We start from the raw sequence: 48559 nt of genomic DNA on the forward strand, positions 1-48559 counted from the left end.
CATTCAACCAAGTGGGTTTAATTAAACGGCGCACCGCAAAGATGACGGCGGCTTGCCAAAGATTATCAGGATTGACATAAAAACCATGCCCGCCGCTGTACACAGAAGAAAATAAAACCGTTTGCTGGGTAGCATGTTGCAGATCATTAACGCCGCAATACATGTAGGCAATTGCCTTGTCAGACCAAGTTGAAATCCACGCCTTGCCAGTAGTTGGAATCACCGCATTTTTTAACGGTACCACTGCAACCGTATTTGCTGGTGGACGTTTTAACCACACATTCAAATAACTGCTGCTGGGTAAACTATAAAAACGCTTCTCAGCACTTGGTTGTAAATGTTTATCAAACACCGCAACGGAGATGGCAGTGATTGGCGTTTTTTGCCGCGCAGTTTGATCCGTGTTCCAGATTAAAAAACCAATCGGAAAATTGCCTTTCAACCCTGCAAAAACCTTGCTGGGCAGCACAAAACCACCCAGATATTCAGCATTCCAAACCTGTCTAAACTTCTCAAAATTCGGCGCGTTAATATATTTGAGAGTGCTAAATACCGCGACGATTGCCGTTGGGAGTTCCAGCGCAATTCTGGCTAAACACTGCGTAAACAATTCATTGCGGGCTTTGCCGTAATGCGCCATTGCTGTAGCAGCAAATTGAGTTTTTGCCACGCCGGTTTTATTTTTAGCACCAGAACCAGTTGCAGGATTATCGGCGTTTGTCGCCTCCGCATACGGCGGATTGATTAACACCACAATCTTTTTGCCGTGAATTGCATCGCGCAACGCTTGCGGCACTTTATTGGTGAGGCTGTAATCAATTCTGCCATCAGAAGTAATATCATCATTCAAATAATCATATTGAAAGCGCGTGGCGGCAACGCAGGTTTTCGTTGCTCGCATCACCTCAATATCCGCAACATCTAACGTGCTCATAAATACATTGCGGTGATTGGAATGCTTGACTTCTAAATTGCCAACGCCGCAGCACATGTCCCAGACGAGATAATTTTGCTGCCAGTTCTTTCCCAACACCTCGGCGAGTTTGTCATAAGCCCGCTCCACCACAATGAGTGGCGTATAATACGCGCCCTTAAAACTGCGCTCATGCGCTGGAATGAAATTATCGCTGTGTTCTAATAAACACTGCGGCGGCAGTTGTGTCTTGCAAACGGTTTCGGAATCAATGGCTGTGATCATAATGCTCACCGTCTTAAAAAACCCAATTCATACACCAGCGGCTGCAATTTATCGCTCAAGGTTTTATATGCCAATTCAAACGCAGCAAAACTCACCGGCAATTCATCGCCGCTGTCATTGCGCTTTTTCAAAGCGTTGCGGAGTTGATACCAACCGACATCAGGGCGATTGAGTTTTAATGCACTGCGCACAGTGTGATTATCAACCTGAGCGAAATATGCCAGCCACAGTTGTTTGCCTGCTGCGAGCACCGCTTTTGCTTCAGGTGACTGCTTTTTGCCTTTCAAATAGCGCACCATAAAATCAGATTCAAACCGCGCTGGTGCGTTGACCTCGGTTTCCGTAAACGGAACAAAATGATTGACGATTGACCACGTTGTGCCATTCCATTCTAAACCATCGGCACTGGCGGTGAGATTGCTGCCGTTAAGCAGCATCCAGATCAAACAATCGTGTTTAAATTCATCCGTTAATTCACCAGTTGGCTGTAAAAATTGATCGCGGTCATTCAACCAAGTGGGTTTAATTAAACGGCGCACCGCAAAGATGACGGCGGCTTGCCAAAGATTATCGGGATTGACATAAAAACCGCCATCATGCCCAACTCTATACACAGAAGAAAACAATGCGGTTTGGCTGGCGTGTTGCATATCATTGCTATCACACAGCATGTAAGCAATTGCATTATCTGACCAAGTTGTTCTGCTGATTTGTGATGTTGCGCACGAAACCGCATTTTTCAAAGCCACAGCATCCGCTTTATTAGGCTTTGGTCGAATGATCCAACTGTTAAGAAAAGTGATGTTCGGTAAATTGTAAAAGACTTTCTCTCCAATCGGTCGTGTATTTCTATCAAAAACTTCAACGGAAATCGCGTCAAACGACCGTTTCTTTTTGGCGTTTTGATTGGTTTTCCACACCAAAAAGCCAATCGGAAAATCACCTTTCAAGCCATCAAATTCCTTGCTATGCACGACAAAGCCGCCAAGATATTCTGCGTTCCAAACCTGTCTAAACTTCTCAAAATTCGGCGCGTTGATATACTTCAACTTGCTGAATATCGCCACTGTTGCTGTTGGTATTTCTAGCGCAATTCTAGCTAAACACTGCGTAAACAGCTCGTTGCTGGCTTTACCATAACGATTCATTGCTGTTGCGGCAAACTTTGTTTTTGCCACGCCAGCCTTATCTGTACAGCTAACATTTGTTCCCGCTTCCGCATACGGCGGATTGATTAACACCACAATCTTTTTGCCGGCGTGAATTGCATCGCGCAACGCTTGCGGCAGTTTATTGGTGAGGCTGTAATCAATTTTGCCGTCAGCAGTAATATCATCATTCAAATAATCGTATTGAAAGCGCGTGGCGGCGACGCAGGTTTTCGTTGCGCGCATCACATCAATATCCGCAACATCTAACGTGCTCATAAATAAATTGCGGTGATTGGAATGCTTCACTTCTAAATTGCCAACGCCGCAGCACATATCCCAGACGAGATAATTTTTCTGCCAGTTCTTTCCCAGCACCTCGGCGAGTTTGTCATAAGCCCGCTCCACCACAGTGAGCGGCGTATAATACGCGCCCTTAAAACTGCGCTCATGCGCTGGAATGAAATTATCGCTGTGTTCTAATAAACAATGCGGCGGCAGTTGTGTCTTGCAAGCGGCTTCGGAATCAATGGCTGTGATCATAATGCTTACCGTCTCAAAAAACCCAATTCATACACCAGCGGCTGCAATTTATCGGTCAAGGTTTTATATGCCAATTCAAACGCAGCAAAACTCACCGGCAATTCATCGCCGCTGTCATTGCGCTTTTTCAAAGCGTTGCGGAGTTGATACCAACCGACATCAGGGCGATTGAGTTTTAATGCACTGCGCACAGTGTGATTATCAATCTGAGCGAAATATGCCAGCCACAGTTGTTTGCCTGCTGCGAGCACCGCTTTTGCTTCAGGTGACTGCTTTTTGCCTTTCAAATAGCGCACCATAAAATCAGATTCAAACCGCGCTGGTGCGTTGACCTCGGTTTCCGTGAACGGAATAAAATGATTGACGATTGACCACGTTGCGCCATTCCATTCTAAATCGTCGGCGCTGGCGGTGAGATTGCTGCCGTTAAACAGCATCCAGATCAAGCAATCGTGTTTGAATTCATCCGTTAATTCACCTGTCGGCTGTAAAAATTGATCGCGGTCATTCAACCAAGTGGGTTTAATTAAACGGCGCACCGCAAAGATAACAGCGGCTTGCCAAAGATTGTCGGGATTGACAAAAAGACCTCTTCCGCTACCAAATCCAGATGAAAGAAGAAAAACTAAACTAGATTGCTGTAAATCATTTCCAGCTATATTTATCCACGCGATGGCATCATTTGACCATTTAGTGCCCCTTAAATCTTTGGTTGTTGTAGCAGGTGTTACTGCATTTTTTAATGGGATAACTTCAGTTGCATTTTTTTTGGGGCGTTCAATCCAGTTGGTCAACAGCTTCTCATTCGGTAAATTATAAAAGTTTTTTTCACCGATAGCTTGTGTAGTCTTATCAAAAACCTCTACGCAAATATCAGTAATTGGCTGTTTATTTTTAGTCAACTGATCGGTTTTCCACACCAAAAAGCCAATCGGAAAATCACCATTCAAGCCATCAAATGCTTTGCTGTGTACAACAAATCCGCCTAAATATTTTGCATTCCAAACGCTACGGAAAACGTCCATCGTTTGCGAACTGACATATTTTAACGTACTGAACATTGCCAGCGTTGCAGTAGGCATTTCTGTTGCAACTCGCGCCACAAACTGAGTAAAAAGTTCGTTACTGGCTTTGCCATACACTGCCATTGCAGTTGTGGCAAATTTAGTTTTTGCCACGCCTGTTTTACTCGCTTGTGCCTTGCCTCCAGAACTCACATTATCTGAGCTTGTTGCCTCCGCATACGGCGGATTCATCAACACCACAATCTTTTTGCCGGCGTGAATTGCATCGCGTAATTCTTGCGGCAGTTTATTGGTGAGGCTGTAATCAATCTTGCCGTCAGCGGTAATATCATCATTCAAATAATCATATTGAAAGCGCGTGGCGGCAACGCAGGTTTTCGTTGCGCGCATCACATCAATATCCGCAACATCTAACGTGCTCATAAACAGATTGCGGTGATTGGAATGCTTCACTTCTAAATTGCCAACGCCGCAGCACATATCCCAGACGAGATAATTTTTCTGCCAGTTCTTTCCCAGCACCTCGGCGAGTTTGTCATAAGCCCGATCCACCACATTGAGCGGCGTATAATATGCGCCCTTAAAGCTGCGCTCATTCAAAGGAATTAAACTATCGCGCCGTTCCAATAAATAGTTGCGATGTTCTTCTTGCGGCGGACGATGATAAATTGCCCAAAACCGGCGATAACCTTCTTTATTCCCCAATTCGCAAACCTTGCCCTCCAACATAAATGCTGGCTTGCCGTCTACAAAAATTAACTTGGCGGGAATCTCTTGATAAGATGATACGGTGCCATCATTCATAATGTCGGCAAAAAAGAGCAGCGCATAATCATCTGCGCTCACGCCATGAATCTCGCGCCCAATCATCGTGACCCATTTATCAAATACCTGCTTCAAATTATCCGGCGTGATTTGAATCCGAATGATTTCGCCAGTTTGAATGGCAGTTTTGATGGTGGCAATAAATTCGTCTTCGTGCGTTTCTAAACGAAACGAGACAAAATAGGTGCCGATATATGCCGAAACCGCTTCCAAGGCTTCCGGCGTGTATTTGCTGGCGGATTTGCCCCACGGAATCGTTTTCTTGGCTAAAAACGGCAGCACGTCTGCGCTTTTCATTACCGCAGCTTTTTCAGTATCAATCACTGCCAATAACGGTGGAATCGGCTCACCTTTATTCAACGCATCCTGCACATAATGCAGCAATTGCGTGAACATCGCATAACTGGAATGCTTGCTGGTGTCCTTCGCTTCAAACCAGATTTCATTGGTTTGCAAATCAATTAAACCCTTGGTGTAGCTTTTTAAGCCCAAGGCTTTAATATACGCATCTTTCACATCTTCTTCACTGCGCACGTTTTTCAGTTCAGCGTACAGCGTCATTGGTGAATACTCACAAAAAAAGGTGAGATAATAATAGCGTTTTTTGCGAAACTTTGCTCGCTTCAAAACGCTATTGTTCACGACATAAAAGTCCAAACGTTATAACGGCGGCAATTCAGATAATTGCCAACGCGCTCGCGGTGTGAATTGCAATGGTTCGGATTGACCAGCCATTAAACGATGCCAACCTGCGAATGCGATCATCGCGCCGTTATCGGTGCAAAAACTCAAACGCGGATAAAAAGTTGTGGCGCGATCCGCGTGCAGCGCCGCCGTCAAGCGTTCGCGCAGCCGCTGATTGGCGCTGACGCCGCCGGCAACAATCAGCCGCCGCTGTCCGGTTTCGCGCAGCGCCCGCCGACATTTGATGATCAGCGTATCGACCACCGCGTCCTCAAACGCTCGTGCAATATCGGCGCGAGTTTGCGCGGGATCGGCAGCTTGGGGCAGCTCGTGCTGTAACGTATTGAGTGCAAAAGTTTTTAAGCCGCTAAAACTGAAATCTAAGCCGGGGCGGTCGGTCATCGGACGCGGAAAGCGAAACCGCGTCGGGTCGCCCAATTCGGCGAGCTTTGCCAATTCGGGCCCGCCCGGATACGGCAAGCCGAGGATTTTGGCGGTTTTATCGAACGCTTCGCCGGCCGCATCATCGACCGATTCGCCGAGCAGCCGATAGCGCCCAATTGCTTGCACATCAATCAGTTGCGTGTGTCCGCCAGACACGAGCAGGGCGACAAACGGAAATTCTGGCGCGGGTGTTTCGAGCAGCGGCGCGAGCAAATGCCCTTCCATGTGGTGAACGCCGATGGCGGGCACGTTCCAGCCCCACGCGAGACTGCGCCCCAGCGCCGCGCCCACCAATAACGCGCCGATCAAGCCGGGCCCGGCAGTAAATGCCACGCCGTCAATCGCGCTGGCGAGAAGTCCAGCTTCATCAAGCACTTGTCGAATCAGCGGCAGCGTTTTGCGAATGTGATCGCGGGACGCCAGCTCGGGCACGACGCCGCCGTAGGGCGCATGGAGCGCGACTTGGCTGTAGAGTGAATGCGCCAGCAGTCCGCGCTCGCCGTCATAAATGGCAATTCCCGTTTCATCACAGGATGTTTCAATTCCTAATACGCGCATGGTTTTCGTCCAGAATAAATGTGATGTAGTTAAAAGTTATTTAATGAACAACGCCTTATTATTAGGCGTTGTAATGGCGGCTCACTCACGAGAATTGGATGACAACTCACAAAGAAATTGCATTGATACCGAATGAAGCCGCGCCCATTGCGCCAGCAGAAAACGCGCTGCCGCCATTGGACAATTTCCCCATCGTGGGCATTGGCGCTTCCGCTGGTGGATTGGCGGCATTCGAGGCGTTCTTTTCGGGAATGCCGGCCGATACTAATCCCAATATGGCGTTTGTATTGGTGCAGCATTTAGCGCCCGATCACAAAAGTATTCTCACCGATTTGATTCGGCGCTATACGCGGATGCAGGTCTTTGAAGTGAAAGATGGCATGGTGGTGCAGCCCAATTGCGCTTACATCATTCCACCCAACCGCGATATGTTATTCGTCAACGGCGCACTGCAATTAATTGAACCCATCGCTCCGCGTGGGCAGCGGCTGCCGATTGATTACTTTTTCCGCTCGCTGGCGCTTGATCAGCACAGCAAAGCCATCGGCATCGTGCTGTCTGGCACCGGCAGCGATGGCACGTTGGGCGTGCGGGCGATCAAAGGCGAGGGCGGTTTGGTGATGGCGCAAACGCCAGATTCCACCGAATACGACGGAATGCCGCGCAGCGCCATTGCCACTGGCTTGGTGGATTACGAGCTGCCGCCAGCGGAAATGCCCGCCCAACTCATCGCGTATGTGGTTCACGCTTTCAGTCGCCCGCGCAACTCCGGCACGCTTTTGGCTCCGCACACTGACCGCGCTCTGCAAAAGATTTTTGCGCTGCTCCGCGCCCAAACTGGCCACGACTTTTCGCAGTACAAACCCAGCACCATTCATCGCCGTATTGAGCGACGGATGGCGGTGCATCAGGTCGATAATCTCTACAGCTACGTCACGCAATTGCAGCAGATTCCCGCCGAAGTGGAGGCGCTATTTCGTGACCTGTTAATTGGCGTGACCAACTTTTTCCGCGATCCCGCCGCGTTTAATTACATTCAAGAAACGGTGATTCCGGCGCTCTTTGTCAATCGCTCGCCCGATACGCCGATCCGCATTTGGGTCACGGGTTGCTCCACTGGTGAGGAAGCCTATTCGCTCGCCATGTTGCTGGCCGAACAGCAGGAGACGCAGCGGCAGCGGGTGCGGATACAGATTTTTGCAACCGACATCGACAGCCAAGCCATCGCGTTTGCTCGCGCTGGTGTTTATCCCGCCAGCATCGCCGTTGACTTGTCGCCGGAACGCTTGGAGCGATTTTTCACGCTGGAGCCGGGCGGCGATGCGTATCGGATTCACAAAACCGTCCGCGATCTGCTGATCTTTTCGCCGCACAGCCTGATTAAAGACCCGCCGTTTTCCAAACTTGATCTGATTAGCTGCCGCAACTTGTTGATTTATCTCGGCGCGGAGTTGCAAAAAAAGCTGATTCCGCTGTTTCACTACGCGCTCAAACCCGGCGGAACGCTGGTGCTGGGCACCTCGGAAACGGTGGGCGAATTTCACGATCTGTTTGGTGTACTCAATCGCAAACAGAAAATTTATCGACGCCAAAACGATCATTTCGGGGCACTGCGCCCGTCGCTGGAGCGGTTTTTACCGCCGATGCTGGCAGCCGATGCGGTCGCGCATCAGTCGCCGCCGCCCGCCAAACCCACCGCGTCCGCGCTGCCGTCACTGCGCGATATGACCGAGCAGGCGTTGCTGCAAGCGGTCACGCTGGCTGCCGCGCTCGTCAATGCGCAGGGCGACATTCTCTATTTGCACGGGCGCAGCGGTCAGTATTTGGAGCCGACGCCGGGCGAAATTGGCGTCAACAATCTGCTCAAAATGGCGCGAGAAGGGTTGCGGCACGAGCTGACGCTGGCGCTGCATCAGGCAGTGGAAACGCGGGAGACGGTGCGGCGCAGCGGGCTGCGGGTGAAAACCAATGGCGATTTTATCCGTGTTGATTTAAGCATTCGCCAAGTGATGACCACTGCGACTTTTAGCAATGACGTATTGCTGTATTTAGTGATATTGGAACCAACGCCAACCGTTGCGGCAGCGACATTGGCAATGGCGTCATCTGAAAATGCCGCTGCAAATACTGAATTAAATACGAACGTCGATGCGCGGATTGTGGCGCTAAAACAGGAATTGCACGCTAAAGAGGAATTTCTCCAGACTTCCAATGAAGAATTGGAAACCATCAATGAAGAATTGAAATCCTCTAATGAGGAAATGCAATCGGTTAATGAAGAATTGCAATCCACCAACGAGGAGCTGGAAACGTCCAAAGAGGAATTGCAATCTGTCAATGAAGAATTGGCGACGGTCAATGCCGAATTGCAAAACCGCGTGGCGGATTTATCACGCGCCAATAACGATATGAATAATTTATTGGCGGGTACGGGCATCGGCACAATTTATGTCGATCATCAATTGCGCATCTTGCGTTTTACGCCAGCGGCGACGCAGATCATCAATTTGATTTTGAGCGACATCGGACGCCCGGTTGGGCACATTTTGTCCAATCTGGTCGGCTATGACCGGCTGGTGACGGACACGCAGGCGGTGCTGGACTCGCTGATTCCCCGCGAGCTGGAAGTGCAGACCACGACTGGCGTGTGGTACGCGCTGCGGATTCATCCGTATCGCACGTTGGAAAATGTGATTGAGGGCGCGGTGATTACCTTTGTCGATCTCACTGAAATCGTGCAGGCGCGAGAATCGTTGCGCCAATCCAACGACATGCTGCGGCTGGCGGTGATTGTGCGCGATGCCCACGATGCCATCACGATGCAGGATTTAGAGGGGCAGATTTTGGCGTGGAATCCCGGCGCGGTGCGGCTGTATGGCTGGAGCGAAGCTGAGGCGCTGCGGATGAATGCCCGCGAGCGCATTCCAGTTGCACGGCGAGCGGATGATTTGGCGCGGATGCCGCCGCTGCACCCGATTGGCAAGCTGGAGCCGTTTTGCAGCCAGCGCCTGACCAAAGAAGGGTCTATTTTAGAAGTCTGGATCAGTGCGACTGCGCTGATTAACGAGGCGGGGCTGGTGTACGCACTGGCGACGACGGAATGGGCGCGTTAAGCGCAGTGTATGAAACAGCGGATGTTTAAGATGTTGAAAAACAGCAGTATTGATCAAAACAGTTGCACTGGTCTGGGCGCACCGGCGCAGTGTTAATCCCACCATTCAGCACTGAACAGGTGTTGCGCCAGCAAGCCGAACAGCGCATTCGGGATGGCGCGGAACCTCCGCCGCTGGTGGCAGATTTAGCGACGCTCGCGCCCGCCGACATTCAACACATCATCCATCAACTACGGGTGCATCAGATTGAATTAACGATGCAAAACGAGGAGTTGCGGCACGCACAGGAGGAAAATGAGGCGATTCGGGCGCGTTATTTCGATCTCTACGACCGCGCTCCGGTCGGCTATTGCACGCTGTCTGCAACCGGATTGATTTTAGAAATCAACCTGACGGCGGCGGTGATGCTCGGCGTACCGAAAGGCGCACTGCTCGGACAGTTATTCACGCGCTTTATTCTCAACGACGATCAAGATTGCTTTTATTTGTACCGCAAACAGTTGGCGAAAACTGCCGCCACGCCACGAGCCGATTTATTCAGTCGCGGGTTAGCGGGTGCGCCGCAAAGCTGCGAGCTGCGCATGGTGAAGGTGGACGGCGCGTTGTTTTGGGCGCGGCTGGAGGCGACTACCGATCTGCATCCGTCAATCACTCAGTGGTCGATTCCTGCCGAAGCGCCCGTCAACCGCGTCGTGCTGAGTGACATCACCGCGCTCAAGGAGTATCAAAACCAGCTTGAACACATCGCCTATTACGATCCGCTGACCACCTTGCCAAATCGGGTGCTGCTGGCAGATTGTCTGCGGCGCGATATGGCGCAGACCGCACAGCGCGAGCAGCGGTTGGCGTTGGTCTATCTCGATCTCGATGGATTCAAAGCGATTAACGACACGCACGGACATGACGTTGGCGATCAGTTTTTGATCGTGATCGCAACGCGGATGAAACAAACGCTGCGGCAGGGCGACACGCTGGCGCGGCTGGGTGGCGATGAGTTTGTCGCCGTACTCATTGATTTAACAACCGAAGATGATTGTGTGCCGCTGCTGACGCGCTTGCTGACGGCGGCTTCCCAGCCGGTGCTGATTGGCGAGATGACGCTGCAAGTTTCAGCCAGCATCGGCGTCACGTTTTACCCGCAGGCGGAAATGGTGGACGGCGATCAACTGCTGCGCCAAGCGGATCAAGCCATGTATCGGGTCAAATTGACCGGCAAAAATCATTACCAGTTTTTTTTGACCGACCAGAATGGCGTGTCTTGAGCGCCAAGATTTTGCAATAGCCGTCTGCTTTCCGTTAAACTCATCAATCTTTTTTACTCAAACTCTCTCGATTTGGAGATTTTTAAGGACTATCTATGCCCAGCGTCCGCGTCAAAGAAAACGAACCATTTGAAGTCGCTATGCGGCGTTTTAAGCGTTCCTGCGAGAAAGCAGGCGTGCTGGCCGAAGTGCGCCGCCGTGAGTTTTATGAAAAGCCCACCTCAGAGCGCAAGCGCAAAAAAGCTGCTGCTGTCAAGCGTCACCAGAAGAAATTGCAACGTGAATCCCGGCGCTGGGAACGTCCTTATTGAGACATCAGCGCAGCGCGAGCGCGTATTCATGCGCTCACGTTGCGGGTTTTAAGTCCCGTCTCCCGCCGTCAAAAATCCAATCGCCATTGCCGACGATTGGATTTTTTGTTTCTACTCATCTGTATTTTTAATAGAGAACTGTCCATGCTCAAACAACGTATTCAAGATGACATGAAAACCGCCATGAAAGCGGGTGATAAAGTGCGCTTGGGCGTGATTCGTTTAATTCTTGCCGCCATTAAACAACGTGAAATAGATGAGCGGATTGAATTAGATAACACGCAAATTTGGACGGTGCTGGATAAAATGCTCAAACAGCGCCGCGATTCGATCACGCAATTCGCTGCTGCGAAACGCGAAGACCTCGCCGAGATCGAACGTTTTGAGGCAACCGTGATTCAAAGCTATTTGCCTATGCCGCTGACCGAGGCTGAAATCGCCGAGTTATTGGACATCGCAATCACCGCCACCAGCGCCACTGCCATGAATGACATGGGAAAAGTGATGAACATCGTCCGTCCGCAGGTGCAGGGTCGCGCCGAGATGGGTGCGGTGAGTGCCTTGATTAAACAGCGTTTAAGCAGTTAAGCCGCCGCGCTGCCCGTTGCAATGGCCGGCAGAATCCCCCCCGAATTTATCGACAACCTGCTGGCGCGAACCGATATTGTTGAGCTGATCGGTTCCCGCCTCGCGCTCCGCAAAGCCGGACAGAATTATCAAGCCCTCTGTCCGTTTCACGACGAAAAAACCGCCTCGTTCAGCGTCAACGCCGACAAACAGTTTTATTACTGCTTTGGCTGCAGTGCGACCGGCAGCGCGATTGGTTTTTTAATGCAATACAACCACTTATCGTTTCGAGAAGCGGTTGAAGAACTCGCTGCTCGCCTCGGCGTTGACGTTCCGGTTGAGGGCAGCGCCAGCACTCCCGCGCCCGATTACACCCCGTTATTTCATCTGCTCGAACAGGCGACGGCGCTGTATTGCCACCAGTTGCGCCAGCACCCTGATGCTCCCGCCGCCGTGACCTATCTCAAACAGCGCGGCGTCAGCGGTGCTATCGCCGCTCGCTATCAACTCGGCTTTGCGCCGCTGCGCGGCAATCCAATTCTGACCCAATTGGGCGAGGACGCGCTGCGGCGCGAGCGGCTGCTGACCGTTGGCTTGGTGAGCGAGAAAGAGGGGCAACACTACGACCGCTTCCGCCATCGCATCATCTTTCCGATCCGCGACCGGCGTGGGCGGGTGCTGGGTTTTGGCGGGCGCGTGCTGGATGATACCAAACCAAAATATCTCAACTCGCCAGAAACGCCGCTGTTTCATAAAGGGCGCGAGCTGTACGGGCTGTGGGAAGCGCAGCAGGCGACGCGCCAATTGACGAGTTTGGTGGTGGTGGAGGGTTATTTAGATGTGATTGCGCTGGCGCAGTTTGGGATCACCAACGCCGTCGCCACGCTCGGCACCGCCACCACTGTCGAACAACTGCAACTGCTGCTGCGCACGGTGTCCGATGTGACCTTTTGTTTTGATGGTGATCGCGCTGGACGTGCGGCGGCGTGGAAAGCACTCGACACCGCGTTGCCGCTGCTGACCGGACAACACACGCTGCGCTTTTTAGTGCTGCCAGAAAGCGACGATCCCGACAGCCTGATTCGGCGCGAGGGCGCGGACGGATTCAGCGCCCGGCTGACACAAGCGCCGGTGTTATCTGACTTTTTATTTGCGCATCTCGCCGCGCAAGTCGGGGAATTGCGCAGCACGGAAAGTCGCGCTCGGTTTGCCAATGTCGCAGATCGGTTGCTGCAAAAAATTCCGGCGGGCGTGTACCGCGATTTATTGCAACAACGGCGGGTGGAGCTGACTGGCGCACTCCCGCCAGCGCCACGTCCGGTGGTGAAAGCGGCAGCAAAAAAGGGCAGTTGGGGCGATTTTCAACGCCCGTCGCGGATCGCGCAGCTCGTCGCGCTGTTATTCGATCATCCTGAATTGGCGGCGACGGCGAACACGATTGATCCAGCATGGCGACGTTTAACGGAGCCGGGTGTGGCGGTGTTAAAACAGATGTTAGATGTATTAGCAACGCATCCAGAAATGACTAAAGCGATGCTATTAGAACGCTGGCGCGAGCACCCACATTTTGCGTATTTGCAACAATTGAGTGTCGCGCCTTTTGTGCAGAATTTAGCGGATGGAGATGTGGCTGCTGAATTCCACGACGCGCTCAATCGTATGAGCGCAGAAGTGAAAAAAGCCGAGCATGTGCAAGAGATGAATCCGCGTTAAACGCGGATGTGCTTGCAATGCTAATTCAGTACTCACGTCACGCGGCTGGCGCTCCAGCCGGTGCCGCATCCGCCGGAGGCGACGCGGGAGCCGGAGCTGGCGCACTGATCGGCGGTGCCGGTGCAGGTGCGGGCGGCGGCGCTACCGGAGCTGGTGCTGGAGCGGGCGGCGGAGTCACAACCGGCGCTGGAGCTGGTGCCGCAACTGGCGCTGGCGCAGTGGGTTTTTCTGGCATCGGCAACGGAATCACCGGCGGCGGCGGGGCTGCACTCGCTGGCGCTGCCGGCGTCACGGGCGCAGCGGGTGGCGCAACTGCTTCGGCACGTGCCGCAACGGGTTGTTGACTGGGCACCACTGCGACTGACGGCGCGGCTGCCGCCGTCGTCGCAGCGGCAGCTTTAGCGCGTGCCGCTGCTGCTTTTTTCGCTGCATTCGCGGCGGCAATGCGCCGAGCGCGGGCTTCACGCGCCGCTGCTTCTTTCGCTGCCGCTTTTTTCTCAGCCGCCTGTCGTTGTGCCGTGACCTGCGCGGTTTGCGCCGCTTCAGTGCGCTGTTTTTGCGCATAATTGCCATAACTCGGCCCGTTGCCGTTGATGGCAACTTCGGTGCCAATTGACACATGGTTAAACAATACCGGTGCCAATTTGCTGGGCAGGCGGATACAGCCGTGCGATGCCGGTGAGCCGGGGTTGGGAATGGGGCCGGCGTGTAGCCCGACGCCATCGCCCGTCAGCCGCATGAAAAAGGGCATGTGCGCTCCCTCAAACCGTGAGCCGGCTGGAATGGAATCGCGCCCCATTTTGGCATTGGTGCGAATGACGGAACCGCGTCGGCTCAATACCTTGCCATACAAATTTGAGCGTTTGTTTTCGACTTTCTCAATGACGTTGAATTGACCGGTGGGAGTGGGATAATTCGCTACGCCGGTGGCGACCATACTCCAGCCCAATTCATCATTGCCGGCATAAAAACGCGCTTTTTGTTTATCGGTATCAATTGTGATCCGCGACACGCGCCGCCCGTTGCCATTCCATTCAAACAAGGCGCTGGGCGCGAGTTTCACTTCTTTGATGGGTTCCTCCGGCGCGGCGTCAGCGAGAACGGTGGTCGCAGGCGTGGCTGCTTCTGACGGCTGGGCGGCGACCTCGGACGGGACGGGCGCGGCGTCAGGTTGCAACAGTTTGGGGAGACCGGCGCAGGCGGTGAGGGTGGGCAGGAGTACGAGTGCCAGCGCCAGTGGCGGGATGCGTAAATAGGGGGGAGAAGTCAAATGATTCATAGTGATAACAGTAACCTTGGGAACGTGAACCAGCGGTTCATGATGAATTTTCAATGGGTGCTAGGATAACGCGGCACTGCGTTACTGACATCATCACGTCAACTTCAATCAACGTTTTCAAGCGCCAGCACCCGCATTTCAGGAGGAAAAAGTGAAATTCATCCACGCAGCCGATGTGCATCTTGATAGTCCTTTGCGCGGTTTGGAACGCTACGAAGGCGCACCACTTGCTGCGCTGCGCTGTGCTACGCGGCGGGCATTTGAAAACCTGATTACGCTGGCGCTGACCGAAGCGGTAGATGTCGTGGTGCTGGCGGGCGATCTCTACGATGGCGAGTGGAAGGATTATCGCACCGGCTTATTTTTCGCCCAGCAAATGGCGCGACTGCAAGCTGCCGATATTCCCGTGTGCCTCATCGCGGGCAATCACGACGCCGCCAGCCACATCACTCGCGTACTGCGGCTGCCCAAAAACGTCCACGTTTTCGCCACCACCGCGCCAGAAACCAAGGTATTTGAATCGCTCGGCGTTGCCGTTCACGGGCAAGGATTCGCCACGCGAGCGGTGACTGATGATTTGAGCCGCAATTATCCGCTGGCGCATTCAGACCTCTTCAACATCGGCGTGTTGCACACGGCGCTCGATGGTCGCCCCGGCCATGAACCTTACGCCCCGTGCAGCATCGCTGGGCTGCGCTCGCAGGGTTATCACTACTGGGCGCTGGGGCACGTTCACCAGCACAGCATCATCAGCCAAGCACCTTGGATCGTGTATCCCGGCAACGTGCAGGGGCGACATAGCCGCGAACTCGGTGCCAAGGGCGCAGTGCTGGTTGAAGTCAGCGATGGCGCAGTCAGCAGCGTCACCTTTCACTCGTTGGATGTGGTGCGCTGGGCGCAGTGCGTGATTGATCTGAGCGCGGTCGCCAGTCTTGATGATGGTTATGACGCCATCGAAGCGGCACTCCGCGCTGCGAGTGTGCAAGCGGAGGAGCGGCTGCTGGCAGTGCGGGTGCGTCTGAACGGAAACTGCGCCCTCCACGCCCAGCTTCATGCCCATCACGATCAAATCGTTAACAACGTGCGGGCGCTAACCAACGGTCTGGGTGCGAGCGAGGTGTGGCTGGAGCGCGTGATGATTGAGACCACTTCGGCCGCTGCGCCAGCGGTGGCGGATCGTCACGACGCGCTGGGCGATTTGCTGCGGCTGATCCGCGATCTGGAACTGGATCGCGGGCGTCAAACCGCGCTGGTGCAGGAAGTGGAAGACCTCAACACGCGCTTACCGGCGGAGCTGCGCGGCGGTGATGATGCGTTTGATCTCAGCCAACCTGCGGTGTTGCAAGGCTGTTTAGACGAGGTCAAGGCGCTGTTGATGGAGCGGCTGTTGGGTTGATCGCGGCCGCTTTTCTATTTTTAGGAGTGACGCAGTTGTCAGTTGAAAAACTAAATAAAGTGGCTGGTTATTTGTCAATCTTTTTTTAAGCAACAGCTTAAATAAAGCATCACTCAACTTTAACGCGCATTCACTGACAAATTTCAACTATTTTTTAGTTTCAATCCTGCAATGCTTGTTCTAAATCAGCAATGATGTCGTCGATATGTTCAATGCCAATTGACAGCCGAATTAAATCCTCACTCACGCCAGCTCGCGCTAATTCTGCCGGTGCCAATTGGCGATGCGTCGTAGTTGCCGGATGACAAGCCAAGGTTTTTGCGTCACCAATGTTGACCAACCGCACTGCCAATTTTAGCGCGTCAATGAATCGCGCCCCCGCTGCGCTCCCGCCGTGAATGCCAAACGATAAAATTGAACTGGCTTTACCGCCATCCATATATTTTTGCACCAGCGGATAATCCGCATGATCCGGTAAACCCGCATAACGCACCCAACTCACTTTGGGGTGATCCTGTAAATAGTGCGCAACCGCCAGCGCATTTTCACAATGCCGATCCATCCGCACATGAATACTTTCAATTCCTTGCAAAATTAAAAAGCTATTAAAGGGTGAAATCGCCGCACCCATATTGCGCAGCGGCACCACGCGGGCGCGACCGATAAAGGCTGCGGCACCAAAAGCTTCGGGATAGACCACGCCGTGATAAGAAATATCGGGTTGATTTAACAGCGGAAACCGCTCGGCATGTTCTGCCCAAGGAAAGCGCCCCGAATCAACCAACGCGCCAGCAATGGTGGTGCCATGCCCGCCCATGTATTTGGTCAGCGCGTGGACAACGATGTCTGCGCCGTGCGCAAACGGGCGACACAGATACGGCGTCGGCACCGTGTTATCGACGATCAACGGCACCCCGTGCGCGTGTGCCATGTCCGCAATCGCTTGAATATCCGCCACATTTCCCGCTGGATTGCCGATTGATTCACAAAATACCGCTTTCGTGTGCGCATCAATCTGCGCCGCCATCCCCGCGACATCGTTGGGCGCAGCAAAGCGCACTTGAATCCCCAAACGCGGCAGCGTGTGCGCAAACAGGTTGTAAGTGCCGCCGTACAGCGTGGACACCGCAATGATGTTGTCGCCAGCTTGGGCGAGCGTGAAGATCGCCGCCGTCACTGCCGCCATGCCCGATGCCAGCGCGAGTGCGCCGACGCCGCCTTCCATCGCCGCCACCCGTTGCTCCAATACATCGCTGGTGGGATTCATCATCCGCGTGTAAATGTTGCCCGCGACTTTCAAATCAAATAAATCCGCGCCGTGTTGCGTATCATCAAACGCATAACTGGTGGTTTGATAAATCGGCGTTGCGGTTGCTTTGGTGGTCGGATCAGGAGCAAAACCGGCGTGAATGGCGAGCGTTTCAATTTTCATGGCGCGATTCTCAATAAAATGGGAGCAAGCTAGGAGTGACGCGATTGCGATACAAAATTGATTGAGTTGTCAGTTATCAGTTAAAAACACTAAAAAAGCTGCTGAATTGTTGTCAACTTTTTTTAATCAACATTAAAAAATCACCACTCATTTTTTAATGCGCTTCACTGACAACTGATAACCGCCAACTGACAACTGTTTTCAACCGCTTATTGTGCAGCGGGATTTGACGACGGCGCTGGCGTTTCCGCCACTGCTTCACGATAACCGCATTCTTTTTGTGGACAGACTTTGACTGCGCCGCGCACCTTCGTCACCTTGAGCGTCAACACGCCCCACCCGCACTGCGGGCACGGTTCGGCGATTGGCTCATCCCACAACGCATAATCACAAGTCGGATAAGTCGAGCAGGAATAAAACAATTTGCCGCGCCGTGATTTTTTCTTTTGCAGCGTACCGGTATGACATTGCGGACAGGTGATGCCGGTATCTTCAGGTTTTTCCAACGGTTCAATATGTGTGCAAGTCGGATAAGTGCTACAGCCAATAAATTTGCCATAACGTCCGCGCTTGATTTCCAATTGCGATCCGCATTGCGGACACGCCCGTCCTTCCACGATTTCCGGCGCAGTGGCGGCATTGGTATCGGCATTGAGATCGCGGGTGTAATTGCAATCGGGATAATTGGTGCAGCCAATAAAACGCCCATTGCGTCCCAGTCGAATAGATAACGCGCCGCCACATTTCGGGCACAACTCATCAATTTTTTCTTGCGTCACATCGCTGCGTTTTACATGCGCTTGCGTGTAATCGACCAAACTCTTAAACGGTTTCCAAAAATGATCCAGCAACGGAATCCAATCTTCTTCGCCCCGCGATACCGCATCCAATTCATCTTCTAATCGTGCCGTGAAATCATAATCAACATACGCAGTAAAATACTCAGTTAAAAAACGATTGACCACGCGCCCGACATCAGTCGGCGCAAAACGTTTTTTATCCAGCGTGACGTATTCACGATCTTGCAATGTCGAAATAATCGAAGCGTAAGTAGACGGACGCCCAATGCCGAATTCTTCCAGCGCCTTGACCAGCGATGCTTCGGAATAACGCGGCGGCGGCTCGGTGAAATGCTGCTCGGCGCGCAGCGCCAGCAACGTCACCTGCTCGCCGACCTGCATCTCCGGCAGCATCCGCTCCTCATCATCATCGGCGCTGCTGGCGTCATCGCGCCCTTCCAAATACACGCGCATAAAGCCCGGCGCAGCAATTACCGCACCGGTCGCTCGCAACAGATGATCGGAATCACCGGCGCTGAAATCTACTGCGACTTGGTTAATTAACGCGTGTGCCATTTGACACGCCAGCGTTCGTTTCCAAATCAATTCGTATAACCGCAATTGATCGCTACTGAGCGCCGTTTGGAGTTGCGCCGGCTCGCGCTGAATTGACGTGGGACGAATTGCTTCATGCGCTTCCTGCGCATTTTTGGCTTTCGTTTTGAATAAGCGCGGCTGCTCCGGCACCTCCGCAGCATCGTATCGCTGGGCGATATACGCCCGAATTTCTTCCAGCGCCTCCTGCGCCAAATTCACCGAATCGGTGCGCATGTAGGTAATCAGCCCCACCGCCTCGCCGTCCACATCAACGCCTTCATACAACTGCTGCGCCACGCGCATCGTGCGCTGGGCGGTAAAACCGAGCTTGCGAGCGGCTTCCTGCTGCAAAGTGGAAGTAATAAACGGCGGCGCGGGATGACGTTTGCGCTGTTTGCGTTCGACCTGAATCACCAGCAACGTGCCGCCAGCCGCCTGTTCCAGCTCCTGCCGCACCTCCGCTGCTCGCGTCTCATCACTGATGCTGAACTGCTCCAACTTATTGCCCGCAAAATGCGTCAGCTTGGCGGTAAATGGCTTGGTCTCTTTCGCAGCATCAGCCTCCAGCGTCCAGTATTCCTGTTGGACAAAGGCTTCGATCTCATTTTCACGTTCACAAATCAGCCGCAGCGCCGGGCTTTGCACCCGTCCGGCCGATAGCCCGCGCCGAATTTTGCGCCACAGCAACGGCGATAAATTAAAACCGACCAGATAATCCAACGCTCGCCGCGCCTGCTGTGCATTCACCAAGTCATACGACAGCTCTCGCGGATTGGCGACCGCTTCCTGCACTGCGCGTTTGGTGATTTCGTGAAACACGATGCGATGCACCGGACGTTCACCGATCTGGCGGCGATCTTTTAATAATTCGTAAAGATGCCACGAAATCGCTTCGCCTTCCCGATCCGGGTCAGTCGCTAAATACAGCGCACTGGCTTCTTTCAGTTTTTTAGAAATGGCTTGAACGTGCTTTTCATTCCGTTCGATGAGTTGATATTTCATCGCAAAGCCATTGTCGGGATCGACTGCGCCCTCTTTTGGCACCAGATCGCGCACATGTCCGTAAGAGGCAATCACCTCAAACTCAGCGCCGAGATACTTTTTAATGGTTTTCGCCTTGGCGGGCGATTCGACGATCACGAGATTCATGGCATTTTTCATTCAGAAAAGGGGCGGAAAAGCACAGCAGAACGTTTAATGCAAATAAGCGGCTTCGTCGTTGTAAAGCATTCCCTCCATTTGAGAAAACGCATCTTCTCGACCGGGACGATTCATCAACACCAATAACACCACCCATTTCACTTCGTCCACTGTCACCAAGGGATGATCAATTGCCAGCAAGCGGTCAATCGCTAATTCACGGCTGGCGGGATCGAGAATCGCGTTTTGCTCCAAAAACAGCAAAAAACCCCGTGCATCGACATCGAGCTTGGCGCATTCGTCGCTGGTGTAAATCCGCAGCGAGCCAGCAGCGCGGTCGTGCGATTGCGGCGCCTCCACGCCGAGCGCCAGCTCATCAAGCCAATGCAGCGCCTTGTCGATCTCTCGTTTACCAAATCCCACCTGCGCCAGCTCCGCCTCCAATTCACCCTGATCGACGGGGGGTTGGCTGTCGCCGTCCATGTAATTCTCATACAGGTAGATCAAGACATCGACCATATTCATTTCCAGTTCCATTTCGCCCACCAACCACGCTACAGCGGCATTCTTGCGCCGCGCTTGCAACCAATATCGCGCTTCAATCACCGGAGCTAACGCCCGCGAATGCGACTGTAACGACCGCCTGCTTCAGATGATACATGACCGCTCAATTCTAAAACCAACAAGATCGCCGACACCTGTTGCGCGGAAAAACCGCTGCGTTCAATCACTTCGTCAGGAGCAACGGGATCAAATCCCATCGCTTTTAACACCGCCCGCGACTCCGCATCCATGCCTGCCAAGTTGTCTGCTGCCACCTCAGCCGGCGCGTCAACTGTCGCAGTGGTCGCCAACGCCAGCCGCAGTTGCGGCGCAAGTTCGGCGAGGATGTCAGCGGCGGATTCCACCAATTTTGCCCCGTCGCGCAGCAGCGCGTGGCAGCCTCGCGCCAGCGGATTGCGAATTGAGCCGGGCACAGCGAACACCTCGCGCCCCTGTTCTGACGCAGTGCGGGCGGTAATCAGCGAGCCGCTTTTGAGCGCCGCCTCCGTCACCAACACGCCCAAACTCAAGCCACTGATTAACCGATTGCGGCGCGGAAAGTTCTGCGCCAGCGGCTCTGAGCCGGGCGGAAATTCGCTGACCAGTGCGCCGTTGTCGGCGATGCGCCGGGCTAAGGGGCGATGCGCAGCGGGATACACGCGATCCAAGCCGGTGCCGAACACGGCGATGGTGCGGCCGCTTTCCAATGCGCCGAGATGCGCCGCGCCGTCGATGCCCTGCGCCAGCCCGCTGGTGATGGTCAAGCCGTAGCCGGTGAGATGACGGGCGAATTCTTGGGTGATTTCAATGCCGCTCGGCGTGGGATTGCGGCTGCCGACGATGGCGATTTGTGGCTCGGCTAACAGCCGCACGTCACCGCGCACATACAGCACCGGCGGCGCGTCGTGAATGTCAGCGAGCTGCGGCGGATAACGGGGATCGGTCAGCGTGAGCAGATGGGTGTTGGGCTGGCACAACCACTGCTGCACGCTCGGCAGCAGCGCGGGTTGCGGATTTTTGATGGCGGCGATGCTGGCGGCTTTGAGACCAACGGCGGCGAGTTGCGCGATGGATGCGCCCTGAATCACGGTGGGGCTGCCGAAATGCTCCAGCAATTTGGCGACAGTGCGGGCACCAACGCCGGGCGCTTCCACCAGCGCCAGCCACGCCGCCAGCGTGTCGTCATCACAAAGAAGTGACATGCGCGGCGCTTACTGCGCGGCGGGCGCGATGTGAGCGCCGACTTGGAAAGCGCGTTCGGCATCCAGCACCAGCGCAAAACTCACGCGCTTGAAGGTGCGAAAAACCATCAACGTGGCGGCGTGTTCCAGCGGGCGGGTGAATTCGGTGTGATCGCGTTCAAAGACGGCATGAAGTGGAAATTGGTCATCTTTCCAACCCTGTCGCGTCATGTCGCGCCCGTACCAAAACTCAGTGGTGGCGGGACTTTCGCTGCGCCAATCGGTATCGGTGCTGCCGTCGCGCACCTGATCGTGGGCGCTGTCGCCGCCGATGAACGCCTCAAAAATGTGTCCGGGGATGATGCGCTCGCGGCTGCCGCGATTGATGACCACGACATCAAATTGCCCAATTTGGGTGACGCCGTTGAGCACGGAGAGGATGCGCCCTTTGGTGTGCGCTGGCGCGGGGGTGCGATAAAAATCTACCAGCGGTTTGGCGTCCGGGGCGGGCAACACGCGATCACCAATCGCCACTTCGCGCTCGGCGTGGAGGATGTGCAGCTTGGCGGGATCGCCGTTGCGTTCCAGCACGGCGTTGGCGATCACCTGCGCTTCATAACCGAGAATCTCGCCGCTGTCGGGATCGCGCAGCGCCGCACCGGGGCGGAGGATGTGGAAATTGAGCGCCTTGCCAGCGGTGAGTTGGCGCACATAAACGGCATCGTGAATGCCAACGGCGAGGTGTTCATCGGGAAAACCGACGACGTAAGCGGCGTGTTGCAGCGTGTCGGTGTCAGTGATGAGCGGTTTGGTGAGAAACGGCGCAATGGCGTTGATGCCGACGGTGGAAATGGTTTCAGTCAGCGGGGTGATGCGGACTTGCGGGCTGAGTTTGACGGTGTCGATGGCGGCAGCGGGCGCAGTCACGGTCAGCACGAGCGTGATCACGAGGAAACGACGAAGCATGGCGCGAGACCCTCGGCGCGGGTCGAAACGGGATATTGCCGCCCCGACGGTGGTATTCTGGTGTGGAGAATTGATAGTAACGTCCAAACTTTATCCCTTCCACCTGTCTACTTTTGAACTCCCACCACGATGTCACAGCTCCCGATTTTGACCTTTCCCGATCCGCGATTGCGCCAAAAAGCGCGTCCCGTTCAACGCGTTGATGCTGCGATCATGCGCCTGGTTGACGATATGTTGGAGACGATGTACGCCGCGCCCGGTATTGGGCTGGCGGCCATCCAAGTCAACGTGCCGCTGCAAGTGGTGGTGATGGATGTCTCTGAACAGCACGACAGCCCGTTGTGTTTGATTAACCCGCAGGTGCTGGCGCTGGAAGGCACGGAACAGCGTGAGGAAGGCTGTTTATCGGTGCCGGGGTTTTATGAAAAAGTCACTCGTGCCGAGCGGATCACGGTGCAGGCGCTGGATCGCCTCGGCGCTGCGTTCACGCTGGAGACGGATGGGCTGTTAGCGGTGTGCATTCAGCACGAGCTAGATCATCTCAACGGGAAGCTGTTTGTCGATCACATTTCGATGCTCAAGCGCCAGCGCATCCGCGCCAAGTTGGAGCGCGATCAGCGCAACGGCGCAGCAACGAGCAGCAAACGCGGCGAGGCGCTGTGATGACAGCGGCGCTCGCTGGTCAGCGGATCATTTTTGCGGGGACGCCGGAGTTTGCGGTGCCGAGTCTGACGGCGTTGCTTGACGCTGGTGTGCAGGTGATCGCGGTTTACACGCAGCCAGATCGCCCCGCCGGACGCGGGCAAAAGTTGCAGTTAAGTCCGATCAAACAGTTGGCGCTGGCACACGCGCTGCCGGTATTCCAGCCGGAGAGTTTGAAAAAAGATGCGGCGGCGGTCGCGGCGCTGCGCGAGTTGAACGCGGATGTGATGATCGTGGTGGCGTATGGCTTGCTGCTGCCGCAAACGGTGTTGGATGCGCCGCGAGTGGGCTGCGTCAATGTTCACGCTTCATTGCTCCCCCGCTGGCGCGGCGCAGCGCCGATTCAACGGGCGGTGTTGGCGGGTGATGCGGAGAGCGGCGTGTGCATTATGAAAATGGAGGCGGGTTTGGATACGGGGCCGGTTTATCACCGTGTCACCACGCAGTTGGCAGCCGACGAAACCGGCGGCAGTCTGCATGATCGGCTGGCGGTGCTGGGCGCGGAGGCATTGTTGACGGCGCTGCCGAGCGTGATTGACGGAACGCTGGTGCCGGAGCCGCAGGTGGAGGCGCAAGTGACTTATGCGCACAAGCTGACCAAGGAGGAGGCGCGGATTGATTGGACGCAGGCGACCGCGCACATCGACCGCCAGATTCGGGCGTTTAATCCTTGGCCGGTGGCGCATACCAATTTGGAGGATGCGGTGCTGCGGGTGTGGGGGTCAGAAGTTGGTGGTGATGACAACCGACAACTGACAACTGTTGAACCGCCCGGCACCGTTCTCTCCGCTGATAAAACCGGCATTGCTGTCGTCACCGGCGACGGCGTGTTGCGCATCACTCGTCTGCAACCGCCCGGCAAAAAACCCATGACCGCTGCCGACTATCTCAACGCCCGTCAACTGGACGGAGTTCGGTTTGGTTGAGCCAGCCCACGCCTCGCATCAGCCCTTAGCGGGCGCAGTGGCTCGCCTCGCTGCCGCACAAGCAGTGTTTCGCGTCCGCACGCAAAAGCAATCATTGACGCGCATCCTTGCCCGTCCGCATCCGCAAGTCAGCGCCAGCGAGCAAGCGTTGGTGCAGGAAATGGTTTATGGCACCGTGCGGCTGTTGCCGCGACTGGAGGCGCTGCTCAAGCAACTGGTGCAACGCCCGCTCAAACCGTCCGATCACGATGTGGAGGCGCTGATTTTGGTCGGGCTGTATCAACTGCTCGCCATGAATATCCCGCCTCATGCCGCCGTCTCCGTCACGGTAGAAGCCAGCCGTTTATTGGGCAAACCGGCGCTGTCCGCACTGGTCAACGCGCTGCTGCGGCGCTTTTTGCGCGAACGCGAGGCGCTGTTGGCTGCGATTGCCGATGAGCCAGCGGCGCGATGGTTATTTCCGAGCTGGCTGCTGGCGCGGCTACAAACTGATTGGCCAACGGCTTGGGAACAGATCGTTGATGCCAGCAATGCGCGACCGCCGCTGGCGCTGCGCGTCAATCGCACCCGCATCAGCGCGGCGGCGTATCTCGATCAACTCGCTGCTGCTGAGATTGCCGCCACGCCAATTGTCGGCTGCGAGAGCGGAATCCTGCTGGCGCAGCCGCGCCCAACGCGTGAACTGCCGGGCTTTGCCGCTGGGCTGGTGTCGGTGCAAGACAGCGGGGCGCAGCTCGCGGCACAGTGGCTGGATGCCCAGCCCGGTCAGCGCGTGTTGGATGCCTGCGCTGCACCCGGTGGCAAGACGGCGGCGATTTTGGAACGCGCCAGCACCGCGCTGGAGATGATCGCCATTGACAATGATCCCGCTCGCCTCGCCACCGTCACGACCACGCTGGAGCGGCTCGGCTTGACTGCGCAAGTAATGATTGGCGATGCGGCAGCGCCCAGCGGGGCGTGGAGTCAAGGGCAATTTGCGCGGATTTTGTTGGATGTGCCTTGCTCGGGCACGGGTGTGATTCGCCGTCATCCCGACATCAAATGGCTGCGCCGTGAGCGGGATATTCCGGCGTTGGCGGCGACGCAGGCGCAGATGTTGGATGCGATTTGGCCGCTGCTCGCGCCGGGCGGACGCTTGCTGTATGCGACCTGTTCGCTGCTGGCGGCTGAAAATCATCAGCAAATCGCCGCTTTTCTCGCTCGCCAAACGACGGCGCGAGAGCTGGCGCTGCCCACGACTGCCGGGGTGCCATGCCCACACGGACGGCAATGGTTGCCAAGCAACGGCGGCAGCGATGGCTTTTATTACGCCTTGTTGGAGCGCGTGGTGCCATGACGCGCCAGCACTGGTTGGAACGGCGCGGGGCGCTGGCGCTGAGTGTGATTTTGACGCTGCTGGCGTCGAGTGTGGCGTGGGCACCCGCTCGCGCCAGCGATGATTTCACCATTCACCCGCCGCAGCTTCAGCTCGAAGACGAGGTTTACGTTCTCAATAGCGCGATTGATGTTCATCTCAGCCCGGCGGCGTTGGAGGCACTTGAGCACGGCGTGCCGCTGACGATTGTGGTGCAGATTCAGGTACGGCGGGCGAAGGCGTGGCTGTGGGAAAACGGCTTATTAGATCAGCAGTTACGTTCAGTGATTCGCTACAAACCGCTGTCGGATGGTTATGAGGTCTATCGCTTGCCCGGACATCGTGGGCGCAGTTTCGTCACGCAGGACGCGGCGCTGCGGGCGCTGGGGGAAATCAGCAACTTTCGGCTGCTGCACCGCGAGAAATTAAACCCCGATGACGAGTACGAGGTGCAGCTCAAAGTCTTTTTAGATATTGAAGAATTGCCGCTGCCGCTGCGTCCGCTGGCGTATCTCAAACCGGCATGGCAACTCTCCAGCGGCTGGCAGTCGTGGCCGTTACGCCCTTGAGCCGTTTACGCGAACTGGGAATTGTGCCGGTCGCGGCGCTCAACATCGCTTTATTCATCGTGTTGGTGCTGATGCGCGACGCGGTGGAAAACTCCGAAACCCTCAGCCGTGCCTTTGTTCCCCTGCTTTTTTTAGTGTTAGCCGGACTCGCGGTGCTGGCGCTGCTCGTCGCCATCAATATCGTGCGGCTGGTGCGCCGTCACCGCCAACAAGCTGCCGGTTCGCGCCTCACTGCTCGCATCGTGGTGTTATTTGCGTTGATCTCGCTGCTGCCGGTGGCGGTGGTCTATTACTTTTCGCTGGGATTTTTACTGCGCGGCATTGATAGCTGGTTTGATGTCAAGCTGGGGCGGGCGATGCAGGACGCGCTGTTGCTCAATCAGGCGTCGCTTGATCTCAATCAGCGCGTGCTCGGCAAATATACCGAGCAGCTCCTCGCCGGCATTCAAGATCGCTCGTCAACGGCGATTGCGTTGAGTTTGGATAATTTGCGGCGACAAGCGGGCGCAATTGAGCTGACGGTGTACGGCCCGGGCGGGCAGGTGCTCGGCACGGCGAATGAAGACCCGACGCAATTGGTGCCCAGCCATGCGTCGCACGATTTGCAGCAGACCATTCCGGGCGGCACCAATTATGTCGGTTTGGAAAGTGCGCCTGATGAGGAGTTGGTGGTGCGGGCGCTGGTTGACGATCCGGGCGGGCGCGAGATGCGGATGCAGGCGATTTTCCCGACTTCAGCGCGGATCACGGAGCTGTCAACGCAATTGGAGGAGGCTTACAACCGCTATACCGAGCTGGCGTATTTGCGCCAATCGTTGAAGCTCAGTTTTTCGCTCACGCTGTCGCTGGTGCTGCTGTTTGGATTGATGGCGGCGTTGATTGCGGCATTTCACACTGCCCGCCGCTTGGTTGCGCCGATTGCTGACATTGCGCGGGGCACGCAAGCCATTGCGGCGGGGGATTATGAACAGCAGATTCCGCTGTCGCGTCACGATGATGAATTGACCTTTTTGGTGGCGTCGTTTAACGCGATGTCGCGCCGCATTACCCGCGCTCGTGATGATGCCGCTCGCAGCAAGCAAGCGGTGGAAACGCAGCGCAATTATTTGGAGACGGTGCTGGGACGGCTGTCATCTGGCGTGGTGGCGTTTGATGAGGCGCACTGTTTGCGGACGGCAAATCCGGCGGCGCAGCACATTTTGGATTTGACGCTGGCAGATGAGGCGGGCGTGAGTTTGGCGCAGTTGGAACGCGAGCAGCCGGCGCTGACGCCGTGGACGGAAGCGGTGCGCCATCATCTCACCGCTGGGGTGGCATGGCGGGCGGAGGTGGTGGTGCAGCGCGGTGAGGGCAATCAAACCCTGTTGTGTCGCGGCAGTCCGCTGCTGGTGCCGGATTCGGAGCAGCGCGGGCATGTGGTGGTGTTTGATGATGTGACTTCGCTGATTACGGCGCAGCGGAATGCGGCGTGGGGCGAGGTGGCGCGGCGGCTGGCGCATGAAATCAAAAATCCGTTGACGCCGATCCAACTGTCGGCCGAGCGGCTGCGTCACAAGTTGCTGGCGAAGGCGGATGAGGCGGATGCGCGGATTATCGACCGCGCCACCAGCACGATCATTGCGCAGGTGGAGGCGATGAAGGCGATGGTGAATGATTTTTCGGATTACGCTCGCGCTCCGCGAGTGCAGCCGCAGCCGTTGGTGTTCGATCAGTTGGCGCAGGAAGTGATTGATTTATATCGCAGTGCGGGAACTTCGGCGCTGCGGTTTAGCCTCAATGCGCCAGACCAGCAAGTGCGCGGTGATCCGCTGCGGCTGCGGCAGTTGCTGCACAATTTGATTAAAAATGCGCAGGAGGCGTTATCGGTTGTCGGTTGTCAGTTGGCAGTTGGCAGTGGACAAAAACCGCCAATGCACACGTCGGAACTGACAACTGCTCACCCTCCCCAAATCACCGTCATCACCACCGTGTTGGCAGCGACCGAACCGACCGGCGCATGGCTGCAATTGACGGTTGAGGACAACGGTCCGGGCTTTGAGCCGCAGTTGTTGGAGCGGCTGTTTGAGCCGTATGTGACCACCAAAACCAAAGGTACCGGCTTGGGTTTGGCAATCGTTAAGAAGATTGTCGAGGAACACGGCGGTATCATTACGCTTGAAAATACCGGCGCGGGCGCTTTAGTGCGGGTGCAATTCCCGCTTTGGCACAGCAGCCTGCCAGCAGTCACAGCTTCTTAGAACCAGACAGATCACAATGAGCGCAACGCATATCTTAGTGGTGGATGACGAGCCTGATATTCGCGGCTTGGTGCAGGAAATTTTGGAAGATGAGGGATATGTCGTCGCCATCGCGGAAAATGGCGAAACGGCACGTCATGCGCTGCGCGAGCGGCGACCAGACTTGATTTTGCTCGATATTTGGATGCCCGACATCGACGGCATCACGCTGTTGAAAGAGTGGGCGGAAGAAGACGAGCTGCCGTGTCCGGTGATTATGATGTCCGGTCATGGCACGGTGGAGACGGCGGTGGAGGCGACCCGGCTCGGCGCGTATGACTTTTTAGAAAAGCCGCTGTCGATGGCGAAATTGCTGTTGACGGTGGAGCGGGCGCTGGAAGCCGACAAATTGCAGCAGGAAAACATCGGCTTAAAACGCCGCACGCCGCAGGTGCATGAACCCGTTGGGCGCAGCGCCGCGATGCAGCGGCTGCGCGAACAGGTCAAGCGCATCGCCCAGCACGATACTTGGGTGCTGATCATGGGCGAGGCCGGCAGCGGGCGCGAGACTTTTGCCCGTTATCTGCACTCGCAAAGTGCGCGGCGGGATCGTCCGTTTGTGGATTTGAGCGTGTCGGCGTTGAATGGCGACAACGCGGCGCGAGAATTGTTTGGCACTGAAGACGGCGAGCACACCCATTACGGCAGTTTGGAAAAAGCGGCGGGCGGGACGTTGCTGCTGGATGAAGTTGCGGATATGGAATTGGATGCGCAATTAAAACTGTTGGGCGCATTGGATAGCGGATCATTTTTGCGGGTTGGCGGCAATGAACCGGTGCGGATTGATGTGCGCATTGTGGCGGTGACGCAGCGCAATTTAGAAGATGAAGTCCGCGCCGGGCGTTTTCGTGAAGATTTGTTTTATCATCTCAACGTCGTGCCGTTATCAATTCCGTCATTACAAGAACACGCGGAAGATGTGCCAGATTTATTGAACTTTTATCTCGATTATTTTTCCACCCACGAAAAGCTGGCCTATCGCAAATTTAGCGTGGGCGCACAAAACTTTTTGCGCAATTACGGCTGGCCTGGCAACGTGCGGGAATTAAAAAATCTGGTGCAGCGGGTATTGATTTTGGGTACGGGCGATGAAATCGGTTTGAAGGAAGTGGAAGTGGCGCTCGGAGCGCAGCCGCCATTGCCAACGCAGGTGCTGGAAGGACTGGTGTCTTTTGATCAACCGCTGCGCGATGCGCGGGAGCAATTCGAGAAAGCCTATCTCGATTATCAACTGGAAAAACACGTCGGGAATGTCAGCAAGATGGCGAAAGAGGCGGGCATGGAACGCACGCATCTGTATCGCAAATTGCGCTCACTCGGCATTGAAATCAAAGAACGGCGTTGAAATAAATCAAACCCGGGTTTGAACTAAAAAAGCCAGCGCGATGCTGGCTTTTTTGTTTTATCCGCATAAATTAAACCGCCAGCATTTCCGTTAATTCTGCCGGATCAGTGACCAGTAAATAACGCCAAGTGCCATATTCTTTAAGGCGATTTACGGCCTTCACCCAGCGTTCAGCAGCGTTGCTTTTTCTGACCGCAGCGTCCGTCATTTGACCTTTGATTTCAATAATGAGTTGGAGACCAGTTGCGGTCACGGCAATAAAATCGGGCACATACTGCGCCAAGATGCCGTGTTTGCGATACGGAATAAAAAAACCTAGCCGTTCATTTTTCACCCAGCGCAGTACGTTGGGATGAATATCAAGTTGAAAGGCGGCGCTTTGTTCCCATTTTTGCGTATCCGCAACCAGCGCATTTAAGTGACAGTGATTGACCGGATATAGCGGTTTGGTGCTATAAAAATCGACGTATTCCGTGCTGCCATTCCCCGCAGTTCCTTGTGGAATAACCGCAACTTCGGCGCTGGTTGCCGACGCGCCTTTTTTAATTGCTTCCAATAACGCGCCAATCACCGCCTGCATTGATTCGCCAACTAATAACACGTCACACGCTTTAGTGCCGCTTTTGCATTCCAATTTCTCGGCGAGAAAGCGTTTGGTCGCAAATACCACTTGCGGAAATAACACCTGCATCGGTACGGCGACCGCGCCGTTGTCGTGTTGCCAGCGGCGGCAGATTTCCCGCGCCAGCTTGAAAGCGACTTGTTGCTCGCGGAAGCGGCTGCGCCATGCGTTCAGCGCCAGCACCGGTTTGTCGCCGGGACCGTAAGCCGCCAACGCGCCGTCGGGCGTGGTCAACGGCGTGAGTTCGACGGTGTGCGGGATGTGCATCGGGTCAAGCGTGACCTTGGCGACTTGATCCCAAGCGACGCTGACCGCGAAGTGCCCGCAGTCGTGATAGCCGCTGACGACCGGAAAACGGATGGCAAATACGGCTTTTTCCGGCACGGCGTAGATGCGCTGCGGTTCGGGTGGCGATGATGTGGGATCGGTGGACGCGACTTTGAACGGGATCAGCTCGAACGGCACGCCAAACACTTTGGCGGTTTCTTCGGCGAAAAGCTGGGTATCGGCGTCGATTGCGTAGCTTTTGCGGCGCAGAGCGCGACCAACCACCTGCTCGCACAGCAATTGCGATCCAAACGGGCGCAGCCCAACGATGTGCGTCACGGTGTTGGCGTCCCAGCCTTCAGTCAGCATGGAAACCGAAATAATGCAGCGAATATCGCGCCCCGGCGGAATCTGCGCATCCAGCCACTGCAACGCGCCGTCGTGATCGTCGCTGGCGACCTGTTCATTGTGTTTGCGCACCAATTCCGCCCACTCCGCCGGCACCTTGCCACCCGCCCACGTCGCCTTGCCCACCGTATCCAACAACATGCGCAACCGCTGCGTTTCCTCTTTACTGCCGCCCGCTTCAATATCATCAATCACTTTAGAATCAATGCGCACCGTGACTTCTTGCCCCGGCTGATTTTTAAACCAAGGCGGCGCAACGCCGTAATTATCATTGCCATGCGCCAGCCATTGATACATTTCTTTGGCAATTGCAGTATCGCGGCACACCACAATAAATACCGGTGGCACCGGATGCTGTTGTTTTGCAGTGCGTTCCCAATCTTGAAAGCGTAAATGCCAATCCGCTGCCAATAAATTAATTGGCGCACTGGCGTAATTCAACACCAATTCGGGCGTGAGTTTTTTACTGTGGCCATCGGCTTCCGCTTGGGTTTGAATCCAGCGCCAGATATTAAAATATGCCGCTTCAGTTGCGCCGCTCATATCTCGCGTTGGCAGTTGCGGAATTTTTACCAAACCGGATTCAATGGCATCCAATAATCCAAAATCAGATACGATCCAAGGAAAGGGTTTGCCGACTTCATTGCCCGTGCCTTGAATATAAAACGGCGTCGCTGAAAGATCAATGCACAAATTGATACCGCGTTGCCGACTGCCGCCTGCCAATTGGTTAATCCGATCTAAACCTTCAATCCAAATCGTTGCTTCACGCGCATTTTTCTTAGCTAATTCTTTATCTTCATCCAGCGTTATTTCAGCGTCAGATTCATCGCCGCGCCGATACGCATGATGCGCTTCATCATTAAAAATCAGCCATTGCGCACTGCGACTTTTACCGCTGCCGAGTTCTTTTTGAATCCGTTTGAACCACGCCGCATCAGATTCAAAATGTTTGATTTCAACCGATTCATTGGCTTTGCCAGCATTTTTACTGATGATCAGCGGCTCGCCGGTTGTAACGACTTTCGCAGAATCGCCATTCACGCGATTTGATTCTTTCTTTGCCAGCCGATGCCAATTGGTAATCATTACTTGACCTCGGCGCAATTCACTCATGCGCTGCGGAGGCACCAATTGGCGGGTGCGATATAAACTCAAATCACCGAGCGCGGGATTCAATTCTTGCAATCGTTCCCGAATGGTGACGTTAGGACACACGATTAACACGGTGTCAGAAAACCGCTTATCGCGGGGCGCAGCAACGCGATTTAGAATTGACCACGCCGCCAGCATTCCCATCACGGTCGTTTTACCGGAACCGGTCGCCATTTTGCAGGCATAACGCACAAATGAGCGCAAACCCGCAGCTTGGGCAGTGCTGCTCAATTCATCTTGAGGAATTTTTAATAAGCCAACGCGATACATGGCGCTGGCTTCCACTAAAAATAAAATCGTTTCCACCGCTTCAATTTGCGCAAAAAACAACCGCTGCAAACGCTCTTCACTGCGCCACAGCGTCAGCAATTCTTTTGTGATTAACGTCGCGCCGTCATAAGCAACGCCGCCGCTGTATTCACCTTGCCGCCATTGTTTAATCCGCCCGCGCAAATCATTGACTACAGCTAAATCAACTTGTTTGCCTTTTGCGGCTTCAAACATTTCTTCTTGTTGTTTCTGTTTGCGTCCTTTCCCAGAATGTTCCGGCACCCGATAAAAATAACTGGCGAGACGGCGACCAGCCGCTTTTACTGGCGGTTTGGCTTTTTCAATGTGCCAATAACATTGCGGTTCAATAAATGGCGAGTTGATAATTGGCGATTCGACTTCGTAATTTTGGGTCATAGGCATCCCGTTTTATTCAACTGATCGTTGTTCCAGATCGCTTAATTCTATATGCACTAAATTGCGCGGATGCGATATGGCTTCTAGTGCTTTTAATAGCCGCGCTTTATTGGCTGGGTTTCCGAGTAAGTGATCGGTTTCGTCCAGCCCGTTGGTTTCTGCTTCAGTCACCGCAAGTTCAATTGCGTCTTCAGCCGCAGCCATAACGCGCTCGGTCGTCTCTTCTAAAAGATAATACTCGCCGCAATTGTCGCAAATATCCGCAGAAACATTTTTGATAATAACTGTGCTTTCATTCCGTTGGAGCGTGATTGTAGTATGTCCTGCATGAATAACACCAGTTTTGCAAATAACGCATTTCATACATTCCAATCCTCCAGCGCAATAGCGGGCTGTATATCGTCACCTTGCAATCTGGCACCTTGATTTGCTAATCGTGGCGACGGTTGCCGACGCTTTACAGGTAACGGTTCTGAACAATCAGCAATCAATAAAATCACTTCCACTTCTTGGTGCGGCGCAACCACCGGCAGCCCTTGCAGAACGCCGTGCTGATTTGCTTTTAGCACTAATTTTTCAGCGTACATTTTCAAACCCCGTTGCTAAATGTTTCACTCAACAGTGATGCGCATGGTTCACCTCTAAAAGCCCCTTTGGAAAAGGAGCTTTTGTCTCTAATAACAACTATGTGCTGGTCATGCTTTGTGCAAATATCTGAATGACTTGTTCATCACTGATATAAGATGCCACTTTACTTTTCAGGTGATTGTATGCTTCTAAAGATATTTTTACAGGTATTGCGAGATCGGTTGCTTTAGCATAATAGCTTGATGTTTCTTTATTCTGGACAGGATTGTATTGCAAAATTCTTTGAGAAAGAATTTCAAAATCAAGACTTCCAACATGAGATTCAAGAAACTTTGCAGTGCTGCGTGTAATCCAGACTTCAACAACATTAATATCAATCACGTTACCCTGAACTCGAAAATAATAAAGGTTAGGATCACGCGGAGAAGGTACATCAAAATAGGGTTGAATCTTTGCGCCTGCCGTAGTCGTCACTGAATATCGTTTGATACCTGTATCTTTTTCATAAATCCACAGTGATCGCGTTGCCTTACGAGCGCCTCGTTCTGGTGTAACATTCCAATTTGCATAAAAATGCGATGGTTTTGGTGGCGTCATTGGTTCCTCGAAATATAAAAATTCATCAAGTAGTTCTTTCCAAAGAAGCCAACCTATTCGCATATCAGTATGACCGCTTGAGTGACCTTCAGAAACTTTTTTGGTTCTTGCAGCAATTAATTCTGCGTACTGAGTTAGAATGTGTTCAGACACTTTGTTTGGGTTAGGTTCACCCTCTGGAATGCGAATGGAACGTGTGGCGGCCGGGTGCATCAATGTTGTCCCGCAAACGTCCTGAATTGCCGAATTTTTTCTAATACAGCGCATTTTGTGCTCAACACCTAAACCGTTATAAGATATGTCAATACTCAGGTTGCTCCAACCAATTTCCGGTATCCGCTTTGCATTACAGTAAACGAAACTCCAATCACCTTCTTCCATTTTTCTACCTAGCATGGTAGCGACCTTTGCAGAAAGCAGCATTTTTGCATCTTGCAATTCTGCTGAATTAAAGACAGGTAATGTTGGCATTATTGATTTTCCTCTGCTTTTAGAATAGCTTCACCAATATGTTGTGCAAGCAATGGTGGAACTGCGTTACCAATTTGAAACGCTCTTTGCATTCGGGTACCATGCAAATACCACCATCTTGGAAATGTTTGTAATTGCAAAAGCTCCTCGTCTGATAAATACACATGCTCTACCTTAACAGGCAACGTATCTCCTTGACGTTTACCAAGGGTATGCCATTGCTGGCGTATAAGTTGTTCTTTTGGTACACCTTGTGGGGCAAAAGCAAGTTTAGCGCCTTGATGTGCGCCAATCGTTGGGGCGGGGCGATCTAAAGACCATGTGACTGGTTCATCATGTGGTCGCACGATATTTTTTACCCAAAGAACCGCTTTCTCTGTATCAAATTTCCCATAATACCAATGACCAGAATTCCATAACGTTTCTTTCATTGTTTTCCAGGGCTTAAAATTTGTTTCTTCAAACAAACTACACTGAATATTTACATATTCATTGAAATTAAAATGCGTAGGCGTCGGCCACTCAAAATTGATACCTGCTTTATTCCCAATAATAAAAAATCGCTCCCTAATTTGAGGCGCTCCAAAATCAGCAGCATTGAGTAGTTTAGAAAAACAGAGATAGCCTATTTTTTCAAACTCGTTTTTAATAATAGTCAACGAGCCACTTGGTTCATTTGTAATCATCCACGTTGTCTTTTTTGAATGACAACGGGGACAAATTGGGCTTGGGAAAGAATTCTCTCCCCACAACTGTCGAACTCTAAAATCTGCCAAGTTTTTTGATCCACATGTGCGACAAACCGAATATAAAACATCTGTTTTAGTAAAGGCTAAACCTTTTACGTTTTCAAAAATAAACCATTTTGGCTTTAACTCTTTAACAAGCCTTACAAATTCAAAAAATAAATCTCCATTTTTGCTGCAATCAAACGTCTTTCTTTTTCCAGCTTTACTGAATGGTTGACAAGGCGGTCCACCCGCAATTGCAAATAAATCAATCCCTTTTGGAATCATATTCTTAAACAACGAACTTGGGATTCTTCTTATGTCTCCTTCGATTATTTCTGCATGTTGTAAGCATGGAAATCTATCTAATTCTAAACGATTAAAAAAAGTATCAACTTGCCTTTTTTCCAAACCATTCAAGCATCTTTGTTGACAAGCGTTAGCGATAAAAATTTTTAATTCATCTCCACAAAGTCGACTGAGAATCTGATTTTGACGCAGCGTTTCACAGGCTTGTGGCTCTAATTCATTTGCTACAATGGTTTTAAATCCTGCAAACTCTAGTCCAAGATCAAGCCCACCAGCACCTGTAAACAGAGATATTAAAGGGTAACGCATTTTTTTCACTCGATTTTTTACTAAAAATAGATTTGCAGCGTTTTCAAAACGCTGTCAAATTTAGGATTTGTTGTGAAATTCCCCTTTGAAAAAGGGGAATTTCAATTCACTTTTTCGCTTTCGCAAACGCCGCCGCCATGCTGCCACCAGCCGGAGCGGGCGCAGTCACCACCGGCTTGCTCGGTCGCGCCGTCTGCCGCCCAGATTCAACGCCCGCCTGCGTCGCCGCCGTATCGCCCAGCCGCATACTCAGCGCCACCCGTTTGCGCACCAGATCAATCTCCATCACCTTGACCTTCACCAGATCGCCAGATTTGACCACCTCGTGCGGGTCTTTCACGAAGCGATCCGCCAACAGCGAAATATGCACCAAACCGTCCTGATGGACGCCGATGTCCACAAATGCGCCGAAATTGGTGACGTTGGTCACGGTGCCTTCCAAAATCATGTCCGGCTTGAGATCGGCCAGCGTTTCCACACCGTCCTGAAAGTGCGCGGTTTTGAATTCGGGGCGCGGATCGCGCCCGGGCTTTTCGAGTTCCGCCACGATGTCCTGCACCGTCGGCAGCCCAAAACGTTCATCGGTGAATTGGCGCGGATCAAGCTGGCGCAGCGTGGCGCGGTCGCCAATCAGCGCCTGAATCGGTTTGCCGCAGTGCGCGACGATCCGCCGCACCAGCGGATACGCCTCTGGATGCACCGCCGAAGCATCCAGCGGCTCGTCGCTGTCGGGCACCCGCAAAAAACCGGCGCTCAATTGAAAGGCTTTGTCGCCAAAACGCGGAACTGCTAACAATTTCTTACGGTTACGAAATGCGCCGTTCGCCTCGCGGAATTGCACGATATTTTCCGCCAGCCCGCGACTGAGACCAGACACCTGCGCCAGCAGCGGCACGGATGCCGTGTTGAGATCGACGCCGACTGCGTTCACGCAATCCTCCACCACCGCCTCCAGCGTCCGCGCCAGCCGACTTTGATTGACATCATGTTGATATTGACCGACGCCAATTGCCTTCGGATCAATCTTGACCAATTCCGCCAACGGGTCTTGCAAGCGCCGCGCAATCGACACTGCGCCGCGCAGCGATACGTCCAATTCCGGCAATTCTTTCGACGCAAATTCGGACGCGGAATAGACCGACGCGCCGGCTTCGCTGACCACCAGCGAGCGCAATTCCAATTCTGGATGACGGGCGATCAATTCACGGGCGAGGCGGTCGGTTTCCCGCGAGGCGGTGCCATTGCCGATGCTGATGAGTTTGACGGCGTGGGTTTGCGCCAACTGCGCCAGCCGCGCTAATGAGGCATCCCATTGATTTTTCGGCACATGCGGGTAAATCGTATCGGTCGCCGCGACGCGTCCAGTCGCGTCCACCACCGCGACCTTGACGCCGGTGCGCAGTCCCGGATCAAGCCCCAGCGTGGGCAGGCGACCGGCTGGCGCGGCGAGCAGTAACGCTTTGAGATTCAAACCAAAAACGCGGATCGCCTCAGCTTCAGCGGCTTCGAGCAGCCGGTTTTTCAATTCCAAATCCAGCCGCGCCAGCAACTTCACGCGCCACGTTTTGCGCACCGTTTCCAATAACCACGCATCGGCAGCCCGCTGCTGCGCCCGAATCCCAAACTGCGCGGCGATTAAACCGAGACTGGCGGCATCGGGATCGGCGCTGGCATCCGCCAACAATTCGAGGTTGAGAATGCCGAGATTCCGTCCGCGCAGCAGCGCCAGCGCCCGATGTGAGGGAATGGTGGCGATGGTTTCACGATAATCGAAATAATCGGAAAACTTGTTGCCTTCCAATTCCTTACCGTCAACCACTCGCGCCACCAACACTCCATTTGCCCACAACGCAGCGCGAAGTTGTCCGGTCAATTCGGGGTCTTCCGCGAAACGCTCCATCAAAATCTGCCGCGCTCCTTCCAACGCCGCCGCCGCGTCGGCAACGCCTTTGGTCGGATCAATAAACGCGGCGGCGCAGTGCTCCGGCGACTGCGTCGGATCGGCGAGCAGCGCATCCGCCAGCGGCTCTAAACCGGCTTCACGCGCAATCAACGCCTTGGTGCGCCGCTTTTGTTTATAAGGCAAATAGAGGTCTTCAAGCCGTTGTTTGGTATCGGCAGCGCCAATCGCAGCTTCCAATTCGGCAGTCAATTTGCCCTGCTCGGCGATGCTTTTGAGCACGGCAGCGCGGCGGTCGCCCAGCTCGCGCAGATAACCGAGCCGCTCTTCCAACAGGCGCAACTGGTTGTCATCAAGTCCGCCGGTGACTTCTTTGCGATAACGGGCGATAAACGGGACGGTCGCGCCTTCGTCCAACAGGCGGATGGCGGCTTCAACTTGCTCAGGGCGAGCGGCGATGTCGTGACTGATGATGGTGATGATTTGAGACATGGGTGGTTTTAGTGGTCAGTTTGCAGTTGGCATTCAGTTTACTGACAACTGCGAACCGACAACTGACAACTCAGAGGTGGCTAAATAACTGCATTGGTTTTATTCAAATTTGATTCCAATCGCTCTCGTTTGCTCAGGTATATGAATAGCCATCAGCACGTTGGACGCGCTGGAGTCGGTGACGCGGACGGCTGAATGGCTTTTGACCTTGAGCAGATAACGCGAAACTACCGTTTTGGCGCGGCGTGACGCGGTAGATATGACCATCAAACCGCGCCAAGTCGCCAGTTTTCCAGCCGTGAACCGGTTTCAATGGGCGAATCTGCGCTGCGCCTTGTTGATTGCGTTTGGGCTGACCGTAGCGATCAAAAATGCTTTTTTGTCTCCCGCCTTGTCCCGTGCAGGTCACGGACAACGGTTTCTCGGTCGCTAACCATAACGCCCCGACTGCCCCAACAGCCGCTGCATCCAGCCAGTGCGCTTTGTCCCAACCGAGTTGTTTGCGATTGAACTTGGTGCGCCCGCCCGAAGCGACTTCGACTGGCAGACCGGTTGCCTCTAAAACGTGATAAAGCGCCCAGCGCGTCGCGTTGACAGCTGCCGCATCTTTCAGCGGAGTTTTAGCTTTCGCCAGAATCGTTTTGAGCAAATCTGGCTTTTTGGCGAGAAACTCCATAACCGGGCGGTTGCTCTTCTTTTGATTACATTTTGTGCAAGCCAGCGTCAGGTTCGAGACGCGATCCGAGCCGCCTTTGCTCTTTGGCTGGATATGCTCGATTTGGAGCGGGACGTTTTCAGCTCCGCAGTAGGCACATTTCCGCCCCCATTTTTCGAGGAGGTACTCTCTAACCTCAAAACCGCGCAACTCGCCGTGCTGATATTCCACACCAGAAATCTCAGGGTTTTGCATAACTTGCGTGTCAAAACGCACCAATTCTTGACTGATAGCACCGACCGGAGCGCAACGCAGCAGGCGCTGCACCCATGTCAGCGTGGTTTCGACGCGATGTTGGAAACTCGGTGGGAGCCAGCCCTTTTCCCGTTTCCGTGCATAAGTGCGCTTGGCGTTATTGATCTGCGCCCGGGTGCGATAACTGGGTTGGCGATAACGCAGACGATTGCGGCGATTGCGCCGCCGTGCTGCGCGATCAGCCAGTTTTTTCCGAATCGCCGCGCCGCGATGCGCGATCTCTGCGCCCCAGATGACTTTTGTGCCCTGAACCAACGCGATTCCAGTGGTTTTGCTACCGGGATCGAGCTTGAGTTGGCACGGTTCCGGGTTCGCGTCCGGGATCACCCGTTTCAAAATGATGGTGAAGGGATAGTGGCGCAAAACCGCAGCTTTGCCGTTTTTCAAAAGTTCCCGCGCCCGCGCTGGATGGCATGGCGACAAAGATTGCCGTTCTGTATCCAGCACCAAAACAAAATTAGAGTTCATTTCTGAACAATCTCCCATTTCTGGAGTGATGTTTGCCTCGGCAAAGTTGAAAAGGCTTGTCCTGTCAAGAGCACGCGAAGCACATAACCCCATTACTTCGTTCCTTAAATCCTGACGAAAGTGGCAACCGCTGGCGTTCACAGCTGCATTTCATGACCTTTCCAACGGAGTCCGCGAAGGACTGAGCCTGCACCTTTCGTTAACCATCGTTAGTGATGGTTCGGGTTTGCGAAAGGGATTGATTCCAAACGAGATTCGAGACGTAGATGATCGAGCGTGGACATCGTTTTTTCTCTCCAATGGCGCTGAATTGGCAACCGGCAGCCGCGTTGCCAAACCTGCCGCCACTTGCGCCGAACGATCTGCATCTGTGGCGGCTGTACACCGCAGCGCCGGGCATGAATCTGCGCGAGTGTTGGGCGCTGCTGGGTGACGCGCAACGCCAACGCGCTGCCGGAATGCGCTTGACCGAGCGCCGAGCGCAATATCTTCGCGCTCACGCCGGGCTGCGGTTGATTCTGGCGCGTTATCTGGCAGTCGCGCCAGCCGCGCTCAATTTTATCTATGGAATCAACGGTAAACCGGCACTGGCGGACGCGGCGCTGGAGTTCAATCTCACGACGAGCGGCGAGCTGGCGCTGGTGGCGATTAGCACGACGGCGGTTGGCGTCGATTGTGAAATGCTGCGACCGCAACGGCGCTGGCTGGCAATTGCGCAGCGGATGTTTGCGCCCACAACCATCGCGGCACTGGAAATGGCTGCGGAAACCGAGCGGCTGGCACTGTTTTATCAGGCGTGGACGGCGCTGGAGGCGGAGGTGAAATGCGATGGACGCGGGTTATTTCGCACTCGTGCTGCGGATGAAAACCCGCCGCAGATTGCGCATTGCATTCCACAAACTGGTTTTATCGCTGCGGTTGCTCGTGACGCGCTGCCGCCAGTGCAGGCGTGGTTGACGGTTGATTTATAACGGATTTTGATTCATTCGTGCGTCATTCCTCGCCACACCAGCACCCAGCCCAGTGCGGCTGCGGCTGCGCCCACGCCGAAGGTCAGCGCCGCGCCCGCGTCCGTCCACAATAACCCGCCGATCAAACTGCCGGCGGCACCGCCTGCGCCAAAACTGAGGCTGTTATACAGCGCCTGTCCGCGCCCTTGCGTGCGCCCAGAAAAGACATGATGAACATGATGAATAGCGGCAGCGTGAAAAGTGCCAAAGCTCAATGCGTGGAGTAATTGCGCAACAATTTGAATGGGCAACCATTCCACGAATGCGCCAATCAATAGCCACCGTCCGCTGGCGAATAGCAAACTCCATAATAAAACATGCCGCGCTCCGAAATGATCGAGTAAGCGCGGCACCATTAAAAATATCACCACTTCCGCAATCACGCCGAGCGCCCATAATGCGCCAATCGCTACACTAGAATATCCGGCTTCTTGCAAATGAATTGAATAAAAAGCGTAATAAATGCCGTGACTGAGCTGCATTAAAAAACAAGCCGCAAAAAATGCAATAACTGCCGGATGGGTTAATAAGCTGCGCAATGATACGGGGGCTTGATGATTCTCTACTGGGGCGCTGTCGGGAATGAATAACGCACTCAGCCACACGCCAATAAATAATCCAAAAATCCACAGCGGGATAATTGTCACGTCATCTTGGCGCAGTCGCCAACCGAGCAGCGCCACAATCACAATAAAACCAATTGATCCCCACAGCCGAATGAGTGCATACCGCGACGGTTGTAAATGCAGATGATTAAAGGTGACGGCTTCCACTTGCGGCAATGACGCATTCCAAAAAAAGCTGAATAGCAGCATCGCTGCCGTCATTTGCCAAAAGCCGTGCGCAATCAATACGGTGCCAAAGGTGAATGCCGCACCAAACGCGGCATAACGCACCAGCGGCATTCGTTGTCCGCTGTGATCGACGAGTGCGCCGCCGACCATGGGGGCGATGATTTTGGTGGCAGAAAGCAGGGCTAATAATTGCCCAATTGCCAGCGCATCAAATCCTTGCGCTTGGAGATACAACCCCCAATACGGAACAAGTGCGCCGAGGGAGGCGAAATAGAAAAGGTAATACGCGGATAAGCGCCAATAGGGAATTGCGTTCAAGGAGTTTTTTTAATTGACCGTTGGGGGGAAAAGTTGTCAGCAATCGTAGGTTGGGTTGACGCAGTCAACCCAACTGCAAAGTATGAAAAAACCACCTCGCTTGTGCGCGGACGGTGCAATTCAAACGCGGTGATGTTGGCGTGTTGGGTTGCCAACAGCGGCAACCCAACCTACGACTCAAATCGCCGCCGTCGGCGGAATCACATCCGCATTCTGAGCGCGTTGGCGTAAAAAGTGATCCATCACGACCAGCGCCAGCATTGCTTCCGCTATCGGCGTCGCCCGAATCCCCACGCATGGATCATGGCGGCCGGTGGTGATGACTTCGGTCGCTTGCCCCTGCGTGTCGATGGTGCGCCCCGGCAGGCGAATGCTGGAGGTGGGTTTGAGCGCGATGCGGGCGATGAGGTCTTGACCGGAGGAAATCCCGCCCAAGATGCCGCCAGCGTGATTGGATAAAAACCCGTCTGGCGTCAGCGCGTCCCGATGCTCGGTGCCGCGCTGGGTGATGCAGCCAAATCCAGCGCCGATCTCCACGCCTTTGACCGCGTTAATGCTCATCAGCGCGTGGGCAATGTCGGCATCCAGCCGGTCAAAAATCGGCTCACCCAAGCCAGTCGGCATTCCCGTCGCCGTCACCGTCACCGCCGCGCCAATCGAATTGCCTTCTTTACGCAGCGCGTCCATGAAGGTCTCCAAATCAGCAACCGTCGCTGCGCACGGCCAAAAAAACGGATTGCGATCCACTTCTTCCCAAGCAAACTGCTGGGGGCGCAGCTCGCCGAGTTGCGACAAATAACCGCGAATCTGCACCCCGCAGCGTTCTGCCAGATATTTCTTGGCAATCGCGCCAGCCGCCACGCGAATCGCTGTCTCCCGCGCCGATGCCCGCCCGCCGCCGCGATAATCGCGCATCCCATATTTTTGATCGTAGGTGTAATCCGCATGACCGGGGCGATAGCGGGTGGCGATCTCGGCATAATCTTTTGAGCGTTGATCTTCGTTGCGAATCAACAGCCCAATCGGAGTGCCGGTCGTGCGCCCGTCAAACACGCCCGACAAAATCTCCACCGTATCCGACTCGCGGCGCTGCGTGGTGTGGCGCGATTGCCCGGGTTTGCGGCGATCCAAATCGCGCTGTAAATCGGCAGCGGTCAATGCCAATCCGGGCGGACACCCGTCAACGATGCCGCCGAGCGCCGCGCCGTGACTCTCACCAAAGCCGGTGACGACAAACAGTTTTCCAAAACTATTACCAGACATGAATTAGCTCGCCGGTGGGGGGACAACGTCAGCAGGATTGAGCCACGCATTGCCTTTTTCTAACACGTCGCGGGTGAGCGTACTGGTCGCTTGATGCAGCTTGACGCCGTTGATGATGTAGTTGTAACGCGCATCCATGTAATCAAATTCGGCTTGAAACAGATTGCGCTGCGCATTGAGCACATCGACCTGCGTCCGCGTGCCCACTTCCAAACCGGCCTGCGTGGATTCCAGCGCCGACCGCGCCGACACCACCGCTGCTTGGCGAGCGCGGATGTCTTCAATGCTGGTCAGAATGCCGCGAAACGCATCTTTCACCTGCTGATCCACCAGCCGCCGTACTTGATCCAAACGATCCTGCGCCGCCCGATATTGAAATCCCGCCTGCCGCGTGCGCGAGGTGACGCTACCGCCTTGAAAAATCGGCACATTCACCGATAACCCCACAAAACCCGTATCCGCATCCGTGTTGTATTCCGCCCCCGAGCGCGACAAGTCATAGCCCGCCTGCATACTGACGGTCGGATAATGCCCGGAGCGTTCGATGTCGATTTTGCCCTTCGCCGCATTCGCCGCTTCACTCGCTGCGATAATGCCAAAGTTGCCGCGCAGCGCCGTTTCCGCCCAAGTCGTGATGTCATTCGGTTCGGGCGGCGACAACGGCAACTGCTCGCCCAGTCGCGCCAGCGGCAGCTTGATCGGGCCAACGATGGCGCGTAACGCCTCCCACACCCGATTCAACACATTTTTACTGGTAATAACATCAGCGCGGGAACGATCAAATGCCGCCTGACTTTCATTCACATCCGTAATTGCCACCAAACCGACTTCAAAGCGTTGTTTGGATTGTTCCAATTGCCGCTCATTTGCCCGCAATAACGCTTCCTGTACCGTCACTGCATCGGCAGCGCGTAACACATTAAAATAGGCTTCAGTGGTTTTCACCATCAATTCAATTTGCGTATTGCGATATTCGGCTTCTGCCTGCGCAATAATATGATCGGATTGCTGTAAAGTCATCCAATTGGCGCGATTGAATACCGATTGTTTGAATACCGCTTGTGCATTTTGGGTGCTATAGCGATCAGTGCGATCAAAGCGTCCATAAGTGCCATTACCCGTACTTTCAACGTTTTGCTGCTGCACCTCGCCGCTCACCGCCACGCTCGGCAACAACAGCGCCTGCGCTTGTGGCTTGAGTTCGCGGGTCGCAAACAGCGTTTGTTCCGCCTCGCGCAGCGCCGGATCATTTTCAACGGCGATGTCATAAATTTGAATTAAATCCTCAGCTTGGCTAGTCGTGATGCCATTGCAGAGGAGCAATACGCTCAGAGTAAAACAACGTGTCCACATGGAGATGAGATTCCTTGCCAGACCGCACCACGACAGCGCGTGGTGCATAAAAAAATGTGCGTGATGGCGCACATCGCATCCGCTCAAGTATAGGTGACATCGCCGTTGATCCTCAACGCCGTGCGCCAAAATAGCGATAGATGAGTCAATTCGACGCAGCGGTTAAACTCCATCCAATTAAAAACAGCGATTGCTTAAAGTGAGAAGCCATGCGCAATGCCAACCCGATTGACAAATTAAACAGTTGCGCAATTTCCTGCTTAAAACAGGGCGCGATTCCCATCATCATGCCCATCGGCGTCGTCTTGATCGCGTGGTGGATACCTCACGGCTGGTTTTGGCACAGCCTCACCACTCACGCAGTTTTAGAATCGGCGGGCGCAACCATCATGCTGACGGTCGCCACACTGATCGTCTTTTTTGCAAAACAAAACGACATGGCGCAATTGCCAGTCGCCATTCCGATGGGGTTGTTTAGCAGCGGCTTGTTTAACGCCGGACACGCGATGTTAGAACCGGGGCAAGCGTTGGTGTGGACGAGCAGTTTGGCAACGGTCGGCGGCGGAATCTTATTCGCCACCATTTATCTTCCGTTTGGTCAAGCCACCGTCGGACAACGGCGCTGGCGCATTTTGTGGACGGTATTAGTTGTCATGGTCAGCGGGAGCGCGATTGGATTCTGGTTAGAACAACAACAGCTCCTGTTATTAGCGCCAGATGGCAATTTCACGCCATTAGCAACGTGGTTACATTTCGCTGGCGGAGTTTTGTTATTACTGGCGTCCATCCGTTTTTGCAGTTTGTATCGCCGCGTTGAAGACAGCTATTACCGCCAATTCGCTGCGCTCTGCGCCTTACTCGGCGCTTCTGGCATTTTATTCATCAACTCCAGCATGTGGGATGCGCATTGGTGGTGGTGGCATCTGCTCCGCTGGTTCGCCTATCTCGGTTCGAGTTATTACCTGTTGGCCAAGCTGGCGCAATCGGTGCGCGAACATCATCGCGCTGAAGAACATTTTCGCCAGATTTTCGAGCGCATGAGCAGCGGCGTGGTGGTGTACGAAGCGGTTGATCATGGCGCAGATTTCATCTTTCACGATGTCAATCCCGCCGTCGAACGTATGGAAAAGATGCCGCGCTCGGCACTGATTGGGCAACGAGTCACCGAGCTGTTTCCCGCCGTGCGCAACTTTGGTTTGCTTGACGTGTTCCAGCGCGTGTGGAAAACCGGCGCTCCCGAAGAATTACCGCTGCGGCTGTATCAAGATCATCGCATCGCCGGCTGGCGCGAAAATTACGTTTATCGCCTCTCCTCCGGCAAGGTCGTTGCCGTTTATGACGATGTGACCGAACAAAAACGGATTGAAGATGATATTTGCCAAGCGCGGGATCGGTTGCTGTTGGCGACCCGCGCTTCTGCGATTGGCATCTGGATTTGGGAGCTGGCAGCGGATCGGCTCACTTGGGATCAGCGCATGTGCGAGATTCACGGCCTGTTAAATACCAACGAGCACCACGAATTGGATTATCAATTTTGGCGCTCGTGCTGCCATCCCGATGATTTACCCGCAGTGGAAATCGCATTAGCAACCGCGTTAAAACAAGAAGAAACCTTTGATTACTCGTTTCGGATTATTCGCCTTGACGGCGATCTTCGCTACATTCACGCAGTCGCACTGTATGAACGCGATCACACCGGGCAACCGTTGCGCCTCGTTGGGATTAACCGCGACATCACCGCGCAACAGGAAACCGAAACCGTGCTGCGGCAGGCGCGAGATGCAGCGGATCACGCCAATCGCGCTAAAAGTGAATTTCTCGCCAATATGAGCCATGAAATTCGCACGCCGATGAATGCGGTGATTGGGTTATCACAATTGCTGCTCGATACTGAATTAAATCCGCGCCAGCGCGATTATCTCAATAAAATCGACACCTCTTCGCGGGCATTGTTGGGCGTGCTCAACGATATTCTTGATTATTCAAAAATTGATGCCGGCCGCTTAAATCTGGATGAGATTGAATTTGCAGTTGATGAATTATTCAATAATTTAGATGGCTTGTTTGGATTGGCAACAGAAAAAAAGGGCATCGCGCTATATTTTCAAGTCATGCCAGCGGTGCCACCATTATTGCGCGGCGATCCGCTGCGGCTGGGGCAGGTCATCAACAATCTGGTCGGCAACGCGGTGAAATTTACCGCTCGCGGCGAGGTGCAGGTGACGATTGATTGCGTGACCACTGCCGCGCCCTTGCAATTACAGGTCAGCGTGCGCGATACCGGCATCGGCTTGACGCCCGAACAGTGCGAGCGGTTGTTTCAACCGTTTCAACAAGCGGATGCGTCCACCACGCGCCGTTACGGTGGCACCGGCTTGGGGCTGACGATCAGCAAACGCTTGGTGGAATTGATGGGCGGCACGATCAGCGTCAGCAGCCAGTTTGGGCATGGCAGCACTTTCAGCTTCACCGCGCAGGTCGGACGCGCTACGGAAGCAACGCCGATGCGCCGTGATCCGCAACAATTGCGCCCCCTCAAAACGTTAGTGGTAGACGCGCAGGACACCTCCCGCCAACTGTTGCGCGGAATGCTGCACGGCTGGCGCTTTCCGGTCACGCTGGCAGATTCAGCCGAGGCTGGATTGGCGGCGCTGCTGACGGCGCAGCAGGCGGGAGAACCGTTTGAATGTGCGGTGATTGACCGGAAAATAGCCACCAGCGACGGGACGGAATTGGCGGCGCATATCACGCAGTTAGTGACTGAACGCGGGTTGACTTGCCCGACGCTGATGCTGATGACCACCGCGCTGGAGCGCGAACACAACGGGCGGATGGCGGTGCTGGCGCATGGCGACGTCTTGCTGGAGAAACCAATCCGCGCTGCGGCGCTGTTTGACAGCCTGTTAAAAGTGCAAGGACAGGACAGCGTCGCCCCGCCACCGCGCCACTTGAGCACGACGATTGCCACCTTGATGCAGCCGATTCGCGGAGCGCGGGTGTTGCTGGTAGAAGACAACGCCACCAATTTACTGGTTGCCCAAGAACTGCTGCTCAAAATGGGTTTGGTGGTCGACACTGCCCGCGATGGTCAGGAAGCCCTCACCAAAATCACGCAGCACACGTTTGACGCAGTGTTGATGGATTTACAGATGCCAACGCTCGACGGGCTTGCCGCCACCCGCGCAATTCGCGCCACCGGGCAACAGTTGCCGATCATCGCCCTGACCGCCAACGTCTTGGCGACCGACCGGCAAGCGGCTGAATTGGTCGGCATGAGCGATCATCTTGCCAAACCGGTCATTCCTTTGACCCTCGCTAAAACCTTGCTGCGCTGGATTCCCGCCCGCCCGCTGGAAACAGCCGCCAGCGTGGAATCGCCGCCACCATCAGCTCCGGCATCTTGGGCACAATTTGCGCCACAATTGGAGGCGTTAGCGATCATGTTGAATAAAAAACAAGGACAAGCTCGGCGGGTTGCGCAAGAATTAAATCGTGAATTAGAAACGACGGCGCTGGCACAACCATTCGCCGTCATCAATACGCAAGTTCAACAATTGCGCTTTGGTGAAGCAATCACTGGTTTAGACCAGTTGCGGCAGAAAATTGATGTAGAGCAGTGAATACACGCACTATGAACGAATCCTTTTTACAACGCCCCACCGTACTCGTTGTTGACGATGTTCCCAATAACATTGAAGTGTTACTGGGAGCATTAGAGCGCGATTATGACACTCAATTTGCAACTTCCGGCGCGGAAGCATTGGCATTAGTTCAAAATGAAAAACCGGATTTAATTTTATTAGATGTGATGATGCCGGGCATGGATGGTTATGAGGTCTGTCGGCGCTTATAGTTATCCGCAAAACATACTATACTATAAGAGAAAATGTAGGAGCTTACGACAGTGAAACTGTGCAACGAAGACCAACTTTTGAATTTCTTAAGACGTGAAGAAGACAGTTCAGTTAAGTATA

At 54.1% G+C, this 48559-nt stretch carries 34 protein-coding genes and 2 pseudogenes; 16 read left to right on the top strand and 20 right to left on the bottom strand.

The features are described 5' to 3' along the window. From CKO12_RS09525 to tsaD, 4 genes are all read right to left on the bottom strand, one after another. Positions 1-1198 (bottom strand): hypothetical protein (locus tag CKO12_RS09525; protein ID WP_200154513.1); only part of this gene is annotated, 1198 nt, incomplete at its 3' end. Positions 1199-1203: 5 nt separating this feature from the next. After that, positions 1204-2889, bottom strand: coding sequence for a hypothetical protein (locus CKO12_RS09530; protein ID WP_200154514.1), 1686 nt, complete (start codon positions 2887-2889; stop codon positions 1204-1206). 5 nt (positions 2890-2894) lie between these two features. Next, positions 2895-5300, bottom strand: a complete 2406-nt coding sequence (locus CKO12_RS09535) for a hypothetical protein (RefSeq protein WP_200154515.1) — start codon at positions 5298-5300, stop codon at positions 2895-2897. Positions 5301-5399: 99 nt separating this feature from the next. After that, positions 5400-6425 (bottom strand): tRNA (adenosine(37)-N6)-threonylcarbamoyltransferase complex transferase subunit TsaD, encoded by a 1026-nt coding sequence (gene tsaD, locus CKO12_RS09540; RefSeq protein ID WP_200154516.1) that lies wholly within the window; start codon positions 6423-6425, stop codon positions 5400-5402. A gap of 98 nt (positions 6426-6523) precedes the next feature. On the opposite strand from tsaD, the gene CKO12_RS09545 reads away from it, so the two are divergent. From CKO12_RS09545 to dnaG, 6 genes and pseudogenes are all read left to right on the top strand, one after another. After that, a complete protein-coding gene (locus CKO12_RS09545) occupies positions 6524-9538 on the top strand; it encodes a chemotaxis protein CheB (protein ID WP_200154517.1) in 3015 nt (1004 codons plus the stop codon). Between the two features lie 257 nt (positions 9539-9795). Then, positions 9796-10116: pseudogene (locus CKO12_RS15380) on the top strand (PAS domain-containing protein); the annotation flags it as partial. 114 nt (positions 10117-10230) lie between these two features. Further along, positions 10231-10800, top strand: a pseudogene (locus CKO12_RS15385) (diguanylate cyclase domain-containing protein); the annotation flags it as partial. A 95-nt stretch (positions 10801-10895) separates the two neighbouring features. Next, complete coding sequence (gene rpsU / locus CKO12_RS09555; protein ID WP_007041206.1) at positions 10896-11111, top strand: 30S ribosomal protein S21; 216 nt, start codon at positions 10896-10898, stop codon at positions 11109-11111. Positions 11112-11255: 144 nt separating this feature from the next. Further along, positions 11256-11699, top strand: coding sequence for a GatB/YqeY domain-containing protein (locus CKO12_RS09560; protein ID WP_200154519.1), 444 nt, complete (start codon positions 11256-11258; stop codon positions 11697-11699). Positions 11700-11720: 21 nt separating this feature from the next. After that, on the top strand, positions 11721-13391 hold the full coding sequence (gene dnaG / locus CKO12_RS09565; protein WP_200154520.1) for a DNA primase: 1671 nt from the start codon (positions 11721-11723) through the stop codon (positions 13389-13391). 37 nt (positions 13392-13428) lie between these two features. Here the strand turns inward: dnaG and CKO12_RS09570 are convergent, their stop codons facing one another. Further along, positions 13429-14670 (bottom strand): L,D-transpeptidase, encoded by a 1242-nt coding sequence (locus CKO12_RS09570; protein WP_200154521.1) that lies wholly within the window; start codon positions 14668-14670, stop codon positions 13429-13431. Positions 14671-14821: 151 nt separating this feature from the next. Between CKO12_RS09570 and CKO12_RS09575 the strand changes: the two genes are divergently transcribed. Then, positions 14822-16066, top strand: coding sequence for a metallophosphoesterase (locus CKO12_RS09575; RefSeq protein ID WP_200154522.1), 1245 nt, complete (start codon positions 14822-14824; stop codon positions 16064-16066). 160 nt (positions 16067-16226) lie between these two features. Here the strand turns inward: CKO12_RS09575 and CKO12_RS09580 are convergent, their stop codons facing one another. The 5 genes from CKO12_RS09580 to CKO12_RS09600 all read right to left on the bottom strand — a co-directional run bounded on the left by CKO12_RS09580 (position 16227) and on the right by CKO12_RS09600 (position 22704). Continuing rightward, positions 16227-17498: an O-acetylhomoserine aminocarboxypropyltransferase/cysteine synthase family protein gene (locus CKO12_RS09580; RefSeq protein WP_200154523.1), complete on the bottom strand. Its 1272-nt coding sequence runs from the start codon at positions 17496-17498 to the stop codon at positions 16227-16229. Positions 17499-17707: 209 nt separating this feature from the next. Then, a complete protein-coding gene (gene topA / locus CKO12_RS09585; RefSeq protein WP_200154524.1) occupies positions 17708-20023 on the bottom strand; it encodes a type I DNA topoisomerase in 2316 nt (771 codons plus the stop codon). A 45-nt stretch (positions 20024-20068) separates the two neighbouring features. Further along, positions 20069-20545, bottom strand: coding sequence for a Smg family protein (locus CKO12_RS09590; RefSeq protein ID WP_200154541.1), 477 nt, complete (start codon positions 20543-20545; stop codon positions 20069-20071). 80 nt (positions 20546-20625) lie between these two features. Next, entirely contained in the window at positions 20626-21759 is a 1134-nt protein-coding gene (gene dprA, locus CKO12_RS09595) for a DNA-processing protein DprA (RefSeq protein WP_200154525.1), read from the bottom strand. A 9-nt stretch (positions 21760-21768) separates the two neighbouring features. Next, the gene (locus CKO12_RS09600; RefSeq protein WP_200154526.1) at positions 21769-22704 is read right to left on the bottom strand and encodes a LysM domain-containing protein; all 936 of its coding nucleotides are present in this window, start codon (positions 22702-22704) and stop codon (positions 21769-21771) included. A gap of 129 nt (positions 22705-22833) precedes the next feature. Here CKO12_RS09600 and def point away from each other — a divergent pair, with 129 nt between their 5' ends. From def to CKO12_RS09630, 6 genes are read left to right on the top strand one after another with little or no spacing between them, the layout of a single operon-like run. Next, entirely contained in the window at positions 22834-23367 is a 534-nt protein-coding gene (def, locus tag CKO12_RS09605) for a peptide deformylase (RefSeq protein ID WP_200154527.1), read from the top strand. Further along, entirely contained in the window at positions 23367-24332 is a 966-nt protein-coding gene (gene fmt, locus CKO12_RS09610) for a methionyl-tRNA formyltransferase (protein WP_200154528.1), read from the top strand. The genes def and fmt overlap by 1 nt, the downstream gene beginning before the upstream one ends. Next, positions 24325-25668, top strand: coding sequence for a 16S rRNA (cytosine(967)-C(5))-methyltransferase RsmB (gene rsmB, locus CKO12_RS09615; protein WP_207146324.1), 1344 nt, complete (start codon positions 24325-24327; stop codon positions 25666-25668). Before fmt ends, rsmB begins: the two co-directional genes overlap by 8 nt. Continuing rightward, positions 25665-26255, top strand: coding sequence for a DUF4390 domain-containing protein (locus CKO12_RS09620; RefSeq protein ID WP_200154529.1), 591 nt, complete (start codon positions 25665-25667; stop codon positions 26253-26255). Before rsmB ends, CKO12_RS09620 begins: the two co-directional genes overlap by 4 nt. Further along, positions 26210-28492 carry a sensor histidine kinase gene (locus CKO12_RS09625; RefSeq protein WP_207146325.1) on the top strand — a complete coding sequence of 761 codons (2283 nt, stop codon included), beginning with the start codon at positions 26210-26212 and terminating at the stop codon, positions 28490-28492. Before CKO12_RS09620 ends, CKO12_RS09625 begins: the two co-directional genes overlap by 46 nt. 16 nt (positions 28493-28508) lie before the next feature. Next, on the top strand, positions 28509-29876 hold the full coding sequence (locus tag CKO12_RS09630) for a sigma-54-dependent transcriptional regulator (protein ID WP_200154530.1): 1368 nt from the start codon (positions 28509-28511) through the stop codon (positions 29874-29876). Between the two features lie 70 nt (positions 29877-29946). Here the strand turns inward: CKO12_RS09630 and CKO12_RS09635 are convergent, their stop codons facing one another. From CKO12_RS09635 to iscB, 7 genes are all read right to left on the bottom strand, one after another. After that, positions 29947-33021, bottom strand: coding sequence for a BPTD_3080 family restriction endonuclease (locus CKO12_RS09635; protein ID WP_200154531.1), 3075 nt, complete (start codon positions 33019-33021; stop codon positions 29947-29949). 6 nt (positions 33022-33027) lie between these two features. Continuing rightward, complete coding sequence (locus CKO12_RS09640; protein ID WP_200154532.1) at positions 33028-33378, bottom strand: type II toxin-antitoxin system MqsA family antitoxin; 351 nt, start codon at positions 33376-33378, stop codon at positions 33028-33030. Next, positions 33375-33602, bottom strand: a complete 228-nt coding sequence (locus tag CKO12_RS09645; protein WP_200154533.1) for a hypothetical protein — start codon at positions 33600-33602, stop codon at positions 33375-33377. The genes CKO12_RS09640 and CKO12_RS09645 overlap by 4 nt, the downstream gene beginning before the upstream one ends. A gap of 97 nt (positions 33603-33699) precedes the next feature. After that, complete coding sequence (locus CKO12_RS09650) at positions 33700-34671, bottom strand: hypothetical protein (protein WP_200154534.1); 972 nt, start codon at positions 34669-34671, stop codon at positions 33700-33702. Then, positions 34671-36017, bottom strand: coding sequence for a DNA cytosine methyltransferase (locus CKO12_RS09655; RefSeq protein WP_200154535.1), 1347 nt, complete (start codon positions 36015-36017; stop codon positions 34671-34673). Before CKO12_RS09655 ends, CKO12_RS09650 begins: the two co-directional genes overlap by 1 nt. Positions 36018-36123: 106 nt before the next feature. Then, positions 36124-38409: a Tex family protein gene (locus CKO12_RS09660; RefSeq protein ID WP_200154536.1), complete on the bottom strand. Its 2286-nt coding sequence runs from the start codon at positions 38407-38409 to the stop codon at positions 36124-36126. A 133-nt stretch (positions 38410-38542) separates the two neighbouring features. Beyond that, positions 38543-39847 (bottom strand): RNA-guided endonuclease IscB, encoded by a 1305-nt coding sequence (gene iscB / locus CKO12_RS09665; RefSeq protein WP_200154537.1) that lies wholly within the window; start codon positions 39845-39847, stop codon positions 38543-38545. Between the two features lie 299 nt (positions 39848-40146). Between iscB and CKO12_RS09670 the strand changes: the two genes are divergently transcribed. Next, positions 40147-40818 carry a 4'-phosphopantetheinyl transferase family protein gene (locus CKO12_RS09670; RefSeq protein WP_200154544.1) on the top strand — a complete coding sequence of 224 codons (672 nt, stop codon included), beginning with the start codon at positions 40147-40149 and terminating at the stop codon, positions 40816-40818. Between the two features lie 11 nt (positions 40819-40829). Here CKO12_RS09670 and CKO12_RS09675 read toward each other — a convergent pair whose 3' ends face one another. The 3 genes from CKO12_RS09675 to CKO12_RS09685 all read right to left on the bottom strand — a co-directional run bounded on the left by CKO12_RS09675 (position 40830) and on the right by CKO12_RS09685 (position 44585). After that, positions 40830-41960, bottom strand: a complete 1131-nt coding sequence (locus tag CKO12_RS09675) for an MFS transporter (RefSeq protein ID WP_200154545.1) — start codon at positions 41958-41960, stop codon at positions 40830-40832. A gap of 186 nt (positions 41961-42146) precedes the next feature. Further along, complete coding sequence (gene aroC, locus CKO12_RS09680; protein ID WP_200154538.1) at positions 42147-43232, bottom strand: chorismate synthase; 1086 nt, start codon at positions 43230-43232, stop codon at positions 42147-42149. Between the two features lie 3 nt (positions 43233-43235). Next, on the bottom strand, positions 43236-44585 hold the full coding sequence (locus tag CKO12_RS09685) for a TolC family outer membrane protein (RefSeq protein WP_200154546.1): 1350 nt from the start codon (positions 44583-44585) through the stop codon (positions 43236-43238). A 209-nt stretch (positions 44586-44794) separates the two neighbouring features. Here CKO12_RS09685 and CKO12_RS09690 point away from each other — a divergent pair, with 209 nt between their 5' ends. Both CKO12_RS09690 and CKO12_RS09695 read left to right on the top strand, forming a co-directional pair. Next, entirely contained in the window at positions 44795-48205 is a 3411-nt protein-coding gene (locus CKO12_RS09690) for a response regulator (RefSeq protein ID WP_200154539.1), read from the top strand. After that, positions 48202-48438, top strand: a complete 237-nt coding sequence (locus tag CKO12_RS09695) for a response regulator (RefSeq protein ID WP_338032730.1) — start codon at positions 48202-48204, stop codon at positions 48436-48438. The genes CKO12_RS09690 and CKO12_RS09695 overlap by 4 nt, the downstream gene beginning before the upstream one ends. The last annotated feature ends 121 nt before the right edge of the window (positions 48439-48559 follow it).

The sequence above is a fragment of the Chromatium okenii genome (assembly GCF_016583745.1).
GTDB lineage: Bacteria > Pseudomonadota > Gammaproteobacteria > Chromatiales > Chromatiaceae > Chromatium > Chromatium okenii.

What these genes read in the sequence shown, in the direction of transcription:
- CKO12_RS09530 (WP_200154514.1), bottom strand. Translation starts at nt 2,889, where the DNA reads ATGATCACAGCCATTGATTCCGAAGCCGCTTGCAAGACACAACTGCCG.
- CKO12_RS09535 (WP_200154515.1), bottom strand. Translation starts at nt 5,300, where the DNA reads ATGACGCTGTACGCTGAACTGAAAAACGTGCGCAGTGAAGAAGATGTG.
- tsaD (WP_200154516.1), bottom strand. Translation starts at nt 6,425, where the DNA reads ATGCGCGTATTAGGAATTGAAACATCCTGTGATGAAACGGGAATTGCC.
- CKO12_RS09545 (WP_200154517.1), top strand. Translation starts at nt 6,524, where the DNA reads ATGACAACTCACAAAGAAATTGCATTGATACCGAATGAAGCCGCGCCC.
- rpsU (WP_007041206.1), top strand. Translation starts at nt 10,896, where the DNA reads ATGCCCAGCGTCCGCGTCAAAGAAAACGAACCATTTGAAGTCGCTATG.
- CKO12_RS09560 (WP_200154519.1), top strand. Translation starts at nt 11,256, where the DNA reads ATGCTCAAACAACGTATTCAAGATGACATGAAAACCGCCATGAAAGCG.
- dnaG (WP_200154520.1), top strand. Translation starts at nt 11,721, where the DNA reads ATGGCCGGCAGAATCCCCCCCGAATTTATCGACAACCTGCTGGCGCGA.
- CKO12_RS09570 (WP_200154521.1), bottom strand. Translation starts at nt 14,670, where the DNA reads ATGAATCATTTGACTTCTCCCCCCTATTTACGCATCCCGCCACTGGCG.
- CKO12_RS09580 (WP_200154523.1), bottom strand. Translation starts at nt 17,498, where the DNA reads ATGAAAATTGAAACGCTCGCCATTCACGCCGGTTTTGCTCCTGATCCG.
- topA (WP_200154524.1), bottom strand. Translation starts at nt 20,023, where the DNA reads ATGAATCTCGTGATCGTCGAATCGCCCGCCAAGGCGAAAACCATTAAA.
- dprA (WP_200154525.1), bottom strand. Translation starts at nt 21,759, where the DNA reads ATGTCACTTCTTTGTGATGACGACACGCTGGCGGCGTGGCTGGCGCTG.
- CKO12_RS09600 (WP_200154526.1), bottom strand. Translation starts at nt 22,704, where the DNA reads ATGCTTCGTCGTTTCCTCGTGATCACGCTCGTGCTGACCGTGACTGCG.
- def (WP_200154527.1), top strand. Translation starts at nt 22,834, where the DNA reads ATGTCACAGCTCCCGATTTTGACCTTTCCCGATCCGCGATTGCGCCAA.
- fmt (WP_200154528.1), top strand. Translation starts at nt 23,367, where the DNA reads ATGACAGCGGCGCTCGCTGGTCAGCGGATCATTTTTGCGGGGACGCCG.
- CKO12_RS09620 (WP_200154529.1), top strand. Translation starts at nt 25,665, where the DNA reads ATGACGCGCCAGCACTGGTTGGAACGGCGCGGGGCGCTGGCGCTGAGT.
- CKO12_RS09625 (WP_207146325.1), top strand. Translation starts at nt 26,210, where the DNA reads ATGGCAACTCTCCAGCGGCTGGCAGTCGTGGCCGTTACGCCCTTGAGC.
- CKO12_RS09630 (WP_200154530.1), top strand. Translation starts at nt 28,509, where the DNA reads ATGAGCGCAACGCATATCTTAGTGGTGGATGACGAGCCTGATATTCGC.
- CKO12_RS09635 (WP_200154531.1), bottom strand. Translation starts at nt 33,021, where the DNA reads ATGCCTATGACCCAAAATTACGAAGTCGAATCGCCAATTATCAACTCG.
- CKO12_RS09640 (WP_200154532.1), bottom strand. Translation starts at nt 33,378, where the DNA reads ATGAAATGCGTTATTTGCAAAACTGGTGTTATTCATGCAGGACATACT.
- CKO12_RS09645 (WP_200154533.1), bottom strand. Translation starts at nt 33,602, where the DNA reads ATGTACGCTGAAAAATTAGTGCTAAAAGCAAATCAGCACGGCGTTCTG.
- CKO12_RS09650 (WP_200154534.1), bottom strand. Translation starts at nt 34,671, where the DNA reads ATGCCAACATTACCTGTCTTTAATTCAGCAGAATTGCAAGATGCAAAA.
- CKO12_RS09655 (WP_200154535.1), bottom strand. Translation starts at nt 36,017, where the DNA reads ATGCGTTACCCTTTAATATCTCTGTTTACAGGTGCTGGTGGGCTTGAT.
- CKO12_RS09660 (WP_200154536.1), bottom strand. Translation starts at nt 38,409, where the DNA reads ATGTCTCAAATCATCACCATCATCAGTCACGACATCGCCGCTCGCCCT.
- iscB (WP_200154537.1), bottom strand. Translation starts at nt 39,847, where the DNA reads ATGAACTCTAATTTTGTTTTGGTGCTGGATACAGAACGGCAATCTTTG.
- CKO12_RS09670 (WP_200154544.1), top strand. Translation starts at nt 40,147, where the DNA reads ATGGCGCTGAATTGGCAACCGGCAGCCGCGTTGCCAAACCTGCCGCCA.
- aroC (WP_200154538.1), bottom strand. Translation starts at nt 43,232, where the DNA reads ATGTCTGGTAATAGTTTTGGAAAACTGTTTGTCGTCACCGGCTTTGGT.
- CKO12_RS09685 (WP_200154546.1), bottom strand. Translation starts at nt 44,585, where the DNA reads ATGTGGACACGTTGTTTTACTCTGAGCGTATTGCTCCTCTGCAATGGC.
- CKO12_RS09690 (WP_200154539.1), top strand. Translation starts at nt 44,795, where the DNA reads ATGCGCAATGCCAACCCGATTGACAAATTAAACAGTTGCGCAATTTCC.